The 57671-nt window shown below is 38.0% G+C and carries 49 protein-coding genes, 1 other RNA gene and 1 pseudogene (2 of these 51 cut by a window edge); 18 read left to right on the plus strand and 33 right to left on the minus strand.

Going from position 1 to position 57671, the window contains the following annotated elements:
* From ACFIL7_RS00425 to mutT, 3 genes are all read left to right on the plus strand, one after another.
* Positions 1–788: the 3' portion of a peptidylprolyl isomerase gene (locus tag ACFIL7_RS00425; RefSeq protein WP_375633953.1), read on the plus strand. 166 nt of this gene lie to the left of the window's left edge; the window shows 788 of its 954 coding nt (coding positions 167–954); the start codon falls outside the window, past its left edge; it ends in the stop codon at positions 786–788.
* A 131-nt stretch (positions 789–919) separates the two neighbouring features.
* A complete protein-coding gene (gene argJ / locus ACFIL7_RS00430; RefSeq protein ID WP_375633954.1) occupies positions 920–2152 on the plus strand; it encodes a bifunctional glutamate N-acetyltransferase/amino-acid acetyltransferase ArgJ in 1233 nt (410 codons plus the stop codon).
* A 125-nt stretch (positions 2153–2277) separates the two neighbouring features.
* Entirely contained in the window at positions 2278–2691 is a 414-nt protein-coding gene (gene mutT, locus ACFIL7_RS00435; protein WP_375633956.1) for an 8-oxo-dGTP diphosphatase MutT, read from the plus strand.
* A 921-nt stretch (positions 2692–3612) separates the two neighbouring features.
* Here the strand turns inward: mutT and ACFIL7_RS00440 are convergent.
* The 4 genes from ACFIL7_RS00440 to ACFIL7_RS00455 form a co-directional block, all read right to left on the minus strand.
* Entirely contained in the window at positions 3613–4476 is an 864-nt protein-coding gene (locus ACFIL7_RS00440) for an NlpC/P60 family protein (protein WP_375634025.1), read from the minus strand.
* A 152-nt stretch (positions 4477–4628) separates the two neighbouring features.
* Positions 4629–6002: a M17 family metallopeptidase gene (locus ACFIL7_RS00445; protein WP_375633958.1), complete on the minus strand. Its 1374-nt coding sequence runs from the start codon at positions 6000–6002 to the stop codon at positions 4629–4631.
* 13 nt (positions 6003–6015) lie between these two features.
* A complete protein-coding gene (coaA, locus tag ACFIL7_RS00450; RefSeq protein ID WP_375633960.1) occupies positions 6016–7014 on the minus strand; it encodes a type I pantothenate kinase in 999 nt (332 codons plus the stop codon).
* A 122-nt stretch (positions 7015–7136) separates the two neighbouring features.
* Positions 7137–8126, minus strand: a complete 990-nt coding sequence (locus ACFIL7_RS00455) for an asparaginase (RefSeq protein ID WP_375683234.1) — start codon at positions 8124–8126, stop codon at positions 7137–7139.
* Between the two features lie 220 nt (positions 8127–8346).
* On the opposite strand from ACFIL7_RS00455, the gene hslV reads away from it, so the two are divergent.
* On the plus strand, positions 8347–8928 hold the full coding sequence (gene hslV, locus ACFIL7_RS00460) for an ATP-dependent protease subunit HslV (RefSeq protein WP_375633964.1): 582 nt from the start codon (positions 8347–8349) through the stop codon (positions 8926–8928).
* The gene (gene hslU, locus ACFIL7_RS00465) at positions 8929–10239 is read left to right on the plus strand and encodes an ATP-dependent protease ATPase subunit HslU (protein ID WP_375633966.1); all 1311 of its coding nucleotides are present in this window, start codon (positions 8929–8931) and stop codon (positions 10237–10239) included. It abuts the gene before it with no gap.
* 18 nt (positions 10240–10257) lie between these two features.
* Here the strand turns inward: hslU and ACFIL7_RS00470 are convergent, their stop codons facing one another.
* The 3 genes from ACFIL7_RS00470 to rpsO form a co-directional block, all read right to left on the minus strand.
* Positions 10258–11253 carry a class I SAM-dependent methyltransferase gene (locus ACFIL7_RS00470; protein ID WP_375633968.1) on the minus strand — a complete coding sequence of 332 codons (996 nt, stop codon included), beginning with the start codon at positions 11251–11253 and terminating at the stop codon, positions 10258–10260.
* Positions 11254–11325: 72 nt separating this feature from the next.
* Positions 11326–13521, minus strand: coding sequence for a polyribonucleotide nucleotidyltransferase (gene pnp, locus ACFIL7_RS00475; RefSeq protein ID WP_375633970.1), 2196 nt, complete (start codon positions 13519–13521; stop codon positions 11326–11328).
* 253 nt (positions 13522–13774) lie between these two features.
* Positions 13775–14044 carry a 30S ribosomal protein S15 gene (gene rpsO / locus ACFIL7_RS00480; protein ID WP_005774142.1) on the minus strand — a complete coding sequence of 90 codons (270 nt, stop codon included), beginning with the start codon at positions 14042–14044 and terminating at the stop codon, positions 13775–13777.
* Between the two features lie 314 nt (positions 14045–14358).
* Between rpsO and ACFIL7_RS00485 the strand changes: the two genes are divergently transcribed.
* Complete coding sequence (locus ACFIL7_RS00485) at positions 14359–15987, plus strand: MFS transporter (RefSeq protein ID WP_375613307.1); 1629 nt, start codon at positions 14359–14361, stop codon at positions 15985–15987.
* Between the two features lie 459 nt (positions 15988–16446).
* Here ACFIL7_RS00485 and truB read toward each other — a convergent pair whose 3' ends face one another.
* From truB to ACFIL7_RS00605, 24 genes and pseudogenes are all read right to left on the minus strand, one after another.
* Entirely contained in the window at positions 16447–17409 is a 963-nt protein-coding gene (gene truB, locus ACFIL7_RS00490) for a tRNA pseudouridine(55) synthase TruB (protein WP_375643073.1), read from the minus strand.
* A 4-nt stretch (positions 17410–17413) separates the two neighbouring features.
* On the minus strand, positions 17414–17821 hold the full coding sequence (gene rbfA / locus ACFIL7_RS00495; protein ID WP_375633973.1) for a 30S ribosome-binding factor RbfA: 408 nt from the start codon (positions 17819–17821) through the stop codon (positions 17414–17416).
* 121 nt (positions 17822–17942) lie between these two features.
* Entirely contained in the window at positions 17943–20462 is a 2520-nt protein-coding gene (infB, locus tag ACFIL7_RS00500; protein ID WP_375634590.1) for a translation initiation factor IF-2, read from the minus strand.
* Positions 20459–21094: an RNA-binding protein gene (locus tag ACFIL7_RS00505; RefSeq protein WP_375633975.1), complete on the minus strand. Its 636-nt coding sequence runs from the start codon at positions 21092–21094 to the stop codon at positions 20459–20461. The genes infB and ACFIL7_RS00505 overlap by 4 nt, the downstream gene beginning before the upstream one ends.
* Entirely contained in the window at positions 21095–22726 is a 1632-nt protein-coding gene (gene nusA, locus ACFIL7_RS00510; protein ID WP_375634589.1) for a transcription termination factor NusA, read from the minus strand.
* A gap of 47 nt (positions 22727–22773) precedes the next feature.
* The gene (gene rimP, locus ACFIL7_RS00515; protein ID WP_375611870.1) at positions 22774–23424 is read right to left on the minus strand and encodes a ribosome maturation factor RimP; all 651 of its coding nucleotides are present in this window, start codon (positions 23422–23424) and stop codon (positions 22774–22776) included.
* 127 nt (positions 23425–23551) lie between these two features.
* A complete protein-coding gene (locus ACFIL7_RS00520; protein WP_375634588.1) occupies positions 23552–24253 on the minus strand; it encodes a tRNA (guanine(46)-N(7))-methyltransferase TrmB in 702 nt (233 codons plus the stop codon).
* The gene (gene metK, locus ACFIL7_RS00525; protein WP_375633979.1) at positions 24250–25518 is read right to left on the minus strand and encodes a methionine adenosyltransferase; all 1269 of its coding nucleotides are present in this window, start codon (positions 25516–25518) and stop codon (positions 24250–24252) included. Before metK ends, ACFIL7_RS00520 begins: the two co-directional genes overlap by 4 nt.
* A 130-nt stretch (positions 25519–25648) precedes the next feature.
* Positions 25649–26062 carry a helix-turn-helix domain-containing protein gene (locus tag ACFIL7_RS00530; RefSeq protein ID WP_375633981.1) on the minus strand — a complete coding sequence of 138 codons (414 nt, stop codon included), beginning with the start codon at positions 26060–26062 and terminating at the stop codon, positions 25649–25651.
* Between the two features lie 148 nt (positions 26063–26210).
* Positions 26211–27845: an apolipoprotein N-acyltransferase gene (lnt, locus tag ACFIL7_RS00535; RefSeq protein WP_375634587.1), complete on the minus strand. Its 1635-nt coding sequence runs from the start codon at positions 27843–27845 to the stop codon at positions 26211–26213.
* Positions 27808–28833: a hemolysin family protein gene (locus ACFIL7_RS00540; RefSeq protein ID WP_375634586.1), complete on the minus strand. Its 1026-nt coding sequence runs from the start codon at positions 28831–28833 to the stop codon at positions 27808–27810. The genes lnt and ACFIL7_RS00540 overlap by 38 nt, the downstream gene beginning before the upstream one ends.
* Positions 28834–28940: 107 nt before the next feature.
* Positions 28941–29408: an rRNA maturation RNase YbeY gene (gene ybeY, locus ACFIL7_RS00545; RefSeq protein WP_375633985.1), complete on the minus strand. Its 468-nt coding sequence runs from the start codon at positions 29406–29408 to the stop codon at positions 28941–28943.
* Positions 29405–30529 (minus strand): PhoH family protein, encoded by a 1125-nt coding sequence (locus ACFIL7_RS00550; RefSeq protein ID WP_375634606.1) that lies wholly within the window; start codon positions 30527–30529, stop codon positions 29405–29407. Before ACFIL7_RS00550 ends, ybeY begins: the two co-directional genes overlap by 4 nt.
* Positions 30530–30688: 159 nt before the next feature.
* Positions 30689–32065: a tRNA (N6-isopentenyl adenosine(37)-C2)-methylthiotransferase MiaB gene (gene miaB, locus ACFIL7_RS00555; RefSeq protein WP_375633987.1), complete on the minus strand. Its 1377-nt coding sequence runs from the start codon at positions 32063–32065 to the stop codon at positions 30689–30691.
* Between the two features lie 31 nt (positions 32066–32096).
* Complete coding sequence (rimI, locus tag ACFIL7_RS00560) at positions 32097–32588, minus strand: ribosomal protein S18-alanine N-acetyltransferase (protein ID WP_375633989.1); 492 nt, start codon at positions 32586–32588, stop codon at positions 32097–32099.
* Positions 32588–33274, minus strand: coding sequence for a tRNA (adenosine(37)-N6)-threonylcarbamoyltransferase complex dimerization subunit type 1 TsaB (gene tsaB / locus ACFIL7_RS00565; protein ID WP_375634584.1), 687 nt, complete (start codon positions 33272–33274; stop codon positions 32588–32590). Before tsaB ends, rimI begins: the two co-directional genes overlap by 1 nt.
* 735 nt (positions 33275–34009) lie before the next feature.
* The gene (locus ACFIL7_RS00570) at positions 34010–35038 is read right to left on the minus strand and encodes a YeiH family protein (protein WP_375633991.1); all 1029 of its coding nucleotides are present in this window, start codon (positions 35036–35038) and stop codon (positions 34010–34012) included.
* A 69-nt stretch (positions 35039–35107) separates the two neighbouring features.
* Positions 35108–35712 (minus strand): annotated as a pseudogene (gene recR, locus ACFIL7_RS00575) (recombination mediator RecR).
* A 30-nt stretch (positions 35713–35742) separates the two neighbouring features.
* Positions 35743–36066 carry a YbaB/EbfC family nucleoid-associated protein gene (locus tag ACFIL7_RS00580; RefSeq protein ID WP_375606797.1) on the minus strand — a complete coding sequence of 108 codons (324 nt, stop codon included), beginning with the start codon at positions 36064–36066 and terminating at the stop codon, positions 35743–35745.
* Positions 36067–36080: 14 nt separating this feature from the next.
* The gene (locus ACFIL7_RS00585) at positions 36081–38021 is read right to left on the minus strand and encodes a DNA polymerase III subunit gamma/tau (protein WP_375634583.1); all 1941 of its coding nucleotides are present in this window, start codon (positions 38019–38021) and stop codon (positions 36081–36083) included.
* A gap of 223 nt (positions 38022–38244) precedes the next feature.
* An RNA gene (gene ffs, locus ACFIL7_RS00590) (signal recognition particle sRNA small type) lies at positions 38245–38342 on the minus strand.
* Between the two features lie 1579 nt (positions 38343–39921).
* Entirely contained in the window at positions 39922–40329 is a 408-nt protein-coding gene (locus ACFIL7_RS00595) for a hypothetical protein (protein ID WP_375610537.1), read from the minus strand.
* 536 nt (positions 40330–40865) lie between these two features.
* On the minus strand, positions 40866–41729 hold the full coding sequence (locus ACFIL7_RS00600) for a prephenate dehydratase (protein WP_375683235.1): 864 nt from the start codon (positions 41727–41729) through the stop codon (positions 40866–40868).
* Complete coding sequence (locus ACFIL7_RS00605; RefSeq protein WP_375632301.1) at positions 41726–42457, minus strand: 3-deoxy-manno-octulosonate cytidylyltransferase; 732 nt, start codon at positions 42455–42457, stop codon at positions 41726–41728. Before ACFIL7_RS00605 ends, ACFIL7_RS00600 begins: the two co-directional genes overlap by 4 nt.
* A gap of 104 nt (positions 42458–42561) precedes the next feature.
* Between ACFIL7_RS00605 and ACFIL7_RS00610 the strand changes: the two genes are divergently transcribed.
* Positions 42562–43125 carry a c-type cytochrome gene (locus ACFIL7_RS00610; protein WP_375634582.1) on the plus strand — a complete coding sequence of 188 codons (564 nt, stop codon included), beginning with the start codon at positions 42562–42564 and terminating at the stop codon, positions 43123–43125.
* A 926-nt stretch (positions 43126–44051) separates the two neighbouring features.
* Here the strand turns inward: ACFIL7_RS00610 and ACFIL7_RS00615 are convergent.
* Positions 44052–44846, minus strand: a complete 795-nt coding sequence (locus tag ACFIL7_RS00615) for a molybdopterin-synthase adenylyltransferase MoeB (protein ID WP_375634581.1) — start codon at positions 44844–44846, stop codon at positions 44052–44054.
* Positions 44847–44933: 87 nt separating this feature from the next.
* On the opposite strand from ACFIL7_RS00615, the gene gshB reads away from it, so the two are divergent.
* From gshB to ACFIL7_RS00670, 11 genes are all read left to right on the plus strand, one after another.
* Positions 44934–45881 carry a glutathione synthase gene (gshB, locus tag ACFIL7_RS00620; RefSeq protein WP_375634580.1) on the plus strand — a complete coding sequence of 316 codons (948 nt, stop codon included), beginning with the start codon at positions 44934–44936 and terminating at the stop codon, positions 45879–45881.
* A 133-nt stretch (positions 45882–46014) separates the two neighbouring features.
* Entirely contained in the window at positions 46015–47061 is a 1047-nt protein-coding gene (locus tag ACFIL7_RS00625) for a substrate-binding domain-containing protein (protein ID WP_375627631.1), read from the plus strand.
* A 75-nt stretch (positions 47062–47136) separates the two neighbouring features.
* Positions 47137–48597: a phosphate ABC transporter permease subunit PstC gene (pstC, locus tag ACFIL7_RS00630; protein ID WP_375634579.1), complete on the plus strand. Its 1461-nt coding sequence runs from the start codon at positions 47137–47139 to the stop codon at positions 48595–48597.
* Positions 48594–49883 carry a phosphate ABC transporter permease PstA gene (pstA, locus tag ACFIL7_RS00635; RefSeq protein WP_375634578.1) on the plus strand — a complete coding sequence of 430 codons (1290 nt, stop codon included), beginning with the start codon at positions 48594–48596 and terminating at the stop codon, positions 49881–49883. Before pstC ends, pstA begins: the two co-directional genes overlap by 4 nt.
* Before the next feature lie 51 nt (positions 49884–49934).
* Entirely contained in the window at positions 49935–50693 is a 759-nt protein-coding gene (gene pstB, locus ACFIL7_RS00640) for a phosphate ABC transporter ATP-binding protein PstB (protein ID WP_375611792.1), read from the plus strand.
* 21 nt (positions 50694–50714) lie between these two features.
* Positions 50715–51437, plus strand: a complete 723-nt coding sequence (phoU, locus tag ACFIL7_RS00645; protein WP_375634577.1) for a phosphate signaling complex protein PhoU — start codon at positions 50715–50717, stop codon at positions 51435–51437.
* A 547-nt stretch (positions 51438–51984) separates the two neighbouring features.
* Positions 51985–52818, plus strand: a complete 834-nt coding sequence (locus ACFIL7_RS00650; RefSeq protein ID WP_375634576.1) for a cell wall hydrolase — start codon at positions 51985–51987, stop codon at positions 52816–52818.
* 177 nt (positions 52819–52995) lie between these two features.
* Complete coding sequence (locus tag ACFIL7_RS00655; protein ID WP_375634575.1) at positions 52996–54243, plus strand: aminopeptidase; 1248 nt, start codon at positions 52996–52998, stop codon at positions 54241–54243.
* Positions 54244–54516: 273 nt separating this feature from the next.
* A complete protein-coding gene (gene mutM / locus ACFIL7_RS00660) occupies positions 54517–55392 on the plus strand; it encodes a bifunctional DNA-formamidopyrimidine glycosylase/DNA-(apurinic or apyrimidinic site) lyase (RefSeq protein WP_375634008.1) in 876 nt (291 codons plus the stop codon).
* An 83-nt stretch (positions 55393–55475) separates the two neighbouring features.
* Entirely contained in the window at positions 55476–56870 is a 1395-nt protein-coding gene (locus ACFIL7_RS00665; RefSeq protein WP_375611787.1) for a M20/M25/M40 family metallo-hydrolase, read from the plus strand.
* Positions 56863–57483 carry a ribonuclease D gene (locus ACFIL7_RS00670; protein ID WP_375618019.1) on the plus strand — a complete coding sequence of 207 codons (621 nt, stop codon included), beginning with the start codon at positions 56863–56865 and terminating at the stop codon, positions 57481–57483. The genes ACFIL7_RS00665 and ACFIL7_RS00670 overlap by 8 nt, the downstream gene beginning before the upstream one ends.
* 72 nt (positions 57484–57555) lie before the next feature.
* On the opposite strand, the gene ACFIL7_RS00675 is transcribed toward ACFIL7_RS00670, so the two are convergent.
* Positions 57556–57671: the 3' portion of a hypothetical protein gene (locus ACFIL7_RS00675; protein WP_375683236.1), read on the minus strand. The gene runs 13 nt beyond the window's last position; only the last 116 of its 129 coding nucleotides appear in the window; the start codon falls outside the window, past its right edge — the gene reads right to left on this strand; the stop codon is at positions 57556–57558.

Raw genomic sequence — 57671 nt, forward strand, 5'->3', positions numbered from 1 at the left:
ATGGGAAAAATATTACAGCAGGCCAATTGGATGATTTAGCACTTGAAATAAATCCTAATTTAGCACGTTTTCCTGATGAACAACGTCGTATGATGGTTCTAAAAGCTTATTTAGATATGCAGGCACTTGCAAAAGCAGCAAGAAGCAAAGGTCTTGATAAGACAGAAGCTTACGATAAACGTATGGCAGTCATGCGTGACAATGTTCTTCAACAGCTTTATTTTAAACAGGCGATTGTTGACAAAATATCGGATACTGATTTGGAAGCTCTTTATAAGCAAGAAGTTGCTGCTTTACCTAAAGAGGATGAGGTTAAAGCGCGTCATATTTTGGTCAAAACGAGAAAAGAAGCAGAAGCTATCATTAAGCATTTAAATAAAGGCGAAAATTTTGAAGAGATTGCAAAGAAAAGTTCAACAGATGGTTCTGCTGCCGTTGGGGGTGATCTTGGTTATTTTAGCCATGGTCAAATGGTCAAGCCTTTTGAAGATGCTGCATTTGGTTTGAAAGTTGGCGAATACACTAAACAACCCGTTGAAAGTCCTTTTGGTTGGCATATTATTAAATTAGAAGATCGTCGTGTAAAACAACCGCCTGCATTTGATGATGTTAAAGAGATGTTGCGGACACAGCTGATAAAAAAGCGCTATCAAGAACTAATTGTTGATTTACGTAGCAAGATAGATGTGAAATACCCTGATCCTAATGTTACAAAAATCATGGAATCGCTTCATCAAAATGGGACGCTACTTCCCGATGAAACATCTGATGAAGAAGATACGGAATAGCTAGGAAAAATAGGTGGATAGCCTCTTTAATAGATAATTTGCTAGGTTAGTTTTGTTCAAAAAGCCTAGCAGTTTTCTATGAGAGGTTATTGATCTGCAATCGTTTCATTTGTTTTTATAGAAAGCATATTGTGGTTTTGAAAATTTCTCCTTTGTCGCCTCAAAAGATCCAGGAGCTTTCTCCATTATCTGGTGTACGGATAGCAACAGCTGAAGCTGGGATTAAATATAAAGATCGTACAGATCTTCTTTTCATCATATTTGATAAGCCAGTGAGTGTGGCCGGTGTTTTTACTCGTTCAAAATGTCCATCTGCCCCTGTAGAGCATTGTCGTGCATCGCTTCCTCATGGGGTTGCGAGGGGTGTTGTTGTGAATTCTGGAAATGCAAATGCTTTTACAGGAAGCAAAGGAAAGCACACAACCGATGCAATTATTTGTGCAGCAGCGAACGCTTTAAAGGTTAGAGAAGATGAAATTTTTATAGCTTCTACGGGTGTTATTGGTGAGCCAATGGATGCATCGGGTATTGTCAATCTTTTACCAAGTATGACAGAGACAGCAGAAGAGGGAAATTGGTTGGAAGCTGCAAAAGCCATAATGACAACGGACACATTTCCAAAACTTGCGACGCGCACTTTTGACTGTGGGGGAGAGCGTGTTACCATTAATGGAATTGCAAAAGGTGCTGGTATGATTGCACCCGATATGGCGACAATGCTGTCATTTGTGGTTAGTGATGCTACCATTTCTTCGGATGTACTCCAATCCATGTTATCAGAGGCAGTTGAGGGTTCTTTCAATTCAATTACTGTTGATAGCGATACCTCAACTTCAGATACGCTTATGTTGTTTGCGACAGGGAAAGAACATTTTCCATGTCTTACAAGTAAATCTGATCCGCGTTATGGGGTTTTTGTGAAACAATTGAGTGCACTTCTGCATGAACTTGCACTACAAGTTGTTTGTGATGGTGAAGGTGCTCGTCATTTAATTGAGGTTAATGTGGTGGGTGCTACAACAAATAATGCAGCTAAAACTATTGCTTTATCAATTGCAAATTCACCGCTCGTAAAAACGGCTATTGCCGGTGAAGATGCGAATTGGGGGCGGGTCGTTATGGCAGTTGGGAAGGCCGGTGTTGAAGTCGATCGTGATCTATTGACGATTTGGTTTGGTGAGCATCGTGTGGCCGTGAATGGCGTACGAGATCCTGAGTATTGTGAAGAAACAATAGGTACTTATATGCAAGGTAAGCACATCACGATTCGTGTTGATATCGGTTTGGGTAAGAGCACGGCGACGGTTTGGTCTTGCGATTTAACAAAAGAGTACGTTATGATCAATAGCGATTACAGAAGTTAATGGATGCACTTTATATTTAACAGTTTATTATTTTTCAGAGCAAATGGGGTATGTGAGCTCTTTTAGGAGCAGAGGGGATATGATAGAAAAGTCAGTTATCTTTATGTTCCCTATTGGGGAGTGATATGTGTATGAAAAGTTCCATTCTTCTTGTTGTTGCATGCGCACTGTTAGATCAGAATAATCGTGTTTTGCTTACACAGCGTCCTGAAGGAAAATCGCTGGCTGGTTTATGGGAGTTTCCTGGTGGCAAGGTTGAGCAAGGTGAAACTCTGGAAGCATCATTGATTCGTGAACTAGAGGAAGAGCTTGGTATTTATGTTCAACCAAATAATTTACACCCTTTAACATTTGCAAGTCATAGCTATAAAACATTTCATCTCTTAATGCCATTGTATCTTTGTGACCATTATGAGGGCGTTGCGCAAGGACGAGAAGGGCAAAATTTAGAATGGGTTTTTATTAATGATCTTGATAAATACCCTATGCCTGATGCTGATAAACCATTGGTTCAGGTATTGAAAAATCACCTTCTTTAATGTGTCATAAGAAGGAAATATTGTTTAAATATAAATCAATATATTGAGTTATAATAATAATTTATAATTTTTTTTTATGTTGAATGGGGAAGTCCAGGGTCATAAAAAATTTTTTCATTTCAAATCTGTTTTATGTTAAATTAATCAAAATCATTCTTTTGCACGTTCCAAGTGGGGCGGGTCATATGGATAAAATTATTTAAGACAGAAATAAATAAAATACGTGCTGAAAGAACACTCTTCAATAGCCAAGGGTTATCGCAACATTGAGAATTGGCAAAAAGTGTATAATGATGCCTTTGCGCGCTTCATAAGCATAAAAATGGTGGTAGATAATGGATTTATACTTTTCGCGATTATTATTGAGAGATTGTCTTGGATGCATCGAGAGATATTAGGAGTATTTATTTCATAAGATATCGATAATAGGAAAAATTTCAAAAAATGTTGCTTTTGATTAAGAGGGGCATATCCCTTACGTAATATAGAACGCCATTGTGTTGCATATTTACGGGGTTGTTTAAAAGAGACATCTCGCAATATTCCAAAGCCCATTTCGTGCTGGCACTCGTGAATGGTATAATGGTAAAGCCTTATAAGATAAAATCTATTGAGCGCCACTATCTTTACGCTTATGAAGGAGTAAGCTGGTTCCAATGTTAGTTATGATAGCTCTTGGCATTTGAGAGCATTCAGAAGGGATATTTTTTCTTTTCGTAATCATTTTTACTTATACATCAATTTCGCTTGTGATGAACAAGCAAGCGATTTTGATTGATTCAACATAAAAACAGATTTGAAATAAGAGAATTTTACGATATTTAGAATGCTTGATGCAGAGCGAATGATGGATAGTTATCCTTATAAATCAATCTATTGTATAATAAAAACATTCAATTAACTTTTTATAGGAGGCATGTATTAAGTTTCTTGAATTGGACGGCGTTTTGCGATGGGATATTGATTTTTTTTAGCGATACGCGTAATTGTTTTTTCCAATGGCTCAATCATAACGTCCATAGAAAAACCATTTGCGTGAATAATATTTGCGTGATCGACCATAATAGCAACATGATCTTTCCAAAAAATTAAATCACCTCGTTGAAGTTTATCAGTATCTGTAAGAGGACTGCCTATAGTTTTTTGCTGCATATCGGTGTCACGTAAAACTATTTGATCAGTCATCATCATAGAGAGCTGAATGAGTCCCGAACAATCAATTCCAAAACCGCTGACACCACCCCAAAGATAAGGTGTACGGATAAAGGTTTCTGCAACTGTGACATAATCTTCATATACGCGTCCAATGGGGCTGAGATGGCTCGTAATGATTGCTGTTCTATTTTCAAGAATAGAATACATTGTGTCACGGACTTCAATTTCATCAACAACACTGACTTTGCTTCCCATAGATAATGGGGATACTATTGGTCCACGTAAGTCAGCGTGTAAATATTTAAATGTGCGTGGTACTGAAACAACATGGGTTTGTTTTATGGTTGATGTACAAAGAACTTTTGTATCAATATAACCGACATAACCATCTTTGAGTGATTGTCCCCACGACAATGTTTCCCCTTGTTCAAAAATGAGAAGTTCTTCTCCCAATAAGCATTCTGTTTGTCTTTCACTTTTTTTACTATTTTCTTTAAAAAGTTCAGCGACCGCTGTATTAACACGTCTTTTTTCACCTTGAACAAAGCGCTGAGCTGTAATTTCTGTTTCAAGACGTTGATCTGCTAGATCATCTCTGAATGCATGAAGTCTTGGGTCTTTAGAGATCATCTTTTTGCTGTCCATTTTGTTACTCCTTACCTTTAAACAAACTCATGAAAACTGTATTGGTAAGGTTTTTATCCTCAAACAAAACTAAGAACACAGTGTAAGACCAATTATTCTTTAAGCTGCAAAATTGTCCATTTTTGTGGATATTTGTGTCAAAATTCATTTTTAAAAATATTATAAAGGGCACGAATAGTTTGTGCTGATCCACCAATAGGGTATCCTGGTTTTTCTTTTGGAACCCATCCATAAAGGTCAAAATGCGCAAAATGTTCAGCTTTTTCAACAAAAGAATTAAGAAATAAAGCAGCCGTTATAGAACCAGCAAAGCTATTTCCAGTTACATTGTTAAGATCAGCAATTGGTGATGATAACATCTCTTGATAAGGTTTCCAAAGGGGCATTTGCCAAAGAGGATCAAAGACAGCGTGAGCAGATTCAGAAATTTGTTGTGCCCATATTGAATCATTACAATAAAATGCGGGAAGATCTGGTCCTAATGCTATACGCGCTGCCCCTGTTAAAGTAGCCATACAAAGCATGAATTGTGGACTTTCTTCATCACCATAGGCGAGTGCATCGGCAAGGACAATTCGCCCTTCAGCATCTGTATTACCTACTTCAACACTTAAACCTTTACGACTTTTGAGAATATCACCTGGTCGGTAAGCATTCCCAGAAATTGCATTTTCTACAGCTGGAATCAAAACGCGTAAACGGAAAGGCAATTTTGCATCCATGATAAGTTTAGCCAATCCCAAAACGTTTGCTCCACCCCCCATATCTTTTTTCATAAGCAACATGTTATTGGCTGATTTAATATCGAGACCTCCAGTATCAAAAGTTACGCCTTTGCCCACCAACGTTATTTTAGGATGATGTTCTTGCCCCCAGAGTAACTCAATCAGTCGTGGTGCAGTGCTGCCTGCTCGTCCTACAGCATGAATCATCGGAAAGTTATGGATTAAGAGATCGTCTCCACAAATACTTTTGATATGAGCACCGTAGGTTTTTCCTAGTTTTCGAGCTTCTTTTTCGAGAGTATCAGGGTTCATATCATTGGCTGGAATATTAATGAGATCACGGACGAAAAAGACAGCTTCATAAATTCGTTGGAGCTCATTAAGATCAATCGCCTCATTGACATGGATAGATAATGATTTGAAAGAAGAATTTTGACGATAGCGATTAAATTGATAGCTACCAAATGCCAATCCAAGATAGGTATTTATTTCATCAGAGGTTGTACCTTCTAGATGCCATTGACCAGCAGGAAGCTTTTGAGCAAGCAGTCCTGTGATAAAAGGATCGTTACCATTGCCAATTCCAAATAAAACTTTTTTTAAATGTCCCGTTTCGTGAGGAATAAAGAGTATTTGTCCTGCTTTACCAGTAAAGTCATTAACTTTTATCCATGCTGTTGTTGACGCATCAAGTGATAAGTTGGCAAGAGTTCTTTGGTTTACCAAGATGATAGGGCAACTGTTATCGATACGCGTTGAGGTAAAATGAATGTGGTGGTGCTGCATAGTTATGAGATCCTTATAGTCGTCTAAGTGCGACATATTCGACCAAATGATTTTTTCCCTTTCGTAGAATGAGATTGGACCGTGGTCGTGTTGGCAATATATTTTCCTGTAAATTTTTTAAATTAATCGTTTGCCAAAGATCCTCAGCGATTTTTGAAGCTTCTTTTTCATTGAGGTGGGCATAACGATGAAAATAGGATTCAGGATTTTGAAAAGCTGTTTTACGCAAACGTTTAAAGCGCTCTAAATACCAGTGACGAATGACTTCTGTTTCGGCATCGACATAGATTGAAAAATCAAAAAAATCTGATACGAAAGGAATAACTTTCCCATCTTTAGGAAGATCACTGACCTGTAATACATTAATACCTTCAACAATTAAAATATCAGGACGATCAATGGTAATAGTCTGATTTTCTAGAACATCATAGATCATATGTGAGTAAAGCGGGGCACGGACATTTCCGATACCTGCTTTTATCGCCGAAAGAAAGCACAGCAACTTTTTAATGTCATAGGAATCAGGAAATCCTTTGCGATTCATTCGATTTTTTTGCTGTAAGATTGCGTTAGGATAGAGAAAACCATCCGTCGTTATCAGATCAACTTTAAGGCTAGATGTCCATCTTTTCAACAGTTCTTGAAGAATGCGAGCCGTGGTTGATTTTCCTACAGCTACAGAACCAGCAATTCCAATAATAAAGGGCGTTTTTCTACTCTCTTCTTGATGGAGAAACTGCTGACGTTTGTGAAAAAGTTCCTGTACTGCTTCAACATGGCATGATAATAGACGCGATAAAGAAAGATAAATGCGTTGGACTTCTTTAAGATCAATAGGATCATCAATAGAGCGTAAACGCTTAATTTCATCAAAAGTCAAAGTAAGAGGTGTGTCTGCACGAAACTCTGACCATTCTTGTGCAGTAAAAACGCGATAGGGTGAATATCGGTCAGAAACGGATTTGACCAGATTATCTTTCTGATTAATTTTTTGTATAGTCGTATCAATCATTTGTATTGGTCGAGAATTTTTTGCAGCAGCAATTGATTAAGAGCAGACAGATGAGCGGCTTTATTTTCAAGTAAATTTTGTTTTGCATGCTCTCTTCTTTTAAGATAATAGATCATTTTTCATTAACTTATAGTCCAGTCATTCCAGTTTGCACGGATTTGTGCTAATGAGTACCCTTGTGCCCAAAAAGCCCATAAAAGTAGGCGCGCTTTTACGGCTGATAAATAACCAGACATGAGAGCACCAGAAGCAATCATATCGATTTCGGAGCCTTTATAGCCATAAGTTATACGAGTTGTTGAGCCATTACAACAACGACTAGCAATAATGATTGGTATTTTTTGTGCATATTGTTGTACAAGGTCTGCTTCTTGAAAACTACAGTGTCCTGCACCAAAACCAGCAATAACAACTCCAGCATAATACCCACTTTCAAGGCATAGTTTCATTAATTGTGCATCAGATGATAAAGAGGAATAGAGGAGTGCAATTTGATGATCATGGTTTTGGGGAAGATCAAACGTTTTTGGGAAAAATTTTCGATTATTGAAATAAATAAGTTTTCCCTCTAAAATAATTCCTAAAATACCTGCAAGACCTGATTGAAATGTTTCGACTTTGACGGTATGACTTTTATAGAGCCAATAAGGTGAATGAATTGTATCATTTATGACAACAAGAACGCCCCTGTTACGACTTTGTGTGGCTGCTGCGACACGAGTGGCTGCTAAAATGTTGGCGGGGCCATCGGCGCCTGCTTCATGAGGCATGCGCATAGCACCGGTTATGATGAGTGGTTCGGCTTCTTTCCAATAAAGAGAAAGAAAAAAAGCTGTTTCTTCCAGAGTATCAGTCCCTTGTGTTAAAACAATACCTTCTGCACCAGCGTTTATTTGTTGTTTTGCCCACTTAATTATTTCAAAAAGCATTTGAAACGATAAAGATCCACTTGGTATTTGCATTAATGTTTGTGCATTAATATCAGCAACGTTATTTAAATCAGGAACACTTTTTATGAGGTTATCTGAAGTTAAAGTCGGTTGCATGTGACCAAAACTATCAGCAGTCATTGCAATTGTTCCACCTAAGGTCCCTATGGCTATTTTTTTCATAATTTTCCTCTAAAAAGCACAAACTGTTTATATAAAGCTATTTAGCAGTAATTTACATTGACAACAATGATATCATTTTTCCATTTTCAACAAATTGAGTTATGCTGAATCATTGTGTTTTGCTGTATATGTTCTTAAATAGGACAATAGTAATTGAGTTTTACATTGTATGAAAAGAAATCAATATTAAAAAGTAAAGTTAATATTAAGGAGTTTCCTTATGACAGAACATAAGCCAGACATAATGTATGGTACAACAATTATTACGGTACGAAAAGGTGGAAAAGTCGTGATGTCCGGGGATGGTCAGGTCTCTCTTGGACAGACAATTATGAAAGGTAATGCACGTAAAGTGCGTCGTCTTGGAAAGAACGGAGTGGTTATTGCTGGTTTTGCTGGTGCTACGGCAGATGCTTTTACATTACTGGAGAGATTGGAAACAAAGCTTGAGCAATATCCTGATCAGCTTATGCGTGCTTGTGTGGAACTTGCAAAAGATTGGAGAACAGATCGCTATTTGCGTCGTCTCGAAGCAATGATGCTCGTGGCTGATAAGAAAGTAACTTTGGCTCTAACAGGGCTTGGTGATGTCTTAGAACCAGAAGATGGGGTTATGGCAATTGGCTCTGGAGGAAATTTTGCTCTTTCAGCAGCGCGTGCACTCATGGATTTGGATTTGGATGCAGAAACTATTGCTCGTAAAGCTATGGCTATTGCCGCTAAAATTTGTGTTTACACCAATGATCATTTTACGATTGAAACATTGGATGCAGAATTATCTTCTTTAGAGAAAGCTATTTAAATGTGTGTTGTATTTTCCCCTCGTGAAACTGTTTCTGAACTTGATCGTTTTATTATTGGCCAAAATGATGCCAAACGCTCTGTAGCTATTGCACTGCGCAATCGGTGGCGTAGGCAACAGCTTGATGCGCCGATGCGTGAAGAAGTTATGCCAAAAAATATTTTAATGATAGGGCCAACAGGAGTTGGTAAAACTGGTATTGCACGTCGATTAGCAAAACTTTCTGGAGCACCCTTCGTTAAAGTAGAAGCGACTAAATTTACTGAAGTTGGTTATGTGGGACGTGATGTTGAGCAAATTATTCGAGATCTTGTTGAAATTGCCATTTCTCTTGTGCGTGAAAAGAAACGGGATGAAATAAAAGAAAAGGCTCACGTGAATGCTGAAGAGCGCGTTTTAGATGCCCTTGTTGGTAAAACAGCCAGTCCCGCTACCCGTGATAGTTTTCGCAAAAAATTGCGTGGAGGTGAATTGGATGAGAAAGAGATTGAAATTGAAGTAGCCGATAATAATAGCAATAGTGCTTCAACCTTTGATATTCCTGGTATGCCTGGGGCACAAATGGGTATTATGAATTTATCAGATATTTTGGGTAAAATGGGCAGTCGTACAAAAGTTCGTAAGACGACAGTAAGGGATGCTTTTAAGCCGCTCATTGATGATGAATCTGAAAAACTCCTTGATCAGGATCAAATTATTCAAGAAGCGCTTCGTGTTGCTGAAAATGACGGGATTGTTTTTATTGACGAGATTGATAAAATTGCAACTAGGGATGGTGGAGCAAGTGTTGCGGTTTCGCGTGAGGGCGTTCAACGGGATCTTTTGCCTTTGGTTGAAGGAACAACAATTGCTACAAAATATGGGCAAATCAAAACAGATCATATTCTTTTTATTGCCTCAGGTGCATTTCATGTTTCTAAGCCATCTGATTTATTACCGGAACTTCAAGGACGTTTGCCCATCCGTGTGGAGCTAAACCCTTTAACAAGAGAAGATTTACGGCGCATTCTAACGGAACCAGAAGCTAGTTTGATTAAACAATATATTGCTCTTATGGCAACAGAAGAGGTTCATTTAGAAATTACCGATGATGCAATTGATGCTTTAGCAGATATTGCTGTAGATTTAAATGCAAGGATTGAAAATATAGGGGCACGTCGTTTGCAAACAGTGATGGAGCGCGTTTTGGATGAAATTTCTTTCACGGCACCTGATAAAGCTGGAACATCCTTTACAATTGATGCCGCTTATGTGAGAAAATCTATTGGCGAACTTGCTGCTGATATCGATCTTTCACGTTTTATTCTTTAGAGTTATCGCTTGTTTTCTTTATCTGCGCGCTTCGATAATTTTGAAACCATGGGCTTGTTCATGTATCAACACTGTGCGGAAAATATTTTTTAATAATGTTTCATAAGGCAGGTGGCGGTTTGCAACAAAAAGCAGACTGCCGCCTGGTTTTAGGCACTTTGCAGCATTTATAATAAAATTTTTTCCTAATGAAATATCTGTCGTTTGTTGCGTGTGAAACGGTGGGTTTGAAATGATTGTGTCATACAGATTTGTGATAGGTTCATGCACAAGGTCGTGCCAATAAAAATGAATTGAAAAAGGAGCTGTTCTGGATTTAAGGTGCTGTTTTGCTGCTCTCAAAGCGTTGTAGTCTGCTTCATAAAGGTCGAGAGCGGTGAGTTTTTCACTTCTTTCAAGCGCAACGTGAGAAAGATAGCCCCATCCAGCACCAAAATCAGCCATTTTTCCAGAAATAACTTTGGGCATATAAGAAGCAAGTGCAGCGGATCCCGGATCAATACGTCCGTGTGAGAACATACCAGAAGTGGTTTGAAATTTACCAAAAGTGAGCGGTGGTGAGCGCAATTGTGCAATGTTATGTCTCTCAATTTGTTGAGGAACTTGCAACCAAAATACAAGACCATGATTTTTAGACAATTTGTTGGTGATGGGAACAATTGTTTTGACCCACTTCATCATTGAAGCAGCACCAGCAGTTTTATTCCCACTGATTACAATCCATCCATTGGGTTTAACGCATTCTAATAAATCAAGAAAACAATTTTGGTTAAAACCACGATATTTGCTCAAATGTAAAAATGCACCATCATAGCTGAAGGTTTTATCTATTTGGGGAGAGCAGTGAAATTGAGTATCGACAAATTTTAAAAAATCTGGTCGCCAAGGCGTAATAACTTTTAAATTCTGTGCCCATTCTGGAGCTGGGATTTCTGTTAAACCGAAACTTAACCAACATTGGTTTGGATCAGGATATGGGAGTTCATGATTTTCAAAAGGCAAAAATAATAACACATATGACTCTTTCAAAGAAAAATGCCACTCCAATGTTGAGATGGCATTTCATGATACGATAAGAGGAAAAACTTACTCTTCTTTTTTCTTACGTCGGCGCTTATTTTCAGGTTGTTTTTTTTCATCCACGCACTTTTCTTCATTCATCGCTTTATCACCGGTGATTTCCTTTCCGGTTTTTTGATCAACAACCTTCATTGATAACCGAACTTTTCCACGCTCATCAAAGCCCATTAATTTAACCCAAACTTTGTCACCTTCCTTCACAATATCGGTTGTTTTGGTGACGCGTTCTGATGCAAGCTGAGAGATATGAACGAGTCCATCACGAGAACCAAAGAAGTTTATAAATGCACCAAATTCTGCAGTTTTTACAACTGTTCCTTGGTAGACAGCACCAACTTCAGGCTCATCGACAATAGAATGGATCCAGCGTTTTGCTGCTTCAATGGTTTTAGCATCAGCAGAAGCAATTTTAATGGTACCATCATCTTCAATATTAATTTTTGCTCCAGTTTGTTCCACGATTTCCCGAATAACTTTACCACCAGAGCCGATAACATCACGGATTTTATCGACAGAAATATTCATAACTTCGATTCGTGGAGAAAATTCACTCAGCTCAGCACGTGCACTGGTTAAAGCTTTCGCCATCTCATTGAGGATATGGATTCGTCCACCTTTGGCTTGTTCAAGCGCGATTTTCATAATTTCTTCGGTAATACCATCAATTTTGATATCCATTTGCAAGGCAGTAATACCATTTTCTGTTCCTGCGACTTTGAAATCCATATCTCCAAGATGATCTTCATCCCCTAAAATATCAGACAGAACAGCAAAGCGTTCTCCTTCTTTAATCAAGCCCATGGCAATACCAGCAACAGGGCGTGCTAGAGGAACGCCGGCATCCATGAGAGCAAGTGAGGTCCCACAAACCGTTGCCATAGAAGAAGATCCATTGGATTCAGTGATTTCTGAGACAGCACGAATAGTATAAGGGAAAGATTCTTTCGTTGGCAACATGGGGTGAATTGCTCGCCATGCCAATTTGCCATGTCCAATTTCACGACGACCAGGAGAACCAAGGCGTCCCGTTTCACCCACTGAAAATGGTGGAAAATTGTAATGGAGAAGGAATGTTTCCTTATACATTCCCGTTAAGGAATCAACATATTGTTCATCTTCACCAGTTCCTAGTGTTGCAACGACAATAGCTTGTGTTTCTCCGCGGGTAAAGAGTGCTGATCCATGTGTGCGGGGTAAAATACTTACTTCTGATTGGATAGGGCGCACGGTAGAAAGATTGCGTCCATCAATCCGCTTTTGGGTATCAAGAATATTCCCGCGAACAATTTTTGCTTGCAACTGTTTAAATACGGTTGCAATTTGATCTGCACTAAATTGACAGTCTTTTTCTGTTTCTGGCATAAATTTATTGAGGATTTCTGTCTTTAGTGCATCAATTGCAGCATAACGTTCTTGCTTATCAGTAATTGTGTAAGCCTTTCGTATATCCTGTTCTGCCATTTTCTGCACCGCTTTTTCAAGTTCAGAAAGATTTTCAGGAACAAAATCACGAGGATCTTTTGCAGCAACTTCAGCAAGCTTTATAATGGCATCAAGGACAGGTTGAAGGCCTTTGTGACCAAACATCACTGCTCCCAACATGATATCTTCCGATAATTCTTGTGCTTCTGATTCAACCATCAAAACAGCACTTTCTGTTCCAGCAACAACAAGATCAAGTTTTGATTCAGGCATTTCATCAATATGAGGATTAAGAATATATTGTCCATTACAATAGCCAACGCGGGCACCGGCTATAGGCCCCATGAAAGGAACACCTGACAGGGTCAATGCGGCAGAAGATGCAATCATCGCAAGGATATCGGGATTATTTTCGAGATCATGCTGTATAACGGAAACAATCACTTGCGTATCATTTTTATATCCCTCAACGAAAAGGGGACGAATTGGGCGATCAATCAAACGTGAAACCAAAGTTTCATTTTCACTTGGTCGACTTTCACGTTTTAAATAGCCCCCAGGTATTCGACCAACAGCATAGGATTTTTCTTGATAATTAACGGTGAGTGGAAAAAAGTCCTGGTCTGGTTTTGGACTTTTGGCTGATACAACGGTTGCTAAGACAATAGTTTCTCCATAGGTAGCAATCACTGCACCATCAGCTTGACGTGCTATTTTCCCTGTTTCAAGGGTGAGAGGACGCCCAGCCCATTCAATTTCTATCTTGTGCGTTTTGAACATTTTTTATCCTTAATGACCAGTGTTTAAATCTTTGATTGCTCACATTCTGGTTTTGCGTAGCATATTTCCAAGCTCTGGGGTGGACAACATACTTTTTATCTTTGTTACGAGAATAGAGAAGTAAACTGCCTTAAATGCGAAATGATGAGCAGTCCTATCCCATAATAACTTGTCAGTTTTTAAATTTTTTAATTAAAAGCAACACGTTGAAAAAATGGGTGGTTTTTTTTTAAACGCCACCACCATTTTTCTTTTAGCGACGCAAACCTAACTTTTTGATAAGTGTCTGATAACGATTTTGGTCAACTCCTTTAAGATAATCAAGAAGACGCCGACGTTGAGACACCATCTTCAAAAGACCACGACGAGAATGATTATCCTTTTTGTGAGATTTAAAGTGGTTTGTTAAATTAGAAATACGTTCAGAAAGTACAGCAATCTGTACTTCTGGTGATCCTGTATCACCAACTTTATTTGCGTATTCTGCGACAAGAGCTTGTTTACGTTCAGCTGTAATCGACATCGTATTATCCTTTCCAAAAACGAAGAAACATAAAGTCACCCATAGCCGAGATGTCGTTCAGCAAGGGTCTGTGAGGAAACAAGAAGAGTCAAAGACTCTTACCTATTTTCGTCCTTATATAGGAAAGAAGGTTAAAATACTAGTCCTTTACAGCATTTTGAAGTCTTTCTTTAAATAAAAGCTTTTGTTTTGAAATATTGATTTAAATAGAGTTTTATGAGAAGTTTTTTAAAGAATTATGCATCCTTTTGATACAAAGATTATGAGCGTGTGTGTGATAACAAAGATGATAAATACCGATTTGGAGGAAAAAGATGCAGAGCATTTCAACATTAAAACTTTTTCGTAATTCGGTATTTCGAAATCTATGGTCATCTACTCTTATTTCTAATTTAGGGGGGCTGATACAGGCTGTTGGAGCAGGGTGGTTAATGGCGTTGATTAGTTCTTCGCATTCCATGGTTGGGCTTGTTCAAAGTGCCACAACATTACCACTTGTTATGTTTTCTTTGATGGCAGGGGCATTAGCGGATAATTTTAATCGGCGTCAAATTATGTTGTGTGCGCAGATTATGATGATGGTCATATCCATGAGTTTATCTGTTTTAGCCTATATGGGATTTCTAACACCTTGGCTTTTGTTATGTTTTACGTTTTTGATTGGATGTGGCACAGCTTTTTATAATCCTTCTTGGCAAGCAACGATAGGAGATATTGTGAGCAGGGAAAATATTCCTGCTGCTGTTAGTTTGAATAGTGTAGGCTTTAATTTGATGCGGAGTGTTGGTCCTGCTATTGGTGGTGCCATCATTGCAACTTTGGGGGCATCTGCTGCTTTTTTGTTTAATGCTATAAGCTATATTCCTCTTATTGGTGCGTTGTTTTTCTGGAAGTCGAATTATGAAAACAACTCATTACCACGAGAAAGGCTGTTAGGAGCTGTCTCAGATGGTTTGCGTTATGTTGCGATGTCACCTAATCTCCTGAGTATTATGGTTCGAGCGTTCCTTTTTGGTATAGGAGCAATTTCTATTTTAGCACTTTTGCCAATTGTTGCGCATAAAGTTCTTGGAGGAAGTGCCCTTCTTTATGGTACATTGCTCGGTTGTTTTGGGTTAGGAGCCATGACAGCAGGTATTATTAATGCAGTTGTACGGCATCATTTTCGTTCAGAAACAATTATTGCAAGTGCATTTATTGGTTTTGCCTTTTCTTGCTTTTTATTGGGAATAAGCCGTTCACTGATTATAAGCCATATTGCTTTATTTCCTGCAGGGTTATGTTGGGTTTTGGCATTATCATTGTTTAATACATCTGTACAACTCTCTACACCACGCTGGGTTGTTGCACGTTCTTTAGCACTTTATCAAACGGCATCTTATGGGGGGATGGCTATTGGAAGTGCAATCTGGGGAGTTTTGGCTGATGGTTATTCTCCAACAATTGCTTTGAGCGTTTGTTCTCTATTCTTGATTTTTGGTGCTCTTGCGGGGGTAAAATTTAGAATTCAAGAAATTCCTCAGATAGATTTAAATCCTCTTGATCATTTTAGAGAGCCGGAATTATTACTTGACCTCAAAGCAAGAAGTGGACCGATCATGATAATGATCGATTATAAAATTCATGAAAATGATCTTGAAGAGTTTCTCAAAGTGATGACGCGTCGACGCCATATTCGATTACGTGATGGTGCGCGTCAGTGGGTCCTTTTACGAGATCTTGAAAGACCTGAATATTGGACAGAGGCTTATCATATGCCAACATGGGTAGATTATTTACGCCATAATCATCGTCGTACAAAAGCAGATGCAGAAGTCAATAAGCGTCTGCGTCATTTAAATTGTGCTCCTAACGGTATAAGAGTGCACCGCATGATTGAACGCCAAACAATACCTCAAGCCAATGAGATGCTTTTAAAAGTTTCCTCTGATCATCTCCCTTAGGATTAAAACAGTTTTTGTAAATATTAAATATATTAATATTATTTCGATCAATTTGTTAGCATAATCATAAAAAAATTGCTGTTTCAATATTTAATGAATTGATTTATAATGGTTATTTGTTATTTTTCATGTTGAGTGATAGTTCTGAAAATCTTAAGCTTTTCTCGTTTCAAATCTATTTAGAGTAAATCAGTCCATATCTTTGCTTGTACATTATAAACGAGGACTAAAGTATGAGTAAAAAACGATTAAAAAAGAAATAAAAAGCCTCTTATGAATCCTTTAAATGCAAGGATTGTTGCGACATTAAGAGGAAAAAGTGTGTGGTGGTGTTAGCTTATAGCACTGACTTAAATTTTGATATGAATACGGTAAATATAGACAATGAAAAGCACCATATGTTTCTTAATTGATAGAGAAAAATATCTTTCCGCAGAAGGTGGTTGGGAAAAGAATCGATTAAATTGTGAAAATCCTCTTTGGTTTAAATAGACCTTTGTCGAGAGTGCCAATAGCAAGAAGTTGTTCCTTATAGAGGACACAAACTTCCTCTTCATCAAGAGGTACTTTGTGATGATTCAAGAGGATAGAATGGCCTCTTATAATCCTCTGTGCTTGAGTTTCATTAAGGATATAGTGAGGGAGGCAATCCAATGCGGCGCTTGTGTCAATTAAGAGCTCATCAAGTGTTGTGAAGTTTTTTTCAAAAGAACGATTATTTTCATCTGTAGTGTTTTTATTTGGCGGAATGGCTGCTTTTAGTTCCTCCCATGTAATGAGATCTTCTTCATCAAAAGGTGCGACGGCAATACGTCTTAAATCAGCAATATGCCCATAGCAACTGAGATCACGTCCTATATCGCGTGCTAAAGAGCGCACATAAGTTCCTTTTCCGCAGGTTATTTCAAAGACAGAATGCTCTTTGGTAGGCATTTCTAATAACTTGAAAGTTTCTATTTCCACTTCACGGGGCGGAATTTCAACAACTTCCCCTTCACGCGCTAAATCATAGGCACGATTTCCGGCAATTTTGATTGCTGAAAATTGTGGAGGTGTTTGCAAAATAACACCTGTATATTGAGGAAGAAGAGCAAGTATTTCTTCTTGTGTTGGACGTATGAGAGAAGTTTTCGTTATTTCTCCTTCTAAATCATCTGTTGAGCGCTCTTGCCCCCAAGCAATATGAAAACGGTAAGTTTTTTTGCCTTGCATCACGTAAGGGACGGTTTTGGTTGCTTCGCCCAATGCAATGGGAAGGAGACCAGAAGCAAGAGGATCAAGTGTACCCGCATGTCCTGCCTTTTGAGCATGGAAGAGCCATTTGATTTGTGAGACAGCTTCTGTTGATTTCATTCCTTTTGGTTTATCAAATATGACCCAGCCAGAAACAGGACGCCCTTTTTTCTTGTGTTGCCGCGCCATATCTTTAATCCTCATCTGTATCACTATGGTGAAGATCGCGCGCAACCTCAGGCGAGCGAAGGAGGGCATCAATTTTTGAAAAATTATCAAAACTATTATCAATTCGGAAACGCAGTTCTGGCATATATTTCATTTGTCGCAACGCATGACTGATTTCTCCACGGAGAAAACGACTATGTTTATTGAGGGTATCAACAACATCGGTATGAGAAGCATTTTTAAGAGTGCTGAGAGGTGATACAAAGCAAGTAGCAATTTTTAAATCTGGTGACATGCGTACTTCAGAGACAGAAATAACAATATCTTTTAAGATATCATCAAGCAAAATATCACGCTGTAATATATGCGCTATTGCATGACGTACTTGCTCTGCTACTCTAAGTTGCCGTTGTGATGGCCCTGCATTTTTCATCAAAGTTTTATCCTTGCTACAAGATCTCTTTTTTGACCATTTAGATAAGGAAAAAGAGATATTGTGTATAAAACCTAATAACTTTTCTCATTTCACAACAGAGTAAAGTTATTGGATTATTTTATAATGTGCGATTAATATGTTCGATACGGAAGGTCTCAATGATGTCTCCTGCACGCATGTCTTCATAATTTTCAAAGGCTATTCCACATTCTTGACCACTTTGCACTTCATTGACTTCATCCTTAAAGCGTTTGAGTGTTTTCAGCTTTCCTTCGTGAATAACGATATTATCGCGGATAAGGCGAACACCGGCTCCTCGTTCTATTTTACCTTCTGTAACACGACATCCTGCAACTTTTCCAATTTTTGTAATGTTAAAGACTTCTAGAATTTCAGCATTACCAAGGAAAGTTTCACGCTGTTCTGGTGAGAGTAATCCAGACATGGCAGCCTTGATATCGTCAACAAGATCATAAATGATGTTGTAATAACGAATCTCAATTCCTTGTGTTTTAGCAAAATCACGTGCTTGCTTATTGGCTCGAACATTAAAGCCAATTACAGCAGAGTTAGAAGCTTCTGCAAGAGAAATATCACTTTCGGTAATTCCTCCAGCACCAGAATGTACAATACGTGCACGAACCTCATCATTTCCAAGTTTTTCCAATGCTGAAGCAATTGCTTCGATTGATCCTTGCACATCCCCTTTTATAATAAGAGAAAATTCCTTAACACCAGTCGTTTGCAATTTTGTCATCATTTGCTCAAGAGAACCACGCGAACCAGTTTGCCGCGCAACAGCTTTATCACGTGCTAATCGTTGTCGATATTCAGAAATTTCACGTGCTTTTGCTTCATGTGTGACAACAGCAAAACGGTCTCCGGCTTGTGGTGTTCCTTGCATGCCTAAAATTTCAATTGGTGTAGAGGGAACGGCTTCTTTGACATGGCGGCCATGGTCGTCAATCAAAGCACGCACACGACCCCATTCATTTCCAGCAACTATAATATCAGAAGGGTGTAATGTACCTTTTTGAACAAGAACTGTTGCAACAGACCCACGTCCGCGATCCAATTTGGCTTCAATGATAACGCCCTCTGCAGTTCGTTGGGGATCTGCTTTCAGATCAAGCATTTCAGCCTGAAGAAGGATAGCTTCGAGAAGTTTATCAAGATTTTGACCAGTTTTAGCAGAAACTTCAACGTCCAAAGTTTCACCACCCATAGTTTCAACAAACACTTCATGTTGTAGAAGTTCTGTACGCACTTTTTGTGCATTCGCAGCTGGTTTATCAATTTTGTTGATAGCAACAATGATAGGTACACCAGCAGCTTTCGCATGATTGATTGATTCAATCGTTTGAGGCATAACACTATCATCAGCGGCTACAACGAGAACAGCAATATCAGTAACACGAGCTCCGCGTGCACGCATAGCCGTAAATGCAGCATGACCTGGTGTATCAATAAAGGTAATTTTTTGACCGTTTTGTTCTACTTGATAGGCACCAATATGCTGCGTAATACCTCCTGCTTCGCCAGAAACAACATTTGCTTTACGAATAGCATCCAAAAGAGAAGTTTTTCCGTGGTCAACATGGCCCATAATGGTTACAACAGGGGCGCGCTGCTGCATGTTTTGAGGATTATCTGTTATATTAAAGATACCTTCTTCTACGTCAGATTCTAAAACACGTTTAACAGTATGGCCAAATTCAACAGCGATGAGTTCGGCAACATCTGCATCAATAACATCGCCAGGTTTCATCATTTGTCCTTGTTTCATCAAGAATTTAATCACATCAACAGAACGCTCAGTCATACGTTGTGCGAGCTCTTGAATGGTAATCGTTTCAGGAAGAACAACTTCGCGAGAAATTTTTTCTCTTGGTTCTTGATTTTGTGCACGCTTAAACTTTTCCTGTCTACGCCGCATTGCAGCCATTGAGCGCCCACGTGCGCTTCCTTCTTCATCCAGTGCACTATTCAGAGTTAGCTTTCCGCGTCTCCGCTCATCAGCTCCTTTGACAACTTTGGGTACACGTATTTCTGATTTAGCAGGATTAGCACGTCGACTATGCCGTTCTTCCTCATTATTGTCATCTATTTTGCGTTTTTCAACCACGGTTGTCTGTTTAGTGTCAATAGGAATATCTGCCTGTTCAATGAGAGGGGGAACAGGTGGAGTCTGCACTGGCGATATTTCTTCTTCTTGTTGGAGATGGATTTCTTTTTCTTTAATTTCTTGCTGTAAAATTTCTTCACGCTCTTTAGCGCGTCTTGCTTCTTCTTCGGCTTGTTCTCGCGTTATTCTTTCTTGGATATGTGCTTCTTCTAACGCGCGAAGTCTCGCTTCCATTTCAGTTGATGAAAGATTGCTTTTGGCCACAGATTCTTGAGGCTTTTTTTCCTCAAAACGCGGTTTAGAACGCTGGGGGGCCACATGCGGCTTTGTAATGGGCTGTAGGGTTTCAGCTTTTTCATCAGGTCGCGTAATTTTACGCCGTTTGGTTTCGACAACGACAGCCTTCGTACGGCCATGACTAAAATTTTGTTTAACCGTGCTCGTTTCCAAGACAGACCTCTTGAGAGTTAGTATCTTCTTGACCGTTGTTTTGTCGTTGTTATTTTCACTCATTGTACTTCCTTCACGGCTTGTGCCGTCATCTCACTAGACTTACTATGCTTGTCGTCACGATAGCTGATCAATCTACATGTCGTTTTGAGAAATCCTTCAGCAGCTTTTGTGTCCAGTAAGGCCGCGTGCATTACAGGATTAGAGCCAAAAGCCACTCGCATTTCATCATTTGTAAATAAAGATATGGTTTTTATAGTCCGATTTGTTTGTTGTTGTATTGAATGGATGGCCTGTGCAATTTTTCGTTTCCCATCTTCTGTTGTTTCTTTAGCATGAAGTACAAGAATAACTTTACCAGAGCGGATAGCAGCGTCAACCTTTGTTGCTCCCATAACAATTGCTCCCGCTTTTCGTGCCATGGAAAGGCTTGAAAGAGCGGCTTTTAGTAAAAGCGTATCAACAACATGCACAAGATTTGGTGTAACTTCAACATCTGTTTTAAAATTTCTATGAAAAGCTTTCTGTTTGATTGCTTTCTCAATAACAGCGTGATGGGCAGAAATCCAAACGCCACGCCCTGGTAAATTCGCTTTAAGATCAGGAACAATTTGGTTATTGGGACCAATAACAAAACGGATCAGCGTTTGTGCTGAAGCATTTTTTCGGGTCACAATGCAAGTCCGTTCATTCATTTAAAGTGTATCCACATCCAAATCATCTGTTTTTTCATTTTCTGCAGAATTTTCATCTTCTACAGGATTTTCTGTAACAAGATCAGCTTGGTCTATCCAGCCTGCTTGTACACGTGCGGCTAAAACCATAGCTTCTGCATCTGCGCGTGTAATGTCAAAAGGGGTTAAAATACCAGAAAAATTCTGTGTTTGACCTTCTTTACGTTCTCTCCAACCAGCTAAATCATCAACGGCATAGCCAGCAAAGTCTTCTATTGTTTTTACACCATCCTGACCTACAGCAACCAACATAGCACTTGTCATTCCAGGAAGTGTTCGCAACTCGTCAGAAACTCCGAGCTTTTTGCGTTTTTCATCAAGTTCTTTTTCTTGATGATCAAGATATTCGCGGGCACGACTTTGGATTTCAGCGGCGGTATCATGGTCAAAACCATCAATAGAAGCGATTTCTTCAAGATCAATATAGGCGATTTCTTCAATAGAAGAAAAACCCTCTGATGCCATAACCTGCCCGATCATTTCGTCAACCTCTAAGGCTGCCATAAACAATTTACTCCGTTCAGTAAATTCTTTTTGACGATTTTCAGATTCTTCCTTTTCCGTTAAAATATCAATGTTCCATCCTGTTAGTTGCGAAGCCAAGCGAACATTTTGCCCACGTCGTCCAATAGCAAGGCTAAGTTGATCATCTGGCACAATAACTTCAATCCGTTCAGCATCTTCATCAAGGATGATTTTAGAAACTTCAGCAGGTTGCAGTGCATTAACGACAAATGTTGCCGCATCAGGCGACCAAGGAATAATATCAATTTTTTCGCCTTGTAATTCAGCAACAACAGCTTGTACACGACTTCCTCGCATTCCAACGCATGCTCCAACAGGATCAATGGAACCATCGCGTGAAACAACGGCGATTTTAGCCCGTGAACCTGGATCACGAGCAACAGATTTGATTTCTATAATACCATCATAAATTTCTGGTACTTCCATAGTGAAAAGTTTTACCATAAATTGGGGATGTGTGCGTGAAAGGAAAATTTGTGGACCACGCGTTTCACGGTGTACATCATTGACAAAAGCACGAATGCGATCTCCATAGCGGAATGATTCACGAGGAATTAATTCATCACGGCGAACAATAGCTTCACCGCGTCCTAGATCAACGATGACGTTACCATATTCCACACGCTTAACTGTACCAGAAATAATTTCACCAACTTTATTTTTGAATTCTTCATATTGCTGATCGCGCTCTGCATCGCGTACTTTTTGTACAATAACCTGTTTAGCAGATTGTGCTGCGATACGTCCAAAATCCATAGGAGGTAAAAGATCAGCAAAAAAATCACCAATTTTTGCTTCTGTTTGACGTTTGAGAGCATCAGACAAAGTAATTTCCGTTGTATAGTCTTCAACGACATCAACGATTTTAAGCAGGCGCTGTAATTTAATTTCACCTGTTTTAGAATTGATTTCAGCACGAATATTGGTTTCTTGACCATAACGAGAACGTGCTGCTTTTTGAATAGCATCAGCCATCGCAGAAATGACAATTTCACGGTCGATTGACTTTTCACGTGCAACAGCATCTGCAATTTGCAGAATCTCAAGCCTGTTAGCGCTTGTAGCCATCAATTTTCTCCTTCTTTGTGCCACACGATGGGTATTTCCCAGTGATATTATTTTTTGAAATTGAGCGTCTGTATAGAGTCGTTAGCGTTCTCTTCGGCAATGAATTGTTGACTTAAATCTTTATTTTGTTTCAATGCATCGCGAATAAGCTCATCGGTAAGCACTAAATGCGCATTTATGATATCACAAAAGGAAATAGGGGTATACATGGCTTCTCCATAAGCAGCTTTATCAGTGTTTAAAATAAATCCATCTTGCGTGATATTTGTAAGTGTCCCACGAAATTTTCGGCGCCCATCAATTGTTATTTTGGTTTCAATTTTTGCAAGATGCCCTTGCCAATGAAAAAAATCAGATTTTCTTACCAATGGACGATCAATTCCAGGTGATGAGATTTCTAAATGATATTTGCGTTCAATAACATTTTGTACATCAAGGAGGGGAGAAACTGTTCGACTAACAGTTTCACAATCTTCTATGGTCATAGAACCATCGGCACGTTCAACCATAATTTGAAGTGTTAAACCATTTTGACCAAGAAGTTTCACACGAACCAAACGAAAACCTAAAGGTTTAAGTAGTGGTATGACAAGAGCAGCAACCTGTGCTTCGATACCATCTTCTTCAAACAGGCGCGGTTCGTCAAGATTGCTTATTTTTTCAGCTTCGTTCATACATTTTATCCAAGTTGGTTTCATCAGTTTTATGATATTAAAAAAGAGCGGGTCCAACGGCCCACTCTTCATCATAAGACCAAGAATTTAACTATTGATACTCTTAAATTCAAAATTTTTCAAGTTGTTTATGAGAAAAGCGCTTGATCATTTATTTCTTGATAAAGGTAAGATAGGCAGGCGTTCGTCCTTCGCGTAAAGCTTTTGCTTCATAGCGGGTTCCGCTCCATAGTGGATAAGGGAGTTTCCAGTCTTGAGGGCTTTCTGCTTTCCATTCAAAGTGATCATGTTGTGCACAATGGTACAAAGTCCAGTTTACATAACTGTCTATATCGCTAGCAAAGCGCAAAAACTTCCCTATTTTAAGAACACGAGCAAAACGGTTAAGATTTTTTATGTTGATGAAGCGTCGTTTCCAGTGTTTCTTTTTCGGCCAAGGATCAGGATAGAAGAGGTCTATTCCATCAAGCGAGTTATCAGGGAGCCAATCAAGAAGGCGTGTAGCATCATCATTATAGAGGCGAAGACGATTTTGATGGTTTTGATGCTGTTCAAGAGACGATAATATTTTTGCCATGCCATTGATAAAGGGCTCGACGCCGATAAAACCGGTTTTTGGAAAATATTCCATTTCATGAAGTAAATGTTCACCTCCACCAAAACCGATTTCAAGTCGAATTTCTCTTACTTTGCTTGAAAATAAGGATGTAAGGTTTAAGGGAGGAGGGACATTTAAATCAATATTCAAATTGGGGAGAAGCATTTGTATACGTGTAAGCTGACTGTTTCGAAGTTGTTTTCCTTGTCGGCGTCCAAAAAATGCTTCACTCTTACGTATATTATGTTTAATCATGGGATTTGGATCATTGTTTGAAGCGTTTTCACGAGATCAGTTTTTTCCCATGAAAACGAACCATCGTGTTTTGGTTTACGACCAAAGTGACCATAGGCAGCTGTTTTCGCATAAATAGGTTTATTGAGGTCAAGATGTTTTCGAATGCCGGTAGGTGAAAGGTCCATTATTTTGCGGATGGCTTCTTCAATAACTTTTTCATCGACTTTTCCTGTTCCATGAAGATTAAGATAAATAGATAAAGGTTGTGCAATACCAATTGCATAGGAGAGTTGAATGGTGCATCTCTCTGCTAAATCAGCAGCAACAATATTCTTAGCCAGATAGCGTGCCGCATAGGCAGCAGAACGATCAACTTTTGTTGTATCTTTTCCTGAAAAAGCACCGCCTCCATGGGGTGCTGCACCTCCGTAAGTATCCACAATAATTTTGCGTCCCGTTAATCCGGCATCGCTTTGAGGTCCTCCAATGACAAATTTTCCTGTTGGGTTAATATACCAACTGCATTGAGCTGCAATGGGAATGTCATGTAAAGCTTGGCGAATGTAAGGTTCAACCACTGTACGTACTTTATTGGAATCCCAGCTTTCATCAAGGTGCTGCGTTGAAAGAACAATGGATGTGACCTCTATCGGTTTTCCATTTTTATAACGTATGGTTATTTGGCTTTTAGCATCTGGTCCTAATTTTCCAGTTTCTCCCTCTCCTTTATGACGAGCTGCGGCAAGAAGTTTGAGAATTTTATGCGCATAATAAATTGGCGCAGGCATGAGATCAGGTGTTTCACGGCAAGCATATCCAAACATGATACCTTGATCACCTGCTCCTTCTTCACCATGCCGATCCGTAGCATTATCAACCCCTCTTGCTATATCAGCTGATTGTGGGCGCAAAAGAACATCAATTTTAACAGTTTTCCAATGGAAGCCTGTTTGTTCATAGCCAATGGTACGAATAGCACGGCGGGCTGCTGTACGAAAACGTGTGGGATTAATGAGTGGAAAGCTAGTTTCATCATAGATGAATTCTTTATTTTTATCTTTTTTTAATAGCGTATCGGGAACACGTACTTCACCAGCGATAACAACACGGTTGACACTGACGAGAGTTTCACAGGCAACGCGTACTAACCATGGATCAGTACCAGTCTTTTCAGCTTCTTTATAGATCATATCAACGATTTCATCGGAAATACGATCACAAATTTTATCAGGATGTCCTTCCGATACCGATTCGCTCGTAAAAAGATAATCTTGATGCGGCATAGGAACTCCTTCAAAAAAGAAAACCAACGATTTAATCAATTGCTTACTAAAGTCGTCACCATTTGCTAATTCTACAGCAAATAGTCAATGCAAATGTATATGAATAAAAGAGAAAAGATATAATTTTAATTTATAACTTATTTGTCAAATCTTCCTCAGAAAGTGCTTTTGCCAAGTCAATAATTTTTCGACGCACTTTAGCATCAGATATATTTGTAAAAGCGCGCATGAGTTGAATCCCTTCGCTGCTAGAACAAAAGTCTATAAAATTGTGTTCACTTTCAGCAAAACCCTCTACTTGTTGGGAGGTAATACCTTTATCAAAAAAGTAAGAAACAGGAACATCCATAATTTCCGCTATCGCTTGAAGACGGCTGGCACCAATACGGTTTGTTCCTTTTTCATATTTTTGGATTTGCTGAAAAGTAATTCCTAATTTTTCACCTAGTTTCTCTTGAGTGAGTCCTAAAATATTACGACGTAAACGGATACGAGTTCCAACATAGATATCTATAGGGTCAGGTTTTTTTTTAGTTTCGGTCATAATGCAACTCTTTATTTCCAGCATTTTTCTTCTAAACCAACATCATATTTATGCGCAGTTGATTTATCATATAATTAAAACAATATGTAATATTTTTTCCCAATATTACTGGTACACGCAACATAATACCGTACAAAGGGCACTTGAATCATTTAAGCTGTTTTGTAAAACCAAAACCAATACGACACAATAGCATAAGGATGAATAAGATAAAAGTAGAGAAAGTTCTGTATTCATTGCTTCCTATAGGGGTAATGGATGATGGAACTCGTGAATCAATAATGCCCACAGCATTTTGTCGAAGAGCTACAACGATTCGTCCATAAGAATCAATAACAGCTGATATGCCATTATTGGCTGCCCGTATGAGGGGGATTCCCAGTTCAACGGCACGAAGCTGTGCTTGTTGAAGATGTTGATAGGGTCCAGGTGTTACACCAAACCATGCATCATTTGTAATATTAATAATTGCTTGAGGCGGGGAGCCTTTAAAAGTCATTTCATGGGGAAATATTGCTTCATAACAAATCAAGGGTAGATAAGAAAATCCGTTTGGCATTGTAACAATTTTGCGCACACTTGCAGCACTATATCCACCAATATTATCGGCAAGGGTACGCAATCCAATTTTTTTCAATAAATTCTGATAAGGAAGATACTCACCAAAAGGAACCAAATGAAGTTTATCGGAAGTATTTAAAATATTACCTTGAGCATTAATGACTGCAATTGTATTAAAATATTGTGTTTGGGAATGAGGTAGATCATTGCTGGCGCGTATTGCTCCAACGATAGCCCATTGTTTAGGTTTTAAAAGAGAGGCAATGCGCATTGTGGTAGATGAGTTATCATAGAGAAGGTAAGGAACGGAAGCTTCAGACCATACGATAAAATCGGGTTCTGAATTTTGATCGGTTGTTGGCGTTGCACTTAGCTTCATATGCGCTTCCAACATAGATTCTCGTGTATTATCACGCAATTTTATATTTTGTTGGATGGACGGTTGAACAATGCGCACCCAATAAGCACTTTTTTGATCTTCAGCTGTGTTTTCTATAGTATGAAGACGATAAAACCCAAAACCACAGTGAATTAATATAAGTGATAAGCAAAGAGAAAGTGCCACTTTCTTTTTTTCATCCGTTAATAAAACAGTTGGCAAACTGTAGGCTAAGACAGCAAGAATATTCATTCCGTAAAGTCCTACGATTGCATCAGATTGCATGAACACTGGGGTTGGCATGGCTGTATAGCCAAGAGAATTCCATGGAAATCCTGTGAATAAAAACGCACGCAACCACTCGGATAATCCTAATGCAAAGGCTAAAACAAAAAAGCGTGCTATTCCTTTTGTCCATAATAAACCGACAATGAAACCAGAAAAAAACCAATAAAAAGAAAGGTAGAGTGGAGGGACTAAAATGGCTAATGGGACGGCCCAACCAAAAGAATCTGGATCTGTTAACAAAGCATTGCATAGCCACCAAAGGCCGCAAATAAAATAACTAAAACCAAAGGTTCCACAGCTTAAAGCGTAAGTAAAAAAATGTTTTTTATTGTTTTTGGTGGACTGTATTGAGTCAAGTAAAACAATAAAGAGAGGGAAAGTTAGAAAGCAAAGAGGTGTTAAATAAAAGGGTGGAAGTGCAAAAGAAGTAAGAGCACCACACAGAAATATCCATGCTTGGCGCTTCCAGCCTGTAACAGAGAATAAAAAAACGATGAAATTGTTTAAAAACGCTGGACTATTCTTTAGGGATGGCATTGTTCTCAAGATTCTCATTTTTGGGAATGCGAAAAATGCGCAACCGTTTGATCCGGCGTTTATCAGCTTCTAAAATACGAAATCTATAGCCAGGTACAGCTTCGACAATTTCACCTTTGGCAGGAATGCGATCAAGAATTGAGACGATCAAACCACCAATAGTATCAACTTCATCACCATATTCTCCTACGATAAAATCAGGACCAAGAGCTTTCTCCACATCTTCTAGTTCAGTTCTTGCATCAACGAGCCATTTATTATTTGGTTCACGTACGATAGCATTGTCGACATTATCATGTTCATCTTCGATATCTCCAACGACTAACTCAACAATATCTTCCATTGAAACGAGACCATCTGTTCCTCCATGTTCATCAATAACTAAAGCCATTTGAGTTCGTGTAGTTTGCATCCGTGTTAATAATTTGCTTGCAAGCATAGAACTGGGAACAAAGAGAACTGTTCGGATCAAATCCAATTCACCAATTGGAGTATGCAAGTCTGTATGGTTTAATTGAAGAAAATCGGATTTTTGTTCGGTTTTTGTTGGATTGATAATAAAGCGAGTGATGTAGTTAAGAATATCGCGGATATGGATCATGCCGCGCGGATCATCTAAAGTTTCAGCATAAACGGGGATACGAGAATGACCAATTTTTGCAAAACATTTAAGGGTTTCTCCAAGAGAGGTGTTTATTTCTAATGCTTCGATTTCAGAACGAGGTATCATAACATCATCCACGCGTGCTTCACGTAAGCGTAAAATGTTATGCAGCATAGTACGTTCTTCAGGTGAGAAGAGGGCGGTATCTTTTTCATTGTTAGTCGTGAGTGCAACGGTAAGATCATCGCGCAGTGACGTAGATGCACAATTTCGACCCCGTAAGAATGAAAACAAATGATTCATCAGGGAATATTTTTCTGTATGATTCGTTTGCTGAGAGGGGTCTTTTTCATTATTAGAAGATGCTTGATTATTATTTTGTGCATTTATTTTGTTTGCCATGGTTTTGAAATCTTCTAGACTTTCTTTTATAACAGATAAATAAGAGGCTTTAAATGGTATGCTGGTAATATTGATTTTAAAAGTTAAATTTTATCATTGATAGACAATTATGCGTAAGGATCTTTTATGGAAAGCTTTTGAAGAATTTCCCTTTCGAGCTTTTCCATTTTATATGCTTCATCATCAGTTTCATGGTCATAACCAAGCAGATGCAAGATACCATGAACAATCATATGTGTTAAATGGTCTTGAAATGTTTTTCCTTCTTTCTCTGCTTCGAAAACAACAGTTTCTCGGGCAATAATAATATCACCGAGCATGGGACCAGGTCGATTTCCAGCTTTAAGTGGAAAAGCAGGAAAGGATAGTACATTAGTAGATTTGTTTTTGTTGCGCCATTGTGCATTGATTTGTGCCATATGTTCATCATCCGTAAAAAGCAGGCTAATCTCGCTTACAACATTTTCCAATGAAACATGATGCATAGCTGTCATTAATGCTTTTTCAGTGATATTATAAAGCATTTTCTCATCATTCCACCCTGCGCTTTTAATCATTATATCAATAATAATCATGATGAATCAAATTCATTTTTTAATGCATCGCGTGTGAATGATTTTTTTTTATTTTGTATTTCGGAATCACGATCATAAGCACGAACGATAGCAGCAACAAGTGGATGGCGTACAACATCTTTTTCATCAAAATGCACAATTGCAATATTTTCTATATTTGAAAGAATGCGAACTGCTTCAATGAGACCTGATTTTTGCCCTGTAGGCAAATCAATTTGGCTTACGTCACCGGTAACGATCATACGCGTTCCTTCTCCAAGACGTGTGAGGAACATCTTCATTTGCATGGGCGTAGTATTTTGTGCCTCATCAAGAATAACAGCAGCATGGGCAAGTGTTCGTCCGCGCATAAAGGCGAGAGGAGCAATTTCTATGACACCAGAAGCTAAAATGCGTTCTATTTTTTCAGCGGGCATCATATCATAAAGAGCATCATAAAGTGGTCGTAAATATGGGTCGACTTTTTCTTTGAGATCACCGGGAAGAAAACCAAGACGTTCTCCAGCTTCAACAGCCGGACGTGAGAGAATAATTCGTTCAATGATACCACGTTCTAGAAGCATTGCAGCATGAGCAACAGCAAGATACGTTTTTCCTGTTCCTGCTGGTCCTACACCAAACACAAGTTCAGTATGCTCCATAGCACTTATGTAAGCGTCTTGTGTTGGAGTTCTTGCATGAATTATTTTTTTATGGGTACTCAACCGTGCTGGTATACGTTTCGTTGCAGATTTGTGTGTTATTGTGTCTTCTTTCTGCTTCTTTGGTATATTTGCCATAGCAATCGCTCCTTTTATATCTGATAAAGTGAGCTCTTGATGTGTTTTGGCACGTTCATAAAGCTGCTGCAATACATATTGCGCACGTTTTATAACGGAAATATTTCCACGGATTAAGACTTCATTACCACGCGGATGAATACTAAGTTCGAGTTTTTTTTCGATATAAGCGAGATTTTCGTCAAATTTACCAAAAACTGCTTTTGCATATTGATTATTTTCGAAAATCAAAACAACTTGGCTCAGATCTGAAGCGCTTGTTTGTTTCAAGGTATCAGCCTTTTCAAGGGACGTATTTACTTTTTCTTTAATACGCTTTATTTTTTCGGTTGAAGCTTTCAGCCTATTCTCCATATCTACATAAATATTGCACATTTTTTTAAGTAAACTTTATAAAAGACAATTTTTTACAAAAAGTGCACGCTTTAGATGTAATCATTTTCTTTTAAAATAAAAGAGTTTTCCAAAATATTTATTGTGAACAAGGTGTTAGAGGCATGTCTATCTATTTGTCACTTCACCAACAAAACTGTTTGAGCTTGCATTTTTAATATGAATTTCTATCACGCTACCTGTAGAGGCTTCTGTATCGACGACAACAGGTAAAAGCCAAGGGGAACGCCCTACCATTTGTCCTGAGTGACGTCCAGTTTTTTCGATGAGAACGTTCGTTTTTTGACCAATTTTAGAACGCAAAAATGCATTTTGTTGCTCAAGGAGAAGGATTTGTAAATGTTGAAGTCGGGCATCTTTTACAGATTCATCAACATGATTTTTCATTGTGGCTCCCACTGTTCCAGGACGGGGGGAATATTTAAAAGAATAAGCTGAACTGTACTGTACTTGTTGAATAAGTTTAATGGTTTCTTCAAAGTCTTCATCTGTTTCTCCTGGAAACCCTACAATAAAATCGCCTGAAAAGGCAATATCTGGCCGTACGGTTCGAATTTTTTCGATAAGATGAAGATAATGAGAGCTTTTGTGTTGTCGGTTCATGGCTTTTAAGATGCGATCTGAACCTGATTGAACAGGAAGATGGAGGTAAGGCATTAACATATCAAGATCTCGATGCGCGGCAATAAGGCTATCATCCATATCACGTGGGTGGCTGGTTGTGTAACGCAAACGCTTTAAACCATCGAGTTTTGCGAGATGATAAAGAAGATCGCCAAGACGCCAAGTTTTGCCATCAGCACTTTGTCCATGCCAACCATTGACATTTTGTCCAAGCAGCGTAATTTCTTTGACACCCGCTTCGATGAGTTGAAGGGCCTCTTCAGTAATTTGTTCAACGGATCGTGATATTTCAGCACCGCGTGTGTACGGAACAACACAAAAAGTGCAAAATTTATCGCAACCTTCCTGCACTGTTAAAAATGCGCTAACACCTCGTTTTCTTACTGCATGTTTATTATGGGGCGGCAAATGAGCAAATTTATCTTCAACAGCATAGTCTGTTTCGATAATTTTTTTCCCTTGTTTGGCTTTTTCTAACAATTCTGGCAAGCGATGATACATTTGCGGACCAATAACAAGATCCACTGTTGGAGCACGGCGCAAGATTTCACTTCCCTCAGCTTGTGCAACACAACCTGTTACACCAACCATAAGGGGTTTATCAGGTGTGCGCTCTTGACGCATAACGCGCAAACGACCGAGATCAGAATAAAGTTTTTCTGCTGCTTTTTCACGAATATGACAGGTATTAACAAGAATAAGATCGGCATCATTGGGAATTTGTGTTGTCACATAGCCTTGCGAACTGAGACTATCAGTCATCCGTTGGCTATCATAAACGTTCATTTGACATCCATAGGTTTTGATAAAAACCTTTTTAGGAGCAACAGGAGGCGTATTTTTAGGATTTACTTTATTCATAGCGCATGTGTAAATGTTTTTTACACAAATCTCAATCTATTTGCTTAAAAGTTTTTTGCATGATAATTGCATCACCACGACCATTTTTTGACGCGTAGTAGGCAAGACGTTCAGAAATTTTTTGAAATTCAAAGCGTTGATAAAGGTTCAAAGCAGAAAGATTTGTGGCTTCTACTTCCAAGAATAATTTTATGGCGCCCTTGTCGTGAAGATGGTGAACTGTGCTTTCGATAAGAAAGGTACCAATTCCTTGTTGACGATAATGAGGATGAACAGCAATTGTGATGATTTCTGCTTCATCAAGGATGAGACGGCATAGGCAAAAGCCTAAAATTTGATCAGAGCGATCAATGAGAAAAACTTTGTGTCCGAAGATAGAGTGATCTGTTAAGAAATTATCAAAAGCTTGTTTTTCCCAAGAAGGGGTAAAACAATGCTGATGAATTTGATGAAGAGAAGCACTATCATTAACTTGTAGCGGAGCAATTCCAAAATTCTTTTTTGTCAATGAAAATTTGGGCATTATTTTTTTTGTGGTAAAGCAAAATTGGTTTGTTGTTTTGCATCAGCGCTGCGTAGATAGAGTGGGCGAGGTGAATTTTTTGATTGTTTGTTTGCAGCAAGATAAGCATAGTTTACAATATCGGCCGCTTCGCAGGGGATTTTTTCTAGGACAATTTTTTCGTATATTTTATGGTTTTTAACATGCTCCACAACGACATCAGCAGCTGGGCCAGTCAGTCGGGTTTTTTTTGGCAAATCTTCGAGGATATTTTCAATTGTTTTTAATGCCGGCTCTCCCAAAGGTGTGAGATCATTATGAAAATTTTGATGGTAGAACATTCCTCTCCCTGCTTCAATGACAACAGTAATTGCCGATGCTGTACTTTTACTGTTTATGACTTGTGCTGCTAACGCTTCAAGAGCACTCACACCAATAGCTGGTATTTCAAGTGCTAATGCCAAAGCGCGCGCTGTTGCAACACCGACACGTACACCAGTAAATGACCCAGGTCCAATATTGACAGCAATACGCTCAACTTGATCAAGCGTCATATTGGCTTGTGTCATTATTTGTGTAATCTGCCCAATAAGTTTTTCAGCATGTCCTTTGTTCATGCGCTCATTGATACGCGCAATAACAGATTTATGACGAATAAGCGCAACAGCACAATAAATTGAAGCAGTATCTATAGCAAGGATAAGCATAAAAATATTTTAGTTGAATAAAACGATAAATAAAAGTCCTGCTGTATTTTTAATATTTTCATTATCGTATATTTCATTTGTAAGAAAGTTACTAGTGCCAATAAGCAACAATATCTTTTTATGGGGTAGAACGAGATGTTGATTTAATCCTTATTTTTATCACTTTTTGAATGAGTATCTTGAGTATTATAAGATTCTCTTATTTTAAATCTACTTATGGTGAAACAATTAAAGTTATTAGCTTGTATATTACAAGCGGAGTTAGCGTATGAATCAAAACTGTTGAAGAAAAGAATAAAAACTCCTTTCACGAATCGTTTAAATGTAAGGATTGTCACAACTTTTAAGCTATCAAATAGTACGATGATGCCACTTGTATTACATAGTAAGTAAAAGTAATTTAAAAGAGGAAAAGTTATGACCCCACATTTTTTCCAAATAAGAATATATTCTATCCGTCTTTATATAAAAACCTCAGCGTAATGAGAGCAGATGAAAGAAATGGCATTGTTTTGCATGAGTTACGTATTTCGATACTACCCTGTTGCAAATCATTATGGACTGAAAAGCAAATTTGACAGTTTTCACTTAAATATCAGCTCTTTCAATTTTTTGTATAGAATAATGAGCAGTATTTTAGAACTTTTTCTGGTTTATGAAAGAACTGATTTTAATAATAATGAGGACTTTGGGTTGATTGCATACTACGTTGAAAAAATAATAATCAATACACATTTAAAATGTTATATGATTTAAATCATTTAATTGTATCATGATAAGGCTACAAATACCGAGAATAATTATGGAGCAGGTTGAAGCCAAAATGACGCGCCATCCTGCTTTTTTTAGTGATCGGATATCAACACCTAATCCTAGTGCAGCCATTGAGATAACAGTAAACAACTGGGCAATAAATTTGATGGGATTGATAGCCTTTTCAGGGATAAGACCACTTGAGCGAACAAGCATCATGATAATAAAGCCAATGATAAACCATGGGACGAGGGTATGTAAACGCAAGCGTGTTTGTGCTGATCGGCGATAAATGATTGATAGAGTAAAAATAACAGGGCCTAACATGAGAACCCGTACTAATTTGACAATTGTTGCAATTTGAACACTCAGAAAAGAGACAGATGCTGTTGCTGCTAAAACCTGTGGTACAGCATAAACAACCATGCCAGCAAGCACACCATATTGGCTAAATGACAAATTCAGAGACGGATGTAAAAAGGGTAGAAATAAAATAATAAGAATTCCTAAAAGAGCAGTGAAGGCAATTGACGCGGCTACATCGTCATGTTTTGCTTTTATGACAGGTGCAACGGCGACAATAGCTGAATTGCCACAAATAGCATTCCCACAAGCGACCAGCATTGCTAAATGTGTAGAAAGCCCGAAAAGTCGGCCGATGGCAAAGCTCAGGATAATCGTTACGAATATCACGAATATGATACTAGCAAGCAAATTCCAGCCAGCTGAAAGGACTGCGTTAATGCTAATGCTTGCTCCTAGAAGAACGATAGCAATTTCGAGAAGTGTTTTTGCACAAAAGGTGATACCTTTTTGAAAATATGTTGGCAAAGGAAAACAACTACGGATAATCGATCCTAAAAGAATTGCCAAAACAATGCTTTCAAGCCAAGCTTGTCCAAAAAGCTGTTTTTCTACGACTTCTAAGCCATAAGCTAAGGCTGATATGAGTAAACATACTAGAATACCAGGACCAAAGTCGTTTAAAAGTGAGAGTTTTTTCTTTATCACTTGAATATTTTCCCCATACAAAGAAATAATAGTAAATAAAACGAAATAACAGGTAAGAGAAAGAAATTTTTAAAGATTTGTTCTTGCTTGTACAGCTGCTGCTAAAGTTCCGTCATCAAGATAATCAAGCTCGCCTCCTACAGGGACACCATGAGCAAGTCGCGTAATTTTAACTGGAAAATTGGAAAGCTGATCGGTGATATAGTGAGCAGTTGTTTGACCTTCGACAGTCGCATTGACAGCAAGAATAATCTCCGTAATAGGGTTTTGTACAACACGTTGTATTAAGGTGGCAATATTGAGTTCATCAGGGCCTATTCCATCTAAGGGGGAGAGTCGTCCACCCAACACATGGTAACGTGCGGCTAAAGTTTTTGCGCGCTCAAGAGCCCACAGATCAGCAATATCCTCAACAACAATGATTGTTGTATCATCGCGGCGTAAATCTGTGCAAATTGAACAAGGATCAATGGTATCGACATTTCCACAAACAGAACAAATGCCGACTTTTTCTATAGCTGCTTGTATAGCCGCTCCCAAAGGCTCCAGCAATGTCTCTTTTTTTTGATAAGATGAAGCGCAGCACGACGTGCTGAACGTGGACCAAGACCTGGTAACCGTGATAAAATCTGAATGAGACGTTCAATTTCAGGTCCTGCAATGTATTTAGACATATTTTTGTCCCACGGAAAAAATCCGCTTCATTAAAATGGAAGCTTGAAACCTGATGGGAGTGGTAGCCCTGCGGTCATACTTTTGGTTTTTTCTTCTATTGCGACTTCGATTTTTGTTCTTGCTTCATTATAAGCCGCCATAATGAGATCTTCAAGAATTTCAGCTTCCTCAGGTTTGAGTAATGAAGGATCAATTTGAATTGCTGTTATAATATTTTTGCCATTTAAAGTGATATTGACGAGACCACCCCCTGCAGTGCCCACAGCTTGCAGATTAGCTATTTCCTCCTGAATCTTCTGCATTTTTTCTTGCATTTCTTTGGCTTTTTTCATCATGCTCATCATTTCACGCATAGGAATAGGTATCCTTATTCATCATTGATATCATTTTTATTTTTAAAAATATCAGCATTTTTAAAGGTATTGGGGAGTAAATCAAGATCATTTTCTTCTTTATTGAGTCGAATATCGACAATTTTTGCTTCTGGGAAATGATTGAGGATTTTCGCGATATCAGGATCTGTTTCTGCATTGGAAAAAAGAGTCTTTTGAATCGCTATACTTTCCTCCTGTAAGGTTGGGCCACCTCCTTCATTAACAAAAGTTATTGTCCAGCGTTTTTCAGTCCATTGAGATATCTTTTTTTCTATATCATGAGCAAGAAATTGTGGGGTATTTTCAGAAAGTCTCAAGGTAATATGCCCAGCTTCAAAAGAAACAGGATGAACAAATTCTTTAACAAGGAGTTTGAAAGGAACGTCATTATGCTGTTCGGCTAATTGAACAATATCGTGCAAAGAATTAATCACGAGAGTTTTAGGTTCAGTAATCTTTTCTGTTGTTTGCGTGACAGAATGCGATAAATTTGCAATCTTTTCAGAAAAATCAGTAGATTGAGAAGTTTCTAGAATTTCTGTTACTTCTTGGGCGTTGATTTTGTCATGGTTTTGATTTTTAACTAAATTTTCTGGTTGTAAGGAATGATCTAATTGGTTTTTCAAAGAGCTTTTTAAATCTGATTGATCGGCTAATATATTTGAAACGCTCGAGGAAGCATGGGCTCCGACCATTGTTTCTTTTGTTATATTATTTGCATTTGTAGATTCTTGATGAGAAGAATTTTTAACCAGTGTGAGAGGCGTTTTTTCTTGCGTAAGCTTTTTTAAAGCCTCATCAAGAGTTGGTAAGTCAGCCGTGTGAGCAAGACGAATTAAAAGCATTTCAGCGGCTTGAAGAGGACGTGCAGTTTGATGAACTTCCTGTAAACCTTTGAGTAACATTTGCCAGTTTCGGGATAAAATAGGAACGGAAAGTTTTTTTGAAAAGTCTAAACTTCTTAAACGTTGTTCTTCAGTCAGAGAGAAATCTTCCACTATTTCTGGTGTAAAACGTAAACGTGTGACCAGATGATTAAAATCGGCTAGTTCTGTCAATATAGTAAGAGGATCAGCACCTGCTTCATATTGACTGCGTAATTCATGTAACGCATTGACAACATCGCCCTTCATGATAAATTCAAAAAGATCAATAATACGTGCTTGATCCGCTAATCCTAACATTGTACGCACCGCAATAGCATTAACATTGCCATTGCTATGGGCGATTGCTTGATCAAAAATGGATAATGCATCACGTGCAGATCCTTCTGCAGCACGGGCAATCATAGAGAGCGCTTGATCTTCTACTTCTACCTTTTCATATTTCGCAATTTGGCGCAAATGTGCACTCAAAGCTTTTGATTCAATACGTCGCAAATCAAAACGTTGGCAACGCGAAAGAATTGTAATAGGAACTTTGCGAATTTCTGTTGTGGCAAAAATAAATTTCACATGGGAAGGTGGTTCTTCAAGAGTTTTCAATAAACCATTAAAGGCTTGTGTTGAGAGCATATGTACTTCATCGATAATGTAAACTTTATAGCGTGCAGAAACAGGACGATAGCGTATTTGTTCAATAATTTCACGAATATCATCAATGCCCGTATGAGAAGCGGCATCCATTTCTATAACATCAATATGGCGCCCTTCGATAATTTGTGTGCAATGTTCACCAAGAGAGTCCAATACAGTTGTTGGTTGGTCAATATCTTTTGTTTTATAATTAAGCGCACGTGCCAAAATACGTGCTGTTGTGGTTTTACCTACGCCACGAATCCCTGTTAACATCCACGCTTGTGCAATACGACCTTTTTCAAAGGCGTTGGTGAGAGTACGCACCATAGCTTCCTGACCAATGAGGTCAGAGAAGTTTTGGGGCCGATATTTACGAGCAAGAACACGATAGGCTGTTTCTACCGGTAAATTTTCCATGAATATTTCCAACTTCGAAGTTCTTTATGCGTACATTTTGATAATACAAAAGCATAGATCAATACTGTAGTCTCATATAAAAGGATTTTTTCTTAATCAAATTATTTATGGGACAATTTGTTTAAAAACAACAAAATCCCTTTATTTGCTGCATACAAATGCCGCTCTGAAGATTAAAAATACCTCGCTAAAAGACAGCATAAAAAATAATTTCTTCAGCAAAATAGGAGGTTGGAACGATGACCCGTACCAGAACTCGTTGGGGCTGCTTCTTTCCAGACCTGACCCAGTTGGCGAGTAGTTCGTCCACCACCAACCTCCCAAACTCATATTGTCGATTTGGAATGAAAAATCAAGCTCAGAAACGAAAAATATCCTAAGAACGATGAAGAATTTTCCTTTGCGTTTAATTTATTGACATATAAACAACAAAGAGATTGTGGATTTACCAGTTTTTATAGCAGTAGCTCTTCATATTTATTTGGTATGAAAATATCTTTTCGCTTAAGATCGTCTGAATGTATAATTATTCTCATTCGCTGAAACATATAAGAGTTTTAGGATAGATACGCCTGTTCTAAAACTACGAAATTGAATGATTAAAAATTTGCAACGATAAAAAAGGCAAATAAAGTATATAGATCATGTAATTGGCTAACATTCGAAAGTTAGGGGGAAGAGTGCTATTTAAATAATTATAAAATATTGCTTTAATGGTGTTGCTCCTCTATACAAAACATCCCAAACATAATACATTTAATGTTGTACATTCACAGGCTTTTTAAAGAGCGATTGCTCAATACTCTTAACTATATTTCAAACTCTACTCGTAAATAGTATACATACTCTCCTTGAGATATAAGTCCATTGTGCACTATCTTTTTTATGCTTAATAAAAGTATAAATTTTAGCCCTCATACTACTTAACAACTCCCAATGTTGCGATCCCTTGCACTTGAGAGGCTTTATAAGAAGCATTTTTATTCCTTTTTTAATCGTTTTTACTCACACATCACTCCCATTTGTAACTTTCAAGGAAACGATTTTAATTGATTCAATATGAGATTTAAGATGGGAGATCTTACTTTATTTGTGGTTGTAATTCAGTATAAAAAATCGAACTCTTATAATGATAAGTCAATATATTAAATATCTTATAAGAGAACCACCTCATTTCTATAGTGAATGAGAATATCAAATATGTAATATTTTTTCTTTTAACGTATATAAATACTGAGTAGATGTTATCGCTCTTTTTTTGCGTACTTGTTCTTTTAATTAAAAAACATTGATGTTTATCACAAGATGGATCAATATATGAATTTTTATTATTGAGAAAAGGTTTCATATATTTTTAAGAGACTGTACTTATGCAAGAGAAGATGCAACATTAAACGCTATAGAAATAAGGGGGTACTGATTTTATAAGCATAAAAATGGTTCTTATTCGATATAAGCGACATTTTATAGTTTCAAATAATTATATCCTTTAATAAGGAGGGAAAAGCGAGATAAATTTTTATAAAAAGCTGAATGAGTATGATTTAAAATGCAGCGAGGAATGCATCTGTAGAGCAAATTTTACTTTTCTGTTTATCTAAGTGATTTGGGTACGATGTGCTTTATAGTACTTAAAATAAAGCAGTTGCAAAGATAGAAGTTATATTCTTATTAAAAAAATAGCTCTGATAGTAGAAAATACAGAACAATTTAATTTTAGTCATTTAGTTTTCGCAAAAGTTCTTTAATATCTAACCTTATAAGCAGCTTAAGGGTTGCCATATTAGGATAAAAATAACCTTTTCAGCGATTAGTTTTAATGGCTCATTATGCCCTATTTTGAAAAAAATACCTGAAAAAAGAATAACTCTACTCAAATTTAGATGTTATAGAAATATTGTTAATCATAACCTCCTGTGTCACAATCTGTTCCAACAACTTTTTTGTTCGTAATATTTTTAAAAATATAATGTCCTGACCAAGGAAAACTTATATGAAGAGATTTTATATTTTTTAGGGTAAAGATTTTCTTTTCTTTATCATGGGTTATTTTCTTTTCATCATCAACAAAAATTCTCAATTTGTTTAAATCAGAAGGGGCAGAGTATGATAAAGTAAAGGATACTTTCTTCGGTTTAAAGGTATTACAAGAGTATTCAACTCCTTGCTGGAATGTATAGGATGGTGTGATCACAACACTTTCATCCCGCGCAAAATTCCATTTTTTTTCACCAAAGCCAGCAAATGCAACACTAGAGTAGGCGAGAATATTTGCGGCTAATAATCCTCGCGTGAAGATTTTTTTCATTATCCTCTCCTTTTTTCTAAAGTGAGGTGAATCATAAATCAGTTTTTATAAAGATACAAGTTCAAACTTAACGCTAAAATCAGGGCTAAGTTGCATTTTCTAGTTTTAAACCATGTTTAGAATGATATTAATCTAAAAGATTCGAATACTCTATTATGTATAATAATTTGAATTGTTTTGAGAGCTAATTTAGAAGTTCGTTATCTTTATTGGAATATTGTCAGAGGAAATGACTTTTCTCAAGAGGCTCTCTTTAAATATATAAAGGGAAATAGATGGTACAAGCGTTTTTATTTTTGGTTACTGTGTTTTTTTACACTGGTTTTTATACGAGTTGAATTGCGGTTTATCATGATATAATTTGTGAGAAAATATTATGAAAATAATTTATATATTCTATTACGAGCTGTTTTTTCTTCTTCAGTGTTTATGAAGGGTGTTGAGTAGAAAAAACAGCCCTTTCAAAATGCGTTGCATTATGAAATTTTTACGATGCTTTTTGATATCAACAAAAAATGATAGCAGCTTAATTGCTTTTATATATACGATGTTCGATCGTTTTGTGCTGGATAAGTACCGATAATACGCAGTTCTGCAGAAAAGAAAGATAATTCTTCTAAGGCAAGTTTCATCATCGGGTCTTCAGGATGTCCTTCAATATCAACAAAGAATTGTGTTGCATTGAAATTTCCACCAATTTGATAGCTTTCTAATTTTGTCATATTGATACCATTCGTTGCAAATCCTCCCATAGCTTTATAGAGAGCTGCGGGGACATTGCGCACTCGAAAAAGAAGACTGGTGATGATTTTTTCGCCATTTTGAGGTTTGGGGACATGCCGTTTGGAGCGTGAAAGGATGACAAAACGGGTAATATTATGAGGGTTATCTTCAACATCTCTTTCAAGAATATCAAGTCCATAGAGTTCTGCTGCAATTAAAGGTGCTAAGGCAGCCTGTGAACGTTTAGCATTTTTTTTAATAAATTTTGCAGCTCCAGCGGTGTCAGCAGAAACAACAGGTTTCCAACCGTTGTTTCGTATGATTTTTCGGCATTGTGCAAGGGCATGCGTATGGCTGTGGATGGTTTTAATTTCGTCATGTGTAACGCCGGGCAAAACCATGAGTTGAAAATGGATAGGTAAAAAATATTCATCAATAATATAAAGAGATGACTGTGGTAAAAGATGATGAATGTCTGCAACGCGTCCCGCAAGGGTATTTTCAATAGGGATCATAGCAAGATCAGCTTTCCCGCTTTCCACTAAATTAAGGGCGTCTTCGAAAGTAGCAGAGGGAACAGCATCCATATTGGGGAACATATTGGAGCAAGCAATATGGGAATTAGCGCCGTATTCTCCTTGGAAAGAAATTTTATTGGTTTTTTTAAGTATTTTCATGCTAAAATCTCACAAACTCTATCGAGATCATGTTGTGTGTCTACACCTAAGGGAATTGTATCGACTATTTCCACATCGATACGCATATTGTTTTCTAATGCACGTAATTGTTCAAGTTTTTCACGTTTCTCAAGTGGTGAGGGTTTGAATGATACAAATTTCTCAAGTGCTTCGCGCCTATAGGCGTATATTCCAATATGGTGATAAAGAGGACCCTCTCCATAAGGTGCTTTGGCGCGCGTAAAATAAAGAGCACGAAGGCGATTTTGAGAAAGCGGTGTACCAATGATTTTGACAACATTGGGATCTCTTGTTTCATTTTCTTCAATGATTTTGGCACCCAAGGTTGCAATATCAGTAAAGCTATTTTCTAGAGGGCGTAGCGCACGAATGATTTCACGAGGCATGATTGTTGGTAAGTCACCTTGTATATTTAAAATGGCGTTGTAGCGTTGTTCAGGATCAATACGCACTAAAGCTTCATAAATACGATCAGATCCAGACTTATGATCACCTCGTGTTATGATATATTCATGCCCATAATCTGCAACAGCTTTAGCGATATCATTATGATCTGTTGCAACGATTGTACGTCCTATTCCAGCTTTTTTGGCTTGTTCTACGACATGAACAATCATCGGTTTTCCGCCAATTTCAGCGAGAGCTTTTTGAGGAAGACGGGTTGAGCCCATACGGGCAGGAATAAGAATAATTGGTTCAAGAGCCATTGTAAGATTCCCAATGTCATCTGTGATGCATTTATGATATTGTGTGTTATAAAGAAAAAGCTTAAACTAAAAATGGTAATAAAACCGTGAACATTTGAGTTTTTATGAATCGCTCGAGATTTATTTATTTTATTTGTGCTTGTTTATGTGTGCTGGTCGCTATTGTGGGGATTTCCACACTCAGCAATATAGTTTATGATCATCCTACATCAGTCCAATATCATCATACAGTTGCCAAGAATGATATATTTCAAGAAAAACAAAAAGCACCTGATGTTTCCCTATCACTAAATAGCCGCCTTCAACAAGGCAATTTTGAAAATGGCCGTAAAGTTTTTCGCCAATGTGCCATATGCCACACATCTGGACGCAATGAAGCAGGGCGTGTTGGTCCAGTTCTCTGGGAGATTGTTAACCGCCCTTTGGCATCAGCAGCAGGTTTTGCTTATTCACGGGCATTACGTGCTCATTCTGATCAAAAATGGGATTTTGTAACGTTAGATCGTTATTTACATTCTCCACGTGAAGCTTTTCCTGGGACCATTATGTCTTTTCGTGGAATTAAAAATGACCAAGATCGTGCCGATCTCTTGCTTTATTTACGCAGTTTATCCGATCATCCTGTTCCTTTACCAATGGATAATAATAAAGCGAACGAGCCAAATTAACTTATACCATAGATGTTAATTTTAGAAAGAAGTCTGATTTTTTTGTAATTTTAGTTTCACAGTTTTATAAAAAGAGCTCTTATTGATGTTTTGTTAGGGGGGAACGCCCCTCACGCAAAACAGAACATATTTAACATTGCATATTTACTCGCTTATTTTAAAGAGATCTTTTATAAAAATGCACTCTTTACGCTGTCGTCTGTGGATTGGTTTTCAAGATTTGTGTGCTTCACTTTTTCTACATATACTTGTCTGTGAAATTATTGCTGAAGGATTATCAATTCATGAGCCGCAGCTTTCTGCTTCTGAATGCAATAATTATGTAATTAAAGCTCTCCATGAGGTTTATCTCAATCCTTCTATACACATCAATCCCTATGTACTTTTACATCAAGTCCCATGTATTTTTCTTATGAACAGAGACAATTGATTGTTCTTATACGTGCAATAATCCTAAGCTGCATTTTATGATGCTCGATGAATAGACGTTTTCTCTTGAGGTTAGAGATGTACGGACAGATCATTGACCTTTTATAGTATCGATCACTAAAATATGACTTAAATTATTTATTTATAGGTTATGGTTTGAAGTAAGCACTTTCATGTGAAACAATTTTTATGTGTGAATAGTAAAATAGTTGAATAGAGTTCTGCTGATTGTATTTTTATCTACGTCGAAAATTTTTTACACAAGAATACTGATAGCAGCTGCGTTCCCACGAGTCTCTGTCCATTTATAGACGATGACATGAAATTATGCTGATAATCCATTATAGAGAATTATTTTTTCACAAAAGGTTTGCCATATTTGTGATAAATTTAATAGGTTTCATTGGTTACAATGTTTCGATGACTTGCGATAAAATTAATTAGTATTTCAATACATATTGCGAGAGTGCTAAAAATTAGTGGAAGAGAGGACATAATCATGATTCTCCAAGCTTCTTAATAACTATGGTATTTTCTTTATAATTTGAGCGTTTATAAGTAATAATATTAAATTGCGCTAATAATCCATTATAGAGAAGAATCTTTCCTACTAATGGCTCTCCGATGTTTGTGATCATTTTAATAACTTCCATTGCTTGTAGGGTCCCAATAACGCCAGGTAAAACACCGATGATTCCAGTTTCAGCGCATGTTGGGATAGTCCCGTGAGCTGGAGAGGTGGGGAATAAATCGCGATAGTGAGGATTATTGTCTTTATATGGCATAAGGACGGTTAATGAGCCATTAAAACGTTCTACAGCACCACTTATTAAAGGTTTTTTACATTGGGCAGCGTGATCAGCAAGAAGATAGCGTGTCGTAAAATTATCACTTCCATCAACAATGATGTGGTAAGCATTGAGCAGTTTATCCACATTACTTTTGTCTAAGCGTAGGGTGTGTTTTTCAACTATAACATGGGGATTTATTGCTTTTATAGTGGTTTCAGCACTGTCTGTTTTACTTTTTTTGATTGCATTTGTTTTATGAATAACTTGGCGTTGTAAATTGGAAAGTGAAACGATGTCGTTATCGACAATTCCAAGAGTTCCAACACCTGCGGCAGCCAAATAGGTTAAGACAGGAGCACCAAGACCACCAGCGCCTACAACAAGAACACGTGCTTTTTTTAGCTTTTGTTGCCCTGCACCACCAATTTCAGGCAAAATGATGTGGCGTGCATAGCGTTCGATTTCTTTGTTGTTTAATTTTATATCTGTTTCTTGTGTCATAAATTTTCTCTTGTCATAGTTCTTTTATTGTTTACTAAGTTTATGATGCATAGACCAGTCTGCTTTTAGGATAGAGAGGATTTATTTATGAAAATTGCCATTCAGATGGATCATATTTCAACAGTTCGGATTCAAGGAGATACGACATTTGCACTCGCTTTAGCAGCCCAAGAACGTGGACATTCTCTCTTCCATTATACACCAGATCGTTTATCTCTATACGATGGTTGTGTGATTGCACGACTAGAGCCATTGATTGTACATGATAAAGAGGGAAGCCACTATCGATTAGAAAAGCCTGTTCGTACGGAATTAACAGACATGGATGTGGTTCTTTTACGCCAAGATCCACCTTTTAATCTCAATTATATCACAACAACTCATTTGTTAGAACGTATTCATCCTAAAACACTCGTTGTGAATGATCCGGCATGGGTACGCAACAGTCCAGAAAAAATTTTTGTTACTGAATTTTCTGATCTGATGCCAGAAACATTAATTACCAAAGATATTGAAGAAATAACAGCTTTTAGAGAGACATTTGGCGATATTATTGTTAAACCACTTTATGGAAATGGGGGCGCTGGTATTTTTTATTTAAAACAAGATGATCGCAATTTAGCATCATTGTTGGAAATATTTGCAGAAATTTATCACGAACCTTTTATTGTTCAGCGCTATTTAGAGGCAGTACGAAAAGGAGATAAAAGGATTATTTTGCTTGATGGTACACCTGTTGGAGCTATTAATCGAATTCCGACAGAAACAGATGTGCGCTCTAATATGCATGTTGGAGGTCGCGCGGAAAATGTGGAGTTAACAAAACGTGATTATGAAATTTGTGAACGCATTGGTCCAGCCTTAAAGGAACGCGGTCTTCTTTTTGTGGGGATTGATGTGATTGGAGATTATATAACAGAAATTAATGTGACGTCTCCTACGGGAATTCGTGAAATTAAACGCTTCTGCGGTATAGATGTTGCTCATTTGTTTTGGGATGTTATTGAGTTCAAGCGTTCAAATGAATTTATTTGACAGAGGACAAAAACATGGTTTTAAAAAAATGATCCATGTTGTTTTTTATATTTGTTATGTTGCAAATGTGAACTAGAATGACCGTATGATATAAATTAAGAGGCTTTGTTTTCAATTTTTAGGGAGTTTATAGATGAACAAAGTATTATCAATTGGAGTGGGATTGATTTTTGCGCTACTGCTGTCAGCAAATGGAGGCAATGCGCGCGATCAAATACAGATTACTGGTTCATCTACAGTTTTACCTTATCAAAAGATTGTTGCTGAAACATTTGGAGAAATTTATCCCCATTTTAAGGTTCCTGTTATCGAATCGGGAGGAACAGGAGCTGGTATTAAGGAATTCTGCCGTGGTATTGGGGAGAACACTGTTGATATTGTTAATGCTTCGCGAGCAATGAAACCGAGTGAATTACAGTCTTGTTTTGATGCTGGTGTAAAAGATGTTGAGGAAATACGTATTGGGTATGATGGCATTGTTTTTGCAACTGATATTAAGGGGCCTGATTGGAAATTACAGCCAGTAGATGTTTATAAAGCCCTTGCTGCTCGAATTATTATAGACGGAAAGTTGCAACCGAATAATGTTTTGAAATGGAGTGCAGTTAATAGTGCTCTTCCTGATTGGACGATAGCAGCGTATATTCCTGGAGAGAAGCATGGGACACGTGAAGTTTTTGAGGAAAAATTACTTACTAAGGGGTGTAAAGAGAGTGGGGCAGTTGAGGTGATGAAGTCTTTAGGAATGGATGATAAGGAGATACACACTGCTTGTATTGCGGTACGTAAGGATGGAAAAGCGGTTGATATTGATGGTGATTATTCTGAAACATTTGCGCGTCTAACTTCTAATAAAACAGGGGTTGGTATTTTTGGTTTGTCGTTTTATCAAAATAATGCTGATAGGCTAAAGGTTGCCGATATTAACGGTTTTGCGCCAACAGTTGAGACGATTTCTAGTGGACAATATCCAGTTTCTCGTCCGCTTTTTTTCTATATTAAGAAAGCACATTTAGGTATTATTTCAGGTTTGCGAGAGTATGTTGATTTTTTTCTTTCTGATCAAATGATTGGTCCAGAGGGTCCTTTGGCTGAATATGGTTTGATTGTTTCTCCTGAAAAGGAACGTCAAGCACAGCGTTCTGATTTTTCTGCTGGTCGAGTAATGACATTGAAATAATTTGCAGGGAAAATTTGTTGGATTTCTGAGATAGGAAATTTGGGTGCTATTTTTTTATAAAAACTGAAAGATAAAATGCGCATTTCCTTCATTGTTTTGCTATTATTGATTTTTGGATTTTGTAGCTTTTGTATTTCTTATATGCGAGCATGCATTCTTGAATACAGACAACATAAAATGCATTCTCGTGCGTATTATTATGGCTGGTGGACATTTTTGATTACTGTTATTCCAGCTTTTATTTTTTTAATTGTTTGGGATGCTGGGAGTACAATTTATTTAGAATATAATGCTTCTCGAGAGCTGGGGGCGTATAGTGCGCATGTAACAGAGCCTGTAAATCACGATCTACTTTGGGAGACACTTCGAAGTCTCGTCAAAAAGATTCATCGTTTTGAGGGGAATCTTTCTACCGCTTCCTATAAGGAAGTGCAGGCACAATTACTCGCGAAGGGATTGATTTTACCCGATGAAGCATCAGATGATGTGTTCAAAATAGCACAGTCGTGGGTATTTTCTTCTGAAAAGCTTAAATTTATAGGTTATGTTTTCCTTTTTGCTATTGCGTCCTTTGGTTTTATCTGTGGAATGATGCAAATTGCGCCTCATCAACGTGCGCGTAATAAGGTTGAATCTTTTATTATTATTGGATTGATTTGTGCATCTATTGTTGCAGTCTTGACAACAATAGCCATTGCGCTTTCTATGCTTTTTCAGACAGTAAGCTTTTTTCAGTCTGTATCCTTTTCAAATTTCTTTTTAGGAACAGTTTGGGATCCGCGTTTTTCCGCGAGCGGTTCCAGCGATGAAGTAGGACAATTTGGTTTAATACCGCTTCTTGCTGGTACGCTTTATATTGCATTTGTTGCCATGCTTTTTGCTGTACCTATAGGACTATTTTCAGCTCTTTATATGGCGGAGTATGCTTCTGCGCGATTGCGAGCAATTGTAAAACCATTGTTAGAAGTTCTTGCTGGCATTCCAACGATTGTTTATGGCTTTTTTGCTTTGAAGGTTGTGGGACCATTTTTACGTGATCTTTCTGCTTCTCTCTCAGACGGGGTTAGTTTTATTATGGCACAAAGTGTTTTGACCGCTGGAGTTGTGATGGGAATTATGTTGATACCTTTTGTTTCCTCTTTATCGGATGATGTTATTACGGCTGTTCCACGCATTTTACGTGAAGGTTCTTATGGTTTAGGCGCAACGCAATCTGAAACAATTAAAAAAGTTGTTATACCAGCAGCGCTTCCAGGGATTATGGGGGCCATTTTGTTGACGGCATCGCGTGCAATTGGAGAAACAATGATTGTGGTTTTGGCGGCAGGTGTTGCAGCAAACTTAACACTCAATCCTTTTGAAGCAATGACTACGATGACTGTTAAGATTGTTAATCAATTGACCGGTGATTTTGAGTTTAATTCTCCACAAACTCTGGTGGCTTTTGCCTTAGGGATGACGCTCTTTGTTATGACACTTTTGATGAATATTCTAGCTCTTTATATTGTGCGTAAATATCGGGAACAATATGAATGAATGAAGATTTTTTTCCTCGTCGCAATATTAGTCTCAATCGTCGGTATTGGGCTGAACGTCGTTTTCGTGCCTATGGTTTGATTGCCATTTTTATTGGTTTGTTTTTTTTATTTGCGCTTTTATGGTCTATCATTAGTCAGGGTTATACAGCTTTTTTTCAAAGTGAAATGACATTGTCGATTTATTTGGATGAAAAGATCATTGATCCAAGTGGTCAACGTAAAACAAAACCACAAGTGCTCATGACGGCGAATTATCCACTTCTTGTACGCAATGCTTTAGCAAAGAAACTTAATATCAATCAAAATGATCGAGCCTCTCTTCGAGACGTTAACCGTATGTTTTCGAATGGTGTCCGTGTTCAACTGCGTGAAATGGTGACAAAAAATCCAAAACTGATTGGCACAATGCAAAAAGTTAAAGTTTTGGCATCTGCGGATATTGATTCTGCTTATAAGGGACAGATTGATTTGCGTGTAGCAGAAAAAAACCGTAAAGTTTCTAATCGACAAATAGAATGGATAAAGCGTTTAGCGCATGATGGTACGCTTTATAAAACATTTAATATTGGTTTTTTTACATTTGGCGCTTCAAGTCGTCCTGAGACTGCGGGATTAGGTGTTGCGATCATTGGTTCTCTTTATATGATAGGCATCGTTTTATTAGTTTCACTTCCAATAGGTATAGCAACGGCTCTTTATTTAGAAGAATATGCACGCAAAAATAAATTTACAGATTTTATAGAGGTTAATATCAATAATCTTGCAGCTGTTCCTTCAATTGTGTTTGGTCTTTTAGGACTCTCTTTTTTTGTTAATTTTTTAGGATTACCACGTTCAGCCTCTTTTGTTGGTGGTCTTGTTTTAGCGCTCATGACTCTTCCCACGATCATTATTGCAACACGTTCTGCTCTGCGTGCTGTTCCTCTCTCTATTCGTGCAGCAGCTTTGGGGTTGGGAGCATCAAAAACACAAATGATTTTTCATCATGTTGTTCCTTTAGCTGCGCCTGGCATTTTGACAGGCACAATTATTGGAGTCGCTCAGGCTTTGGGTGAAACAGCTCCTTTGCTTTTGATTGGAATGGTTGCTTTTGTTGTTAATATTCCTACGACCCCCATGGATCCAGCAACGGCTTTGCCTGTTCAAATTTTTATGTGGGCGGGTGAAGCAGAGCGTGCTTTTGTTGAAAAGACATCAGGTGCTATTATTGTATTGATGATTTTTCTTGCGATCATGAATATTTCTGCGGTTTTTTTACGTCGACGATTTGAACGCCGCCAGTAATTTTAATAAAATAACAGCTTTGATAAGATTTTTGTAAGGTGAATTTTTGTAATGAAGATTAAAATGCGCGGTCAGGATGTGAAGGTTTCTTACGGAGATAAAGAAGCACTCCACGGTATTACACTTGATATTCCTGAACATCAAGTAACTGCTTTGATTGGTCCATCAGGATGCGGAAAGTCAACTTTTTTGCGTTGTTTTAACCGTATGAATGATACAATTGAAGGCGCTAAAACAACTGGTCTTATTACCTTAGATGGGGAAAATATTTATGACACACGGATTGATGTTGTAGAATTGCGCGCTCGTGTTGGAATGGTTTTTCAAAAGCCCAGCCCTTTTCCAAAATCTATATTTGAGAATGTTGCGTATGGTCCACGCATTCATGGTTTAGTTAAAACACGCTCTGAATTGCATGATGTCGTTGAAAAGAGTTTGAGGCAGGCAGGTTTGTTTGAAGAAGTAAAAGACCGCCTTCATGATCTTGGAACAAGTTTATCAGGGGGACAACAACAGCGTTTGTGTATTGCACGTGCTATTGCGGTTAGTCCTGAAGTTATTTTGATGGATGAGCCATGTTCAGCTCTTGATCCCATTGCGACAGCACGGATTGAAGAGCTTATCGATGCGTTACGGCAAAATTATACAATTGTTATCGTAACGCATTCCATGCAACAGGCCGCACGTGTTTCTCAATATACGGCTATGTTTCATTTAGGGCATTTGGTAGAAGTTGGTGCGACTGAAATGATCTTTACCTCACCAAAAGAGCAACGGACGCAAGATTATATTACGGGGCGTTTTGGATAGGTGAATTGAGGAGTGTAAGATATGTCTATGAAACATACTGTCCGTTCTTATGATGCAGAACTAAAATATTTAAGAGTAAGGATTACAGAAATGGGGAGCCATGCAGAAAGGATGATTGAACGTTCTGTCGCATCGGTTGTGTGTAGTGATCTTCAACTTGCAACGACAGTGATTGCCGATGATGTGTTTTTAGATGAAGCAGAACGTGACATTGATGAAAAAGCGGTTGCTATTATTTGCAAACGCCAACCGATGGCTGTCGATTTGCGTGAAATTATTGGAGCCATTCGTATTTCTTCTGATCTTGAACGGATTGGGGATATGGCAAAAAACATTGCTAAAAGGACTGTTGCACTTTCAGAAATACGTCAATCTGCTTCTGTTTATCATGGGCTTGAAACAATTACAGCTTTAGCACTCAATCAATTAAAAGAAGTCTTAAATGCTTATACGAGTCGCCTATTAGAGCGTGTTGACGCGGTGCGTGAGCGTGATGAGAAGATTGATGCTTTGTATACTTCTCTTTTTCGTGAACTTTTGACGTATATGATGGAAGATATGCGCAATATTACGGTTTGTACGCACTTACTGTTTTGTTTAAAGAATATTGAACGAATTGGTGATCATGTTACTAATATTGCTGAAATGCTGCATTATATCATAACGGGTTACCATATGTCCTCTGATCGTCCTCGCGATGACCTTACTTATAAAGTTGGGGTAGGTGAGAATAAAATAGATTAAAATTTCTCTTATATATATAAAATCAGTTTGTAGATATATGAGTATTCTCTTATAGTGCAGCTATAGAAAGAATAAGATAACCATCTATGGAAAAGCACAAAGAAGCAACAAAGAGTTTTTTCAGAGAAGCATGGCAGATTGTTAACTCTTGGTTTGACATATTTGTATATTGGATGATATCATCACTCGTATTGTGGCAGGAGGGGAGTTTTCTAGGGGATTTCCTTTCAGATCATTTTGTTAAAATTTTATATTAAAGGGGATATCTGTATTATTTTTTCGTATGTAGAAGAAGTGGATAGTGTTACTTTATTGTAATTGAAACGTGTGGGTTATTATAGCCTATATTGAGCCATGAAGAATAACAATATCGATCCGCAAATTAATAGTTTTTTATTTTTTATTTTGCATAGATACTTTTTGATTACCTCTTGTATTAAAATTTTACTGAGTGGTAACAATTAGCTATGTACTTTATTGAGAGATACATTTAAAACTCATTTCAAGACTTGAATATCTCAGAGATTATAGGAATGTGTTGCATAAGATGAAAAAAAATCGTTGGAATGTTTTTGTTACCTGTTGTGTAGCGCCGTTAGTTGTTGTGGGATGTGCTTCAAGTCATTTAGATGCTGGAAAAGTAGATAATAATAAGACAAAAACGGTTACATATCCATTGACAGAGCGTCAATGTCTTATGCGAGCGATGTATTTTGAATCAAATCGCACAAGCCGTGAAGGAATGATTGCCGTTGGAACGGTTGTTATGAATCGTGTTAATTCAACCGCCTATCCTAAGACGATTTGTGGTGTTGTTGGTCAATATAGGCAATTTGCTCCTGGTGTTTTAACGCGTCCTATGACGGAGAAAGCATCTGTTGCTCGTGTAAGAGAGGCGGCTGATGCCGTTTTACGGGGTGAACGAGATAAGAAAGTTAAACACGCTAAGTTTTTTCATACCGCTGGTTTGTCTTTTCCGTATAAAAACATGCATTATGTTCAGGTTGCAGGGGGAAATGCTTTTTATGAAAAACGATCACGTGATGGAGAACTTCAAGTTCCTACAAATAATCGCCCTTATGATGTTGCTTATGCTTTTGCTCAAGAACGTTCTGGTCATGCGCCAAGCTTTATAGATGAAGGCTTAGAGAGTAGGGGAGTAAAGGCAGAGAAAAGTACATCTCCTTTGACAGAAGTAGCACAGTCCAAGACGGCACATCCTGCTCCTTTTGCTATGGTACAGCTTGATAAAGTTCCTATTCCTGCCTATGCACCTCAACATCTAGCTAGGAAAGAGGAAAATAAAACGATTATGGCTTTACCTTCATCTGATCAGTTAAATGCAATTGTTGCAATGTTAGAAAAACGACACAGGAACTAGTAAGTTTTTCATGACCAAAGAAGGATGATATACCCATTGCGGTTTATGAATTAAGTGAATTTTAGCGATAATTATACGCATAAATATACGTAGAGAAAGCGAACTCAAAGGATCTGAAAAACAATTTATAATATGACGACATAAAGAACGCATTCTATTTAAAGAAGGGTATTGGTAATGTACTTTGATATTCATGAGACAATTTCGCCTGAAATGCTTAATCGTCTTGCAGAAATTACAGTGAAAGTGGGGTTGAATTTACAAGAGGGGCAGGATCTTGTTTTAACTGCTCCAGTTTCAGCGTTACCTTTTGTTCGGCGTATTGCATATCATGCTTATAAGGTTGGTGCTGGTGTCATTACACCAATTTTTAGTGATGATATGTTATCGCTTACACGGTTTGAAAATGCCCATACAACTAGTTTTGATTGTGCCCCTTCTTGGCTTTATGAGGGAATGGCAAAGGCTTTTGAAAATGGGGCAGCGCGTTTAGCGATTGTTGGTGATAATCCTTTGCTCCTTTCCAATCAGGATTTTGATAAGGTTTCACGTTTAAATAAAGCCACTTCAATAGCTTACCAGCCGGCACTCAAGCAAATATCAAATTTTGCTATGAATTGGTCGATTGTTGCTTATCCAACAGCAGGATGGGCTGAGGCAATGTTTCCTTCTTTACCACTTAATGAGGCGATTAAAAAATTAGCCGATGCAATTTTTTCTGCTTCACGTGTTACAGGAGAAGATCCGGTGCAGGCGTGGACTGTCCATAACGAGAATTTAAAGAAACGATCATCTTGGCTTAATGAGCAGCGTTTTTCTGCCTTACACTTTACAGGGACAGGGACTGATTTAACTGTTGGTTTGGCAGATGATCATGAATGGCATGGTGGTGCATCCGTTGCTCAAAATGGTGTTATTTGCAATCCGAATATTCCGACAGAAGAAGTTTTCACGACTCCTCATGCTCATAAGGTTGAAGGTTTCGTTCGCTCAACAAAGCCCCTTTCCTATCAAGGAACTCTGGTTGATAATATTGAAGTACGTTTTGAAGCAGGGCGTATTGTTGAGGCTCGTGCATCAACAGGCCAAGAAGTTTTACAGCAGGTTTTGCAAAGTGATGAGGGTGCAAGCCGGTTGGGCGAAGTTGCCCTTGTGCCCCATTCTTCACCAATTTCTAAGAGTGGCTTCCTTTTTTATAATACCTTATTTGATGAAAATGCTGCATGTCATATTGCTTTAGGGCAGTGTTATTCCAAATGCTTTTTAGATGGGGCATCATTGACGTCAGAAGAGATTGCAGCACGTGGTGGGAATAAAAGTGTCATTCATATTGACTGGATGATTGGTTCTGGTGAAATTGACATAGATGGCATTACCCAAGATGGTGTAAGAGTTCCTGTATTTCGTAAGGGTGAATGGGCTTAATTTTGTTACCATAAAACACGGTCATTTGAGGTGGGGTGGGATGTAAGCCTCATTGATACGTTAAGTATTTTAGAGTGTGTGGTATATATTCAAGGCAGGGTTTGGCCATAAAGCCTTTAGTTAAATGACTCACATGAGTAGGAATCCAAGTAAAATCCACTCATCAAGAATTTGTTTAGTAGATGTAGAGGAAGTCTTCGTTCTTTGAGGGGTGGGAAGAAGTCAATTTATCAGAGATACGATTGGAAAGTGTATAATTATTAAAGAAGAGTAATGCCTGAGCTTCCTGAAGTAGAGACAGTTCGTCGTGGACTTGAGTCCGTTGTAACTGATGCAAAGATAGTATCTGTCAAACTTAATCGTAGAGATTTGCGCTTTCCTTTTCCTGAGGCTTTTTCTGAGCGCCTTATTGGCAGAACAATTATAGAACTTGGCCGGCGTGCGAAATATTTATTATTTCATCTTTCTCAGGATGAAACGATTTTAAGCCATTTAGGAATGTCTGGTTCATGGCGTATAGAGAATGATTTTTTAAGAAAAGCTTGTTTAGCGTCAAGTAAATTAGTTAAACATGATCATTTTGTCATGGAGATTCAGACAAAGAATGGTGACGTTTATCGTCTTATTTATAATGATGTGCGTCGCTTTGGGTTTATGCTTTTAGTCGATACGGATAAGCTTTATGAACATCCACTTTTAAATAAGCTAGGTCTTGAACCTATGAGTAATTCGTTTTCTGGTCGTTATTTACAAAAGGCTTTTGTTAATAAAAAAATGTCTCTCAAGGGTGTTTTACTTGATCAGTCTATTGTTGCAGGTCTTGGGAATATTTATGTTTGCGAAGCACTTTGGCGGAGTCGTTTGTCTCCACAACGTGGTGCATTTACATTGGCATCAAAAACGGCACGTGCACGTGAATTTGCAGATTCTTTAGCACAAAATATATGCAATGTGATTTCTGAAGCCATTTTGTCTGGTGGCTCTTCTTTACGTGATTATATGCATATAGATGGTTCGCTTGGTTATTTTCAGCATACTTTTTCAGTTTATGGACGAGAAGGCAAGCAATGTTTGGAATGTGGAGCGCCTATTATGCGCATTTTACAGGCTGGACGTTCAAGTTTTTACTGCTCACAATGTCAAAAATGAATAAGGTGTCTTGCAAAATCTTACAAGAGGCTTAAAGTCATCGCATCTATAATATAATTACACAAGGCTTGAAAGGTTTTTTTATGCTGAATAAAGTACTAACACATCTTGATGGAAATATAGAGAAGAGCCTTGAACGCCTTTTTTCTCTTTTACGTTTTCAATCGATTTCTACAGACTCGGCTTACAAGGATGCATGTCGTAAAGCAGCTGATTGGTTAGTAGAGGATTTAAAAAGCATCGGTTTTGAGGCTTCACGCCGTGATACGCCGGGGCATCCAATGGTTGTTGGGCATCATCCAGGACCTTCAGATGATTGTTTGCATGTGTTGTTTTACGGACATTATGATGTTCAACCTGTTGATCCATTGAGTTTATGGGAGGATGATCCATTTACACCTTCTTTAAAAGAGAGAGATGGAGAGAAAGTTATTTGTGCTCGTGGAGCTTCAGATGACAAAGGTCAGTTGATGACTTTTATTGAAGCATGTCGTGCATTTAAGAAAGAAACAGGGCAGCTTCCTATTAAAGTTACTGTTTTATTTGAGGGAGAAGAAGAATGTGCTTCTCCTTCCCTTATTCCTTTTTTAAAAGCAAATACAGATGAACTTAAGGCAGATTATGCATTAGTTTGTGACACGTCAATGTGGGATGCGGATACACCATCTATTGCTCTTTCTCTTCGGGGAATTATGGCAGAAGAGATTATTATCACAGCAGCGAATCGTGATTTGCATTCTGGTTATTTTGGAGGAGTAGCAGCTAACCCCATTCGTATTTTAACGAAAATCTTAGCAGGACTTCACGATGAAAATAATAGGGCAACACTTCCTGGTTTTTATGATGGCGTAGAAGAAACACCTCCACAGATTTTACAATCATGGAATGCACTTAATTGTACTGCTGAAAATTTTCTTGGTCCTATAGGACTTTCCGTTCCAGCTGGTGAAAAAGGGCGGAGCATTTTAGAGCTTGTATGGGCACGTCCTACCATGGAAATTAATGGTATTAGTGGCGGCTATGAAGGGGAAGGGATGAAAACAGTTATTGCTTCTCAAGCGAGTGCAAAAGTATCGTGTCGTTTGGTGCATAAGCAAGATCCAGAGAAAATACGCCAAGCGTTGCGTGATTATGTACGTAGCTCAATTCCTGCTGATTGTAAGGTTGAATTTAAGAATCACGGTTCTTCTCCGGCACTTCAGATTTCTGATGATTCATCTTTTATCAAGGAGGCGAAGGATGCCTTATCACAAGAGTGGGAAGTGCCTGCTGTCTTGACAGCCATGGGGGGCTCGATCCCAATTGTAGCAGATTTTCGGTCAATTCTTGGTATGGAAACTCTTTTGGTTGGTTTTGGACTGGCTGATGACCGTATTCATTCTCCTAATGAAAAGTATAATTTAAAATCGTTTCATAAGGGGCAGCGGTCTTGGGCGCGTATTCTTGCTGCTTTAGCAAGTAGGAGGGTAAATGGCTGAGATTCGCGTTCATCAAGGTGATTTACCAAACTTAGATAATTATCAAACTGATGCTGTTGCGATTGATACTGAAACTTTAGGATTACAACCCCATCGTGATCGTTTATGCGTTGTTCAGCTTTCTTCTGGAGATGGTACTGCTGATATTATACAGATTGCTAAAGGACAAAAGAATGCACCTAATTTGGTCAAGCTTCTTGAAGATAAAGCAGTCGTAAAAATATTCCATTTTGGGCGTTTTGATCTTGCTATTTTAGCACATACATTTGGTGTTATGCCAGAGGCTATTTTTTGTACAAAGATTGCTTCGAAACTCACGCGCACTTATACGGATCGTCATGGCTTGAAAGAAATTTGTAATGAATTGCTGAATGTGAATATTTCTAAACAGCAACAATCTTCGGATTGGGCGGCAGAAACGTTATCACAGGCACAAATTGAATATGCTGCGTCGGATGTGTTATATTTGCATCGTTTAAAGGTTATATTTGAAGAACGTTTAAGACGTGAAGAGCGAGAAAATGTTGCCAAGGCATGCTTTCAATTTTTGCCTATGAGAGCTAGGCTTGATCTTTTAGGATGGGCGGAAGTTGATATTTTTGCGCATAGCTAACTTTAAAATTGGCTTTTAAATGGAGTTAATTATTGATGTGAGAGGACAAAATGCTTGTACATTATGGGCATTTTATCCTCTCATCTTTACCATCATTTTTAATTCTGCTTTACGACTTTTAAAAGTATTTAAAGCGATGTCTGTTAAATAATAGAGATTACGCATTGCCTCATGCTTTTTTAATGGAT

The organism is Bartonella sp. AP3QHHD, from assembly GCF_042195765.1.
Classification (GTDB): domain Bacteria; phylum Pseudomonadota; class Alphaproteobacteria; order Rhizobiales; family Rhizobiaceae; genus Bartonella.

Excerpts from the sequence above, each read along its gene's own strand:
- mutT (WP_375633956.1), top strand. The coding sequence starts at position 2,278 with ATGTGTATGAAAAGTTCCATTCTTCTTGTTGTTGCATGCGCACTGTTA.
- ACFIL7_RS00615 (WP_375634581.1), bottom strand. The coding sequence starts at position 44,846 with ATGACACAAGAAACAGATATAAAATTAAACAACAAAGAAATCGAACGC.
- ACFIL7_RS00670 (WP_375618019.1), top strand. The coding sequence starts at position 56,863 with ATGGCTGAGATTCGCGTTCATCAAGGTGATTTACCAAACTTAGATAAT.
- ACFIL7_RS00580 (WP_375606797.1), bottom strand. The coding sequence starts at position 36,066 with ATGCGTGAAATGATGAGCATGATGAAAAAAGCCAAAGAAATGCAAGAA.
- rimI (WP_375633989.1), bottom strand. The coding sequence starts at position 32,588 with ATGCCCAAATTTTCATTGACAAAAAAGAATTTTGGAATTGCTCCGCTA.
- ACFIL7_RS00455 (WP_375683234.1), bottom strand. The coding sequence starts at position 8,126 with ATGAAAAAAATAGCCATAGGGACCTTAGGTGGAACAATTGCAATGACT.
- hslV (WP_375633964.1), top strand. The coding sequence starts at position 8,347 with ATGACAGAACATAAGCCAGACATAATGTATGGTACAACAATTATTACG.
- ACFIL7_RS00625 (WP_375627631.1), top strand. The coding sequence starts at position 46,015 with ATGAACAAAGTATTATCAATTGGAGTGGGATTGATTTTTGCGCTACTG.
- ACFIL7_RS00595 (WP_375610537.1), bottom strand. The coding sequence starts at position 40,329 with ATGAAAAAAATCTTCACGCGAGGATTATTAGCCGCAAATATTCTCGCC.
- ACFIL7_RS00520 (WP_375634588.1), bottom strand. The coding sequence starts at position 24,253 with ATGATTAAACATAATATACGTAAGAGTGAAGCATTTTTTGGACGCCGA.
- coaA (WP_375633960.1), bottom strand. The coding sequence starts at position 7,014 with ATGATTGATACGACTATACAAAAAATTAATCAGAAAGATAATCTGGTC.
- gshB (WP_375634580.1), top strand. The coding sequence starts at position 44,934 with ATGAAAATTGCCATTCAGATGGATCATATTTCAACAGTTCGGATTCAA.
- hslU (WP_375633966.1), top strand. The coding sequence starts at position 8,929 with ATGTGTGTTGTATTTTCCCCTCGTGAAACTGTTTCTGAACTTGATCGT.
- infB (WP_375634590.1), bottom strand. The coding sequence starts at position 20,462 with ATGAGTGAAAATAACAACGACAAAACAACGGTCAAGAAGATACTAACT.
- ybeY (WP_375633985.1), bottom strand. The coding sequence starts at position 29,408 with ATGATTATTATTGATATAATGATTAAAAGCGCAGGGTGGAATGATGAG.
- rpsO (WP_005774142.1), bottom strand. The coding sequence starts at position 14,044 with ATGTCGATTACAGCTGAACGTAAACAAGCTCTTGTCGCAGAATACGCA.
- ACFIL7_RS00485 (WP_375613307.1), top strand. The coding sequence starts at position 14,359 with ATGCAGAGCATTTCAACATTAAAACTTTTTCGTAATTCGGTATTTCGA.
- ACFIL7_RS00585 (WP_375634583.1), bottom strand. The coding sequence starts at position 38,021 with ATGGAAAATTTACCGGTAGAAACAGCCTATCGTGTTCTTGCTCGTAAA.
- rbfA (WP_375633973.1), bottom strand. The coding sequence starts at position 17,821 with ATGAAAAATGCAGGGCCATCACAACGGCAACTTAGAGTAGCAGAGCAA.
- ACFIL7_RS00540 (WP_375634586.1), bottom strand. The coding sequence starts at position 28,833 with ATGGCAAACAAAATAAATGCACAAAATAATAATCAAGCATCTTCTAAT.
- phoU (WP_375634577.1), top strand. The coding sequence starts at position 50,715 with ATGTCTATGAAACATACTGTCCGTTCTTATGATGCAGAACTAAAATAT.
- ACFIL7_RS00610 (WP_375634582.1), top strand. The coding sequence starts at position 42,562 with ATGAATCGCTCGAGATTTATTTATTTTATTTGTGCTTGTTTATGTGTG.
- ACFIL7_RS00505 (WP_375633975.1), bottom strand. The coding sequence starts at position 21,094 with ATGAATGAACGGACTTGCATTGTGACCCGAAAAAATGCTTCAGCACAA.
- rimP (WP_375611870.1), bottom strand. The coding sequence starts at position 23,424 with ATGAAACCAACTTGGATAAAATGTATGAACGAAGCTGAAAAAATAAGC.
- pstC (WP_375634579.1), top strand. The coding sequence starts at position 47,137 with ATGCGCATTTCCTTCATTGTTTTGCTATTATTGATTTTTGGATTTTGT.
- pstB (WP_375611792.1), top strand. The coding sequence starts at position 49,935 with ATGAAGATTAAAATGCGCGGTCAGGATGTGAAGGTTTCTTACGGAGAT.
- pstA (WP_375634578.1), top strand. The coding sequence starts at position 48,594 with ATGAATGAAGATTTTTTTCCTCGTCGCAATATTAGTCTCAATCGTCGG.
- tsaB (WP_375634584.1), bottom strand. The coding sequence starts at position 33,274 with ATGCTTATCCTTGCTATAGATACTGCTTCAATTTATTGTGCTGTTGCG.
- ACFIL7_RS00655 (WP_375634575.1), top strand. The coding sequence starts at position 52,996 with ATGTACTTTGATATTCATGAGACAATTTCGCCTGAAATGCTTAATCGT.
- nusA (WP_375634589.1), bottom strand. The coding sequence starts at position 22,726 with ATGGCTACAAGCGCTAACAGGCTTGAGATTCTGCAAATTGCAGATGCT.
- ACFIL7_RS00605 (WP_375632301.1), bottom strand. The coding sequence starts at position 42,457 with ATGGCTCTTGAACCAATTATTCTTATTCCTGCCCGTATGGGCTCAACC.
- pnp (WP_375633970.1), bottom strand. The coding sequence starts at position 13,521 with ATGTTCAAAACGCACAAGATAGAAATTGAATGGGCTGGGCGTCCTCTC.
- truB (WP_375643073.1), bottom strand. The coding sequence starts at position 17,409 with ATGGCGCGGCAACACAAGAAAAAAGGGCGTCCTGTTTCTGGCTGGGTC.
- ACFIL7_RS00445 (WP_375633958.1), bottom strand. The coding sequence starts at position 6,002 with ATGCAGCACCACCACATTCATTTTACCTCAACGCGTATCGATAACAGT.
- ACFIL7_RS00665 (WP_375611787.1), top strand. The coding sequence starts at position 55,476 with ATGCTGAATAAAGTACTAACACATCTTGATGGAAATATAGAGAAGAGC.
- ACFIL7_RS00440 (WP_375634025.1), bottom strand. The coding sequence starts at position 4,476 with ATGATCTCTAAAGACCCAAGACTTCATGCATTCAGAGATGATCTAGCA.
- ACFIL7_RS00530 (WP_375633981.1), bottom strand. The coding sequence starts at position 26,062 with ATGACCGAAACTAAAAAAAAACCTGACCCTATAGATATCTATGTTGGA.
- ACFIL7_RS00600 (WP_375683235.1), bottom strand. The coding sequence starts at position 41,729 with ATGAAAATACTTAAAAAAACCAATAAAATTTCTTTCCAAGGAGAATAC.
- ACFIL7_RS00650 (WP_375634576.1), top strand. The coding sequence starts at position 51,985 with ATGAAAAAAAATCGTTGGAATGTTTTTGTTACCTGTTGTGTAGCGCCG.
- metK (WP_375633979.1), bottom strand. The coding sequence starts at position 25,518 with ATGCCGCATCAAGATTATCTTTTTACGAGCGAATCGGTATCGGAAGGA.
- lnt (WP_375634587.1), bottom strand. The coding sequence starts at position 27,845 with ATGAGAATCTTGAGAACAATGCCATCCCTAAAGAATAGTCCAGCGTTT.
- mutM (WP_375634008.1), top strand. The coding sequence starts at position 54,517 with ATGCCTGAGCTTCCTGAAGTAGAGACAGTTCGTCGTGGACTTGAGTCC.
- miaB (WP_375633987.1), bottom strand. The coding sequence starts at position 32,065 with ATGAATAAAGTAAATCCTAAAAATACGCCTCCTGTTGCTCCTAAAAAG.